Consider the following 56,957-nt stretch of genomic DNA (forward strand, 5'->3'; position numbering starts at 1 on the left):
TCGCCATCGGTTACATGGGTGCCAAGCAGTTGTTCGCCGCGTCCCGGATCGGGCTGTTCCGCGCTCTCGCCGACGGTGACCGGTCGGTCACCGAGCTGGCCTCGGCCACCGGCACCAGCGAGCAGATCGTCCGCATCCTGGCCGACGCGATGAACGCCCAGGGCCTGCTCGACCGCCAGGACGGCCGGTACTCGCTGGCCGCCGACGCCCGGGAGTACCTCGGTGGGGCGGGCGCGACCGACCTCGCGCCGTTCCTCGGCTTCCTCAACGAGATCAGCTACGGCCACTGGCTCCAGTTCGACACCACGGTCGACACCGCCAAGCCCGGCGACCTCCAGATGGACGACGCCCGCTGGGGCACGTTCATGGCCGGCGTGATGACCTACAACTCGCTGCACGCCGCGATGCTCGCGCGGGGCTTCGACTTCTCGTCCTACCGCTCCATGCTGGACCTGGGCGGGCTGTCGCCGGACTTCGCCATCGGCGCGCTGAAGGCCAACCCGGACCTGGCGGTCAAGTTCGTGTTCGCGCCGATGTCCACGCAGGGCATCAACGACGCGCTGGCGGCGGCGGGCTACACCGACCGGGCCACCGTGGAGCCGGCCGAGACGGCGACCGCCAACCCCGGCGGCGAGCACGACATCGTCATGGTCAACCACGTGATCCACCGGTTCGACGTCGAGCAGAACAAGGTCATCCTGGCCAACGCCCGCGCGGCGGCCAAGGAGGGCGCGACCCTGCTGCTGCTCGACTTCTTCCTCGACGACGACGAGCGCCAGCGGCCGATCGACGCCCTGCACGCGGGCGAGTACTTCGTCATCGACGGCACGATCGTGTACCCCGAATCCGAGGTGCGCTCGTGGCTGGAGGGCACCGGCTGGCGGGCCCGCGAGGTGCTGGCGCTGCCGGGCAGCCCGCGCGTGCTGGTCGCCGAGGCCGTCTGAGGCGGTCGGGAGTGGTCTACGGTCGTCGGTATTCGATGTGCGACCTGCGGAGCGACGTTCTCGCGGCCAAAACGTTGACAGTCCGTTACTTCCGCGACGAATTGTAGTCGGTCAACCGTTGATTTTTTTGCCGACGAACGTAGACTATCCCGAACCACGGTGAGCCAGGTCTCACCTCTTGATCTAAGAATGCACCAGGCGCGGAGCGACCCGCCCCAGCGGAACGTGGCCACGCCGGCAGTCCATCACCCGAGAGAAGGACTCCATGACGAGGAACCGGACAGCGGCCCTGGTCGCGGTCGCCGCCGCAGCGGCCACCGCGCTCGCCGGATGTACCAGCGCGGGTGGTGGCGGCGGCAACGCCCCCACCGCGGCCGTGGACGAGCTCAAGGCCGGGGTGTTCCTCGACGTGACCTCATGGGACCCGGCCAACGCCGACATCGGCTTCGACGGGCCGTACCTCTCCGCCGTCTACGACCCGCTGGTGGCCCTGGACAAGGACGGCAAGCCGGTGCCGGCGCTGGCCTCCTCCTGGGAGTGGTCGGCCGACCGCCTGACCCTGACCGCGAAGCTGCGCACGGGCGTCGCGTTCGAGGACGGCCAGAAGTTCGACGCCACGGCCGCCGTCGAGAACATCAAGCACCTGAAGGCCGGCGTCCGCTCCGGCCAGGCGTACCTCAACGTCGCCGAGGCCACCGCCAAGGACCCGGAGACGCTGGAGATCAAGCTCTCCAAGCGGGACGACGCGCTGCTCTACCAGATGGGCCTGGGCCGCAGCTGGATGGCCTCGCCCGCCGCGATCGCCGCCGGCTCCCTGGCCACCGCCCCGTCCGGCTCCGGCCCGTACAAGTTCGACCAGGCCAACTCCGCGCCGCAGTCGCAGTACGTCTTCACCAAGAAGGCCGACCACTGGGACGCCGGCACCTACCCGTTCCCCTCGGTGAAGCTGTTCCCGATCACCGACCAGACGGCGAGCTTCAACGCGATGCTGTCCGGCCAGCTCAACGTCCAGTTCGCCAACGCGGCCAACCTCCCGAAGGCCAAGGAGAACGGCTGGAACATCTCGTCCAAGGCGGCCTCCTGGGTCGGCGTGCAGTTCGCCGACCGGACCGGCGCGCAGGTCAAGGCGCTCGGTGACCAGAAGGTCCGCCAGGCGATCAGCTACGCCTTCGACTCGGCGGGCATCCTCAAGGCGGTCGGCAACGACTCCGGCACCGTCACCAACCAGGTCTTCTCGGTCGACGCCCAGGTCTACGACAAGTCGATGAACGACAAGTACAAGACCGACATGGCCAAGGCCAAGCAGCTCCTCAAGGACGCCGGCTACCCGGACGGCTTCAGCGTCAAGATGCCGATGTCGCCGATCTTCGCGGCGTGGCAGCCGGCGGCCAACCAGACCTTCGGCGAGCTGGGCATCAAGGTCGAGTGGCAGGACATGGCCATGCCCGACTACCAGAAGAACGCCCCGACCTACCCGATGTTCCTCGCGGTGATCGCCCTGGCGGGCAACGACATGGCCACGCTCACCGACCAGGTCACCACCGCCCAGTGGTACAACCCGAACCCGTCGGTCGACGCCTTCCCCGAGATCAAGTCGATGGTCGAGCAGGTCGAGAAGGCGGAGCCTGGCCAGGCCCAGGTGGACCTGCTCAAGCAGCTCAACGGCAAGCTGGTCGACCAGGCTTGGTGGGCCCCGTGGTACCAGGCGAACAACACCTACTTCAGCGTCAAGGGGATCACCGTCACGCCGGTCACCGGCATGATGTTCCCGACGCTGCGGTTCATCCAGCGCGGCTGACGCCCGTGCTCCGGCGGGTCCGTCCACACCGGACGGACCCGCCGGCGAGGAGCCGGTGAGGAGCCGACTGACTATGCTGTCCTTCATCGTCAAGCGCCTGTTGTCCGGGGTCCTGCTGCTCGTGGTCGTCACCAGCGGCACGTTCTTCCTGGCGCACCTGGCCGTCGGGGACCCGACCCCCGGCCTGCTCGGCAACAGCGCCACCGCCGCCCAGCAGGAGGCCCTGCGCGCCAAGATCGGCTACGACCGGCCGCTGCTCGTCCAGTTCTGGGACTGGCTGTCGCACGCCGCCACCGGCGACTTCGGCACCTCGTGGCGCAGCTTCCAGCCGGTCAACGACCAGTTGGCGCTGCGCGTCCCGGTGACGCTGTCGGTCGTGGTCTTCGCGACCCTGCTGTCCGCCGTCGTCGGCGTGACCGTGGGCATCGTCTGCGGGCTGCGCCCCGGCGGGCTGCTCGACCGGGGCCTCAAGCTCGCGTCCGTGGTGCTGTTCGCGCTGCCCGGGTTCTGGATCAGCCTCGTGCTGGTCACCTGGTTCGCCATCAACCTCAGGTGGTTCCCGGCGATCGGGTACGTGTCGCCGGACCAGTCGGTGAGCGGGTGGCTCAGCTCGATCACCCTGCCGTCGGTCTCGCTGGCCCTCGGCGCGATCGTCATGGTCGCGGAGCAGCTGCGCAACGGCTTCCTCCAGGTCACCAACCAGGACTTCGTGCGCACGCTGCGGGCGCGCGGGCTGTCCGGCCGCCGCGTCACCACGCACGTGCTGCGCAACGCCTCGCCGGCCGCGCTGACCGTGCTCGCGCTGATGTTCGTCGGGCTGCTCGGCGGGGCCATCGTCGTCGAGATCGTGTTCAACCTGCCCGGCATCGGCAGCCTGACCCAGTCGGCCTCGCAGATCGGGGACATCCCGGTGCTGCTCGGCCTGACCGCCGTCACCGTGGTGTTCGTCGTCATCGTCAACTTCCTGCTCGACCTGTTGCTCGGGTGGGTCAACCCGAAGGTGCGCGACCGATGACCGCTGCCCCCTTCCCCACCACGCTCGCACCCGTCAAACGGATCTCGCTGCTGCGGCGCTACCTGCGCCGCCCGCTCGGCGTGGTCGCGCTCGCCGTCATGCTGGTCATCGTCGCGGCGGCGGTGCTAGCCCCGTGGCTCGCGCCGTTCGACCCGAACTTCGTGCAGTTCACCCTCACCCACGCCGAACCCGGCAACGGGCACGTGCTGGGCGGCGACTCGGCCGGCCGCGACATCCTCAGCCGGCTGCTCTACGGCGCCCAGACCACGCTGTTCGGCGCGGTCATCACCTGTGGCGCGGGGCTGCTGCTCGGCGTGCCCACGGGTGTGCTGGCCGGGTACGCCGGCGGCACGACCGACCGGGTGCTCTCCTGGATCAGCGACGCCCTCCAGTCGGTCCCCGGCATGATCGTGCTGCTGGTGGTCGCCGCCGGCACCGGCCAGGACTTCGCGGTCCTGATGGTCGCGCTGGGCATCTTCCTGGCCCCCGGCTACTACCGGATCACCCGGGCGCGCGCGCTGGCCGTGCGCAAGGAGCCCTACATCGACGCCGCGCGCGTCGCCGGCGTGACCAACGTGAAGATCCTGCGCACGCACATGCTGCGCGCGGTCTACGCGCCGATCCTGGTGCAGACGGCGCTGACCGCCGGCATCGCCATCGGTATGCAGGCGGGCCTGCAGTTCCTCGGCATCGGGTCGGCGTCCACGCCGAGCTGGGGCCAGATGATGAACGACGGCTTCCAGAACATGCTCACCTACCCGCTGATCCTGCTGTGGCCGTCGATCGCCCTGGGCGTCACGATCGCCGCGCTGGCCTTCATCGGGTCGACCCTGGCCGACCTGGTCAGCGTCCGCGCGGAGCAGCCGACCCGGCGGGCCCGCGCACGGGTCAGGGAGGCGCTGGCCGCGCCGGCCGCCGCCGACCTGCCCGACCGCGTCGCCAGCGGCGGGCACCAGCACGCGACCGAGGGCAGCGCCCTGCGGGTGGAGAACCTGCGGGTCGGCTACGCGACCCAGAACGGCGTCAAGGAGGTCGTGCGGGGCGTGTCCCTGGACGCCGCCCCCGGCGAGGTGCTGGGCATCGTCGGCGAGTCCGGTTCCGGCAAGACGCAGACCATCTTCACCGTGCTCGACCTGCTGCCCTCCGGCGGCACGGCGGTCGCCGACGGGATCTGGGTCGGCGGCAAGGAGGTGAGCAAGCTGTCCTCCCGCGAGCGCGCCGCGCTGCTCGGCCGCTCCATCGGGTACGTGCCGCAGGAGCCGATGAGCAACCTCGACCCCTGCTACACCGTCGAGCACCAGCTCGTCGAGCCGCTGCGGCACGTGCACGGGCTGTCGAAGACCGACGCGCGGGCGCGGGCGCGCGAGGTGCTGGTCCGGGTCGGCATCACCGACCCCGACCGGGTGCTGCGCTCCTACCCGCACCAGATCTCCGGCGGCATGGCGCAGCGCGTGCTGATCGCCGGCGCGGTGTCCGGGCGACCGTCGCTGCTGGTCGCCGACGAGCCGACCACCGCGCTCGACGTGACCGTGCAGGCGGAGGTGCTGGAGCTGCTGCGCGAGTTGCAGCAGGAGTACGGCATGGCGCTGGTGATCGTGACGCACAACTTCGGCGTCGTCGCGGACATCTGCGACCGGGTCGTGGTGATGAAGGACGGCCGGATCGTGGAGACCGGCCCGGTGGAGCGGATCTTCAACCACGCCGAGGAGCCCTACACCGCCGAGCTGATCAGCGCGTCGCTGGACGACGTCGAGGACCGGCGGCAACTGGACGAGATCTGGGCGCAGCGCACCCCGGTGGCCGCCGCGCACGCGGGTGGAGAGGACGACGCACGATGACCGCGCCCGAAGACACCGCGCCGCTGCTCGCGGTGGAGGACCTGGTGGTCGACTACCGGCTGCACCGCAAGCTGACGCTGCGCGCGCTCAAGGGCGTGTCGATCTCCGTCGGGCCCGGCGAGTGCGTCGGGCTGGTCGGGGAGAGCGGGTCGGGCAAGTCGACGCTGGGCAAGGCCGTGCTGGGCCTGGCGGCCGTCGCGTCCGGCCGGATCACGTTCGACGGCAAGGACATCACCCGCGCGCGCGGCGCCGAGCGGCGGCGGCTGGCCAACGACATCCAGGTCGTGTTCCAGGACCCGTACGGCTCCCTGGACCCGACCATGACCGTCGGCGAGGTGCTCGCCGAACCGCTCCAGGTGGGCGGGACGGGCAAGGCGCAGGCGCGGGCGGTGGTCGCCGAGATGCTCGACCACGTGCGGCTGCCGGCCGACTCGGTGCACCGGTACCCGAGCGAGTTCTCCGGCGGCCAGCGCCAGCGCATCGCCATCGCGCGGGCACTGGTCCGGCGGCCCCGGCTGATCGTCTGCGACGAGCCGGTCAGCGCGCTCGACCTCACCACGCAGGCGACGATCCTGGACCTGTTCATCGACCTCCAGCGCGACACCGGCGTGTCGTACCTGTTCGTCTCGCACGACCTCGGCGTCGTGCGGCGGATCTGCCACCGCGTCTCGGTGATGTACCAGGGCGAGATCGTGGAGTCGGGGGACACCGGCCAGGTCACCGAGGCCCCGGAGCACCCCTACACCCAGCGGCTGCTGCTGGCCGCGCCCGTCGCCGACCCGGCCCGCCAGGCCGAGCGCCGCGCCGCCTGGCTCGGCCTTCGGGACACGGCGTGACCTGCGTGCATTAGAGTCGACACCATGCCGAAGGTCATCGACCATGATCAGCGGCGGCGCGAGATCGTCGAGGTCGCCAAGAAGCTCATCGCCGAGGGTGGCTTCGAGGCGGCCACGATGCGCAGCATCGTCGCCGCGGCCGGTTTCGCGAACGGTGCTCTCAAGCACTACTTCGCCAGCAAGGACGAGATCATCGCGGCGACGTTCGAGAGCGTGCTGCAGGCGACCGCGCTCCGGCTGTCCGAACTGGACTCGAACGCGAGCCCGGTGGAGGCGCTGCGGGGGTTCGTCACCGGGGCGATGCCCCTGGAGGCGCACCAGATCACGTCCGCGCGGGTGCTGCTGGTGCTGTGGGAGCACTCGGTGGCCAACCCCGACCTGGCCCGTCGGTACCGCGACCTGCTCACCTCGTGGCGGGCGGAGCTGACCGCCCGGATCGCGGCGGCGCGCGGCGGCGGGGAGTCCGAGGGCTCCCCGGCGGCCGGCGTGCTCGCGGACGAGATCATCTCGGTCACGATCGGTGCGAACGTGGCGAGCCTGATGCACCCGGTGGGGGAGCTGGCGGACCGCTACCGGGCGTACGTCGACGCGCTGATGGAGCGGATCGCGGGCTGAGGTCGCCGGACGGCCCGGGGCTCGTGGCCCGGGGTTCCCGGACCGGTGGGGCTCGTGGATCGAGGGTCGGGTCCCTGGACCGGCCGGGTCTTATTGTCTACACTCGTAGAATGACAAGTGTCGTCGCGCTGCCGGTCACCAGCACCCGGCCCACCTCCGAGGTCACCGGCCCGCCCGTCGTGTTCGTCCACGGCTTCGCCGCCAACGGCGCGTCCGACTGGCCCGCCGACCGCTGGGCCGCCCCGCTGGCCGAGGCGGGCCGCGCGGCGGTCGTCGTGCACCTGCCCGGCCACGTCGGCGGCCCCGCCGTCGCGTCGCCGGACGAGGTGACCACCGCGCACCTGCTCCAGCGGCTCGCGGCGGGCGTCGCCGAGGCCGTGGGCGGCGGCGAGGTCGACCTCGTCGGCTACTCGCTGGGCGCGCGCCTGGCCTGGGACCTCGCGGCCGGCAAGGTCCTCCCGGTGCGCCGCCTGGTCCTCGGCGGCCTCAGCCCGATGGAGCCCTTCGGCGCGGTCGACCTCGACACCGCCCGCGCGGCCGTCCAGGGCGGGCCGCGCCCGGCCGACCCGCTGACCGGCATGATCACCGGCATGGTGTCCGGTGAGGGCCAGGACCCCGCGTCGCTGCTGAACGTGGTCGAGGGCCTGGCCCGCGAGCCGTTCGACCCGGCGGCCACCGCGCCCGAGGTGCCCACGCTCTTCCTCGCGGGCCAGGGCGACCCGATGTCGCAGGGCGTCGAGCAGGTCGTCGCGCGGGTCGCCGGCGCGCAGCTGGAGCACGTGCCGGGCGACCACTTCGGCGCCCTGGCCGGCGACGAGTTCCGCGCCGCCGTGTTCCGCTTCCTGGAGGTCTGACGCACCGCGTCCGACCCACTGCGTCCGATCCACTGCGTCCGACCCACTGCGTCCGACCCCTGCGCCGAGTCACCGCGCCGAGTCGCTGCGCTGATTGACTGCGCCGATCTGCCGCAACGAGCGTCAAGGCCGGAGCGGGTGACCCCACCCGCTCCGGCCTTCGCCGTCCCGGGGCCGGAATCCGTTGTGCAGCCGCCTTTTCGCGGACTGGCGCGGAAGTGGCCGCACCGGCGCGGTCCGCGCGCTGGTCCGGTCGGGCTGCCGGGCGCTCCTGCGCCGGGCGGTCCGCCGACCGCCGCCCGGTCGGCACCGGTGAACCGCCCGGGTGATTTCCGCCGGGCAGCCGGGTGATCGAGGTGTCAGCGGGCCGCGCGCGCCGAGCACGATGGGGTCGTCCCGCCGCCGATCCCGGCGGCGCGGGCTCCTCGCGGCACCGGACCGTCCACACCGGACGGTGGACCGGCCGCGCGCGGGGCGATGGGGAGGGACCGGCCATGCCTGACGAACCCGGCGACTACGCGTCCGCCAACGGCATCCGCCTGTGGTACCGCGACGAGGGCGACCCCGAGGGGGAGCCGCTGCTGCTGATCATGGGCCTGAACTCGCAGCTCGTCCTGTGGCCGGAGGAGGTGGTGCAGGCCCTCGGCGAGCGCGGCTACCGGGTCGTCCGGTTCGACAACCGCGACTGCGGCCGGTCGGACAAGATCGCGGCCACCACCCCGCCCGGCGGCGTGGCCTACCACCTGGTGGACCTGGCCGCCGACACCGTCGGTCTGCTCGACCACCTGGGCCTGTCGCGCGTGCACCTCGTCGGCGCGTCGATGGGCGGGATGATCGCCCAGCTGATCGCCATCCACCACCCGGAGCGCGCCGCCACGCTGTGCTCCATCATGAGCACCACCGGCAACCCGGGCGTCGGCGGCCCCACGGCGGAGGCGGTGGCCGTCGTCACCAGGCCCACCCCCGCCGACCGCGAGGAGGCCATCGACCACATCACCGAGGTCTACCGCGTCATCGGCTCGCGCACCCACGCCGAGGCCGAGCACCCCCGCCGCCGGCAGTTCGCCGCCGACTCGTTCGACCGGGGCCTGCACCCCAGGGGCGCCGAGCGCCAGTTCACCGCCGTCCTCCGCGCCGTCGACCGCACCCCGCGCCTGCGCCGACTCGACCTGCCCACGGCGGTCGTGCACGGCGTCGAGGACAGCCTCATCAACGTCAGCGGCGGTCGCGCCACCCACGACGCCGTCCCCGGCTCCACCTACCTCGAACTGCCCGACATGGGCCACGACCTGCCCCAGGTCCTGCTGCCGAGGCTGATCGACACCATCGACGCGAACGCCCGCACCCGCAGCACCGTCGGCTGACGGCACCCGTCGGCGCAGGGCGGCACCGTGACGCACCTGCTCGCTCCGTGCACAGTGGACACTACCGGAACAAGTACACAGTGGAGTGACGCAGACCACGAATGACGGGCACCGCGCGGGGACGACGACGGGCGCACCCGCGCGGACGTGGGAAACTGCTCCGCGATGACTACGATCCTCGGGCTGACCGCCATCGTCCTCTGGTCGCTGACCGCCCACCGGCTGTCCCGGTGGAACGTCGGCGCACCCGTCGTGATGGTGGCGGCCGGCGTCGGGCTCGGCTTCCTCGTCGGCGACGACGTCGGGGCCGCGCTGAACACGATGACCGCCGAGTTCGTCGCCGAGGTCATCCTGGCGGTGCTGCTGTTCGTGGACGCCACCGAGGTGCGCGGCGGGCGGCTGTGGGGCAACCACCCCGGCACCGCCGCCCGGCTGCTGCTGGTCGCCCTGCCGCTGAGCCTGGTGCTGGCGATGCTGCTCGGCGCGCTGCTGCTGCCGGACGTGTCGTGGGCGGTGCTGCTGGTGCTCGCCTGCGTCGTCGTGCCGATCGACTTCGCGCCCGCCGAGGGGGTCGTCCGCGACCGGGGGCTGTCCTGGCGGGTGCGCAACGTGCTCAACATCGAGGGCGGCTACAACGACGGGATCGTCACCCCGGTCTTCCTGTTCGCGATGATCCTGGCGGGCGACCGGTTCCAGGAGCACACCCCGCTGGAGGCGCTGGCCACCGTCGTCCCGTTCGCGGTCAAGGCCGTCGTGGTGGGCACGCTCATCGGCACCACCGTGGGCTGGCTGGTCGACGTGTGCGCGACGGCCGGCTGGATGACCGACCAGTCGCGGCGCATCCTCGTGCTCGCGGTGCCGCTGCTGACCTTCTTCACCACCGTCGCCGTGCAGGGCAACGGGTTCGTCGCCTCGTTCGTGAGCGGGATCGCCTTCCGCTTCGCGCACCGGGTGTTCATCGCCCGCAAGGCCCGGCAGGGAGGAGGGGCGGCCGAGGCGCTGGCCCGGTCCCGCCGCGACTTCCACCTGCTGGAGGACGTCAGCGCGCAACTGGGCATGACGATGTGGCTCGTGGTCGGCATGTGCGCGGTCCTGGTGATCGGGTGGGGCTTCTCCTGGCAGGCGCTGCTGTTCGCGCTGGCCGCGCTCACCGTGCTGCGCGCGGTCCCGGTGTCGCTGGCGCTGCTCGGCACCCGCTTCACCCGCCGGGAGCGCTTCCTGGTCGCCGCGCTCGGCCCGCGCGGCACGACGTCGATCGTGTTCGGCCTGCTCGCCTACAACGGCCTGCCGGACGGCACCGCCGCCGACACCATCCTGGTGGTCACCGTCCTGTGCGTGCTGTGCAGCGTGGTCCTGCACGGCCTGGGCTCGTCCCACCTGGCCCGCCGGTCCTCGCCCGCCCCGCCCTGACCGGTGTGGCCGGGATGACGTTCCACCGTGGCCGAAACGCCGCCTGGGGCCGCGTCCCGGGCCTTATCGTCGGGCCCGGCACAACGGGAGGTCACGACGATGAGCACCGACGAGCGGGGCGCGCGCCCGCGTCCCCTGCACCTCGCGCGGGCGCGGGCGTCCGCCGTCCTGGGCGAGGGGCCGGCCGCGCGCGTCCGGGCGTTCGGCGACGGCACCCTCTACGTCGAGGCGACCTGGGGCGCGGTGTTCGTGGCGTGGCTGGTCGACTTCCTGCTGGTGACGGGCCTGGCGATCGCGGCGGGCGCGGCGTACTACACGTCCGCGCCGCCGACCGCCGACCCCGCGGTCGGCGCTGGCCTGCTCACCCTGGCGCTGCTGGTGGTGCTGCCGCTGCTGTACGGCTGGTTCTACGGCGACGGGCGGGGCCTGGGCGCCCTGCTGTCGGGCACCCGCCTGGTCCGGATCAAGGACGGCAGCCGGGTCGGCCTGGCCAAGGCCGGGTGGGCGATGCTGCTGCGGACCCTGGGTTTCGTGGTCATCGGGCTCATCGCGCTGAGCGGCGACTCGCTGGACGCCACCCAGGTCCGGGTCAGCATCGACGTGGAGGAGACCGCCCGCCTGCGCGCCGCCGGCCTCCTCCGCCTGACGGTGGCCTGACCCGCCCCGACGCGGACCCGCCCCGACGCAGGCCCGCGCCGGGCGCGAGCCGCGTCGGCAGCGGTCAGCCCAGGCCGCCCGGCCGGGCGAGCAGCTCGCGCAGCGCGGAGTCGATGAACCGGGTGTCGGCGTCGTTGCGGCCGTACCCGGCGAAGTGGCCCCACGTCCCCGGGATCACCCGCAGCTCGGCGTTGCGCAGGTGGCCCACCGCCCACCGCTCGTCCTCCGGCGGGAAGTACAGGTCCTTCTCGGCGGGCAGCACGATGCCGGTGGCGCGGATCGACGCCAGCGCCGCCTCCGTGTCGCCGTCGAAGCCGGGGGTCAGGCCGACGTCGCCGGTCTGCCACGTGCGCAGCATGGTGAGCAGGTCGTTCGGGTCCCGGCCGTCGAGGAAGAAGCCCTCCCAGAACCCGCACAGGAAGTCCTCCAGCGAGGTGAAGCCCAGCTTCTCGTACTCCCGGTCCCAGTAGAACGCCTGCGAGAAGCCCCACCCGGCGTAGACCCGGGCCAGCGCCCGCAGCCCGACGACCGGCGTGGTGTCGCCGTACCAGCCGCCCGCGAACGCGGAGTCGGCGGTCAGCGCGGCCTTCACGCCTTCCAGGAACACCTGGTTGTGCACGCTGGTCCGGGACGAGCCGCAGAACGGGGCCATCCGCTCGACCACGTCGGGGTGGCTGACCGCCCACTGGTAGGTCTGGCCCGCGCCCATCGACCAGCCGGTGACCAGCGCGAGGCGCTCGATCCCGAAGTGCCGCGTGACCAGGTCGTGCTGCGCCTCGACCTGGTCGTGGAACGTGACGTGCGGGAAGCGCGGGCCGGCGTAGCCGCCGGTGGTGTTGCTGGGCGAGGTGGACAGCCCGTTGCCGATCATGTTCGGCACGATCACGAAGTACTCGGCCGGGTCGAGGGCCATGCCGGGGCCGATGAGCCACTCGTTGTCCCAATGCCTGCCGGAGTACCACGTCGGGTACACGACGGCGTTGGACTTGTCGGCGTTCAGGGTTCCGTAGGTGGCGTACGCCAGCCGTGCGCCGCGCAGGGTCGCGCCGTGCTGGAGCGTGAAGTCACCGAGTTCGTGGTACTGGGTATCGGCCACGGGGTCGCCCTTCTGTCCGGGGTGGAATGTCCGGGTGGAACGCGCGGGGTGCGGCACCGGGTGGAACGTGAGACTTGCTCGCAACCCCACCTGGTCCAATCTGCCCCATCCGGTCGCCCGGTGCCAGGCCGAGGCGGTACCGGGCGTGCCGGAGGCGTCGACACGCCCGGCGGGGTCACGCGCGCATGACCGCCGCGACCGGGGTGCGGGCCGCGCGGACCGCCGCCACCAGCCCGGCATTTAGCCCGGCATCCAGTCCGGCCGAGACGCCCGCCTGCCACGGGAACGCGACGCGCCCAGCGCCGGGTGCTCGATCAGCGAGGCCGCCCGCATCCGGATGCCGGGGCTGGACGGCCTGGAGGTGACCAGGCGGCTCGCCCCGACGTCGAAGGTCGTCGTGGTGACCGCGTTCGACCTCGACGAGTACGTGCACACCGCGCCGGAGAACGGCGCGAGCGGGACGTGGTGCGCGAGATCGCGGACGGCCTGACCAACCAGGGCACCCGCGACCGCGTCGTGGGCGTCGCGCGGGCCTGGTGGTCCGGTTCGGCTGACCGACCCCGCAGGGCCGCCGTCCCCAGGAAACTTCCGCCGGGAGGCTGACGCGGATCCCGCCGCCCGCCCACCATGATGGGCGGACGGCAAGATCGTCGGACCTCGGGGGAGCGCGGATGTCGGGTCGTCACTCGGTACCCATCGAAGTGGAACGGGTCGCGGCGGCGGGCGGGCTGGGCGAGGTGCGGGGGTCGCACCGGGCGCTCTACCGGGTGCTCGCCCCCGGCGACGAGCAGCGGGCCAAGCGCGCGGACGCGCGCAACGCCGTGCTCGTGCTCCTCGCGGCGGCGCTACCACTGCTGACCGCGCTCCTGCTCTGGTGGGCGACCGGGAGAGCCGGGCTCGCCATCGGCGTCGGCGCGGCCATCGCGCTCACCGGCGCGGGCGCGGTGTGGGCGGTGGCCGCGAAGAAGGGCAAGGACCAGGTCAGCCGGGTCTACCTGTACAGCGAGGGCTTCCTGCTGCTGGACGGCGCGACCAACACCGGCCGGGCGTTCCGGTGGGACGACTTCCCCGCCGTGCACCGCTCGTCCACCGACACGTTCGTCAGCGGTCAGCACATCGGCACCGACCACACCTTCCGGCTCGTCGGCGTCGACGGCACGACCGTCGTCCTCCGGGGCTTCGAGGCGCAGAAGAACCCGCTGCCCACCGACATCGTCGAGCTGGGACCGCTGCTGGAGGAGGAGATCGCCAACCGGCGGCTCCCGCTCGCGGTGGAGGCGATCAACGCGGGCGGCGAGGTCCGGTTCGGCGACCTGTCGCTGTCCGCCTCGGGGATCGGCACCCCGCGCGGCCACCTGCCGTGGGGCGGGGTCGGCCCGCTCTCGACCAGCGCCGGCCACCTGCTGCTGGGCACCGGCCGACCGGCCAAGTACCCGGTCGCCGCCATCCCGAACTTCGCGCTGTTCCTGTTCCTCGCGCGCAACCTCGACACCACCCGCTGACCGGGCCCGGCGGCCGGAACCTGTGATCGGTAGCGGAGCACCGCGCCGCAGCATGGGAGCACGACATCGCCGGACCGAGAGGTGGCACACCGTGTTCAAGAAGCTCCGCGACCAGATCGACCACGCGACGCGGCAGGCGACCGCGCGGGCCGCCCAGGACTTCCAGTGGCACGCCGCGCAGTTCCAGCAGGAGGCCGCCCGCCAGGGCCATCACATCCACCCGCAGGCGCCCACGCCGGACATGGCCGCCGAGGCGTTCCGGGCGATGGGCCAGGACCCGGCGATGGTCGAGTTCACGGGCCTGCCCGCCGAGGAGCAGATCCGCCAGCAGGGCCTGGCCAACGAGTACGGGCAGAACCTGCGCCGGCTGCACGAGCACGGCGAGCCGGCCACCGCCGTCATCCGCACCCTGGACCCGACCGGCGTCACGGTCGCCGCCCAGCCGCAGTACACCTCGGTCCTCGACGTCACCCGCGCGGACGGGACCGGCTACCGGACCACGATCACCCACCTGGTGCCGAACACGACCTTCGCCCAGTACGTGCCCGGGACCCGGCACCACGTCCGGATCGACCGGGCCAACCCGCACGCCGTCGGCGTGTTCGAACTCCTGCCCTGACCGGAGGTGGCCCGTCGTGAACACGGTGGGCCCGGCGCAGGCCCGGCGTGTGCGCCTCGACCGCCGGCGGGGGAGCCCGGCGGTGCCGGCCGGCGTGGCCTCCAACGCCGCGCGGCACCACCTCGGCCGGCCGATCCGGCCGGCGTTCCCGGTGCCTCTAGGGCTCGCCGCGCACACCGCCGGCACCTGGGTCTCGTCCCGCGAGTGGCTGCCCCCGCCGGCCGTGAGCACGCAGGTCGACCCGGTCTTCCACCACGACGAGCAGTGGAGCTTCTGGGCGTGGCTGAGGTACCACGCCGACTGGTGGGTGCCCTCGGGCATGGTGCTGGTGACCGCGCTCGTTGTGCTGCTCGTCGTGCGGCACACCCGGCGGCAGGCCGAGGCGGTCGCCGAACGGGACCGCCTGCCGGCGCACGGCTGCCGCGTGCCGGCGGACGTCGTGGAGGTGAGGGTGCGGATCGCCACCGGCGAGGGCGGCAGCCACGCCACCGGCTCCACGGTGACGGTGTCCTTCGTGGACCTGGCCGGCGTCCGGCACTGGGCGACCAGGCGCACGCCGGACGTGGGCGTGCCGACCGGTCCGGCCTCGCACAGGTGCTCCACGACCCGCACCGGCTGACCCGGGACAGGTCGGTGTTCGTCGCGGTCCGCCGCACCCCGGCCCTGACCGACTGGCTCCCCGGCCGCTGACCGGGGCTGCCGATTCCGGCTGCCGATCCGGGCCGCCGACCTCGCCCGCCGACCCGGCCGCTGTTCCGGGCCGCCTACCCCGATCGCCGACCTCACACCCCGGCTTCAGGTCAGGATGCCCCGCTGGAAGGCCGCGGCCACGGCGGAGGCCCGGTCCGGCACCTCCAGCTTCGCGTAGATGTGCAGGAGGTGGGTCTTCACCGTGGCCTCGCTGATGTGCAGCTCGGCCGCCGCCTCCCGGTTGGTCCGGCCCCGCGCGACCAGCGCCAGCACCTCCCGCTCCCGCGCGCTCAGCCGGGCTTCCCCCAACGGCCGGTGCGGCCGGATGCGGCCCAGCAGCAGGGCCGCGACGGACGGCGCCAGCACCGCCTCACCCCGCGCGGCGGCCCGCACCGCCCGGAACAGCTCCTCGCGCGGCGCGTCCTTGAGCAGGTACCCGATCGCACCCGCCTCCACGGCGGGCAGCACGTCCGAGTCCGTGTCGTGGGTGGTGAGCACCAGCACCCGGACCCCGGGCACCCGCTCGCGCAGCAGCCGGATCAGCGTCCCGCCGCTGGGGTCGGGCATCCGGAGGTCGGTCAGCACCACGTCCGGCCGCACGGCCGCCACCACGGTCAGCGCCTCGCCGCCGCTCGCCGCCTCGCCGACGATCTCGAAGTCGGGCTGGGTGCCGAGCATCCCGCGCAACCCGTCGCGCACCACCGGGTGGTCGTCCACCACCACCAACCGCAACACCGTCACCACCACACCCCGCTCACCGCACAACCCACCACCGCGCCACGCACCACCGAACTCGCCGCGCCGCCGCCGCACACCGCTGAACCCGCCGCGTCGTCGCCACGCACCACAGAGTTCGACGCGCCGCCGTGCATCGAGCCCAGCGCCCCTCCACCGCCGCTCACCGCTCGACCTCGATCACCGGCACGCTGACGCTGACCGCCGTGCCCGCACCGGGCGCGGACTCGACGTCGACCGAGCCGGCCAGCGCCCGCACCCGCTCCCGCAGCGCCGTGAGCCCGAACCCGCCGGGCGCGGACGGGCCGAAACCCACGCCGTCGTCGCGCACGTCCAGCACGATGACGTCCTCCATGTAGGACAGTGTGACATCGACCCGCCGCGCCCCGGCGTGCCTGCCCGCGTTCGACAGCGCCTCCTGCGCCGCGCGCAGCACCGTCACCTCGACCTCCGAGTGCACCGGCAGCGGCGTCCCGGTCACGGTGAACGTCACCGGCACGTCGTACTGCTCCCGCCACGTCGTCACGGCCTGCCGCACGGCGTCACCGAGCCGCGCGTCCTGCAACGGACCGGGGCGCAGCGCGTCGATCGACCGGCGCACCTCGACCAGGCTGGTGCGCGCCAGGCCCCGCGCGGTGTCCAGCCGGCCGCGCGCCGGCCCGTCGGGCAGCTCCCCGACCGCTTCGAGCTGCGTCACGATCCCGGTCAGCCCCTGGGCCACGGTGTCGTGGATCTCGCGGGCCATCCGGGCGCGCTCCTCCGCGATCCCGGTCTCCCGGGCCTGCGCGACCAGCAGCGCGTGCAGGCGGGCGTTCTCCGAGGCCATGGCGACCAGTTCGCTGTTGGTCTCGCGGCGGCGGATCGCCTCGCGCTCCATCGCCCGGATCATGCCGCCGATGAGCGCGGCCAGCGGCGTGACCACGGCGAGGTTCAGCAGCGTCTTGGGCAGGTCGGTGCCCGGCAGGACCAGCCACGGCAGGTTCGCCGCGAGCACGCCGGGGTACGCCGTCCAGCCGGGCAGCGTGACGAACGCGAGCACGTAGCAGGCGGGCACGAACAGTTGGAACACGTCGTTGCGCAGCACCAGAACCGAGGTGAGGGCGAGCAGGCCGACGAAGTAGAGCGCCATCGTCCACCGGTCGTGCCCGCACCACGCCGGGTGCGCCACCACGAACCACCAGTGCCACACGGCGAGCACGAGCGCGACGCCCACCGTGCCCAGGCGGTGCCCCCACCCGGCCGGGTCGACCACCACCGCGACCGCGCAGACCACCAGCAGCAGCCCGTACGGCGCGAGCGCCCAGGCCAGGTTCCAGCGCCGCTCCCGCCGCAGCCCCAGCAGTTCATCCGTGGTCACCGCGCCATCTTCCCCGTTCGCCGGTAGGTCAGGCGGCGCAGCAGCACCTCGGCGGGTCCGCGCCGTCCACCGCGCCGCAGCAGGTCGGCGATGAGCACCGAGGCCACCCACGTGCCGAGGGCGACGAGCGCGACCTCGGCCGTCCCGAGCGTTGCGCCGAGCCCCAGCGTGTACGGCATCAGCAGCGCCACGAACACCACCGACTGGAACAGGTAGCAGCTCAACGACCGCTCGCCGACCGCCGCGAGCGCGAGCACCACCGGCCCGCGCCGGTCACCGACCCGGATCGCCACCAGCCCGATCAGCGCCGCGTACCCGAGGCCGCCCGCGATTCCGGTCACCGAGTGCAGCGCCGACACGGCCCACTGCACCGGCAACGACGTGGGTTCCCAGAACCGCCCGACCGCGAGCGCCACCGGCAGCCCGCCCACCACGGCGACGACCAGCCCGAAGACCGCCGTGCTCCGGAGCAGCCGGCGGTGCGTGACGGGATCGGCGAGCACACCGCGCCGGGCCGCCCACGTGCCGACCAGGGCCGCGCTGCCCACCCCGAGCACGCCGAGCGGCGTCACCACCCACTCGATCGCGCGCAACCCCATCGCCTGGAGGGGATCGGGGTTCTCGAACGACCAGAAGAACGTGCGTCCGCCGGTCGACGGCGACATGAACACCGCTCCCTGCACCAGCGCGACGACGACCAGCCACGCGGCGGCGGCGACGAGCAGCGTGCGGTCGGAGGCCCGGGACAGCGCGACCAGCACGAAGCCCAACACCCCGTACAGGCCGAGGATGTCACCGGGGAACAGCAGCACCGCGTGCACGGAACCGAACGCGATCAGCCAGCGGCTGCGCCGGCGCAGCAGCCGCTTGGCGTCCTGCTCAGGGACGCCGGCGGCCCGTTGCCGTTGCAGCACCTGCACGACGCCGTACCCGAACAGGGCGGCGAACATCGGGTAGGCGCGGGCGTCGACCAGCGCCACCTCCACCACGCTGACGACGCGGTCGAGCACCCCGTCCTCGACGATGTGCTGCCGCACGCCGTACGGGCGGCCGTGCAGGTAGGGGACGGCGTTGGCCAAGGCGATCAGCGCGAGCATCAGACCACGGGCGAGATCCGGTGCCAGCGCACGTTCCCGCCCGGCAACCGGGCCGGCGAGGGTGGGTGTGGACGACATGGGACGAGCCTCGCGGCCGAGGCGCGGTGGGCGAATCGGCGCATCGACCGAACCCCCACCTCCACCGCCGGAGCACGGGGGTCGACCGATCGACTGATGTGCACCCGGCCGGCGGGCCGCTGCGCTATCGTGCCGTGACGACTTTGGGGGTAGGGGAGATGTTCTATTTCGGTGGTCTCTTCGGCGTGCTCACGTTCGGGCTGTGGCTGTTCTGCCTGGTGGACGTGATCACGACACAGGACGGCGACGCCCGCAACCTGCCGAAGGTCGGCTGGCTGCTGATCGTGCTGTTCTTCCCACTGGTCGGCTCGATCGCCTGGTTGCTGGCGGGCCGCCCGGTGCGAGCGGGAGGGGGCAGGCTCGGCGCGTACGAACGCCCGGCCCCGGCCTACCCGGAGTACGACCGCCCAGGCCGCTTCGCCGCCGGGGATTCCGAGTCGGACGCCGAGTTCCTGCGCCGCTGCCGCGAACGCGCCGAAGAACAGCGCCGCAAGGCACGCGAGTCCCGGGGCGACACGCAGTAACGCGCGCCAGCCGCAACGGCTCGCTTGCCGCAGCAGTCAGGCGTTTGCGGCGGCTCGGTTGCCGCAGCAGTCAGCCAGGCATCCGCAGCAGTCAGGCATTCGCAGCAGTCAGGCATTCGCATTGGCCCGCTTGCCGCAACGGTCCGGCTGCCGCAGTGGTCCGGCTGCCGAAGTGGCGTTGCGGCCGCAGTGGTCCGGCTGCCGCAGTGGTCCGGCTGCCGAAGCGATCCGGTTGCCGTGCAGACCAATGCGCCGAATCCGGTCGCGCGACGGAATCCGCCGCCGCGCGCCGATGCGGTCGGTGCCCCGGCTTGCCCGCGTACCCGGCCGGCGTACCCGGCCTGTCCGCGTACCTGGCCTGTCCGCGTACTCGGCCGGCCCGCGCACCCGGTCTGCGTACCCGGTCTGCCACGCGCCCGGCTGGCGCGTGCGCCCAGCCCGTCCGCGCATTCGCTGGCGCTTGCACCCAGCCGGCCCGTGCACTCAATCGGCCCGCGACCAAACGGGTGGACTTCACCGCACACTTCTGCGGCGACAGAGCGACGGAGCGACCGGGCGGCTGGGTGACCGGGCGGCTGGGTGACTGGCGAGGCCGGCTCAGTCGGCGAGGTCGGTCGGGTGTTCGTCATTGGTGCGCTTGTCCGGATCATGCTTAGGGCGTGCGGCGTGCGGCGGATTGCGGATTGCGAGTTGCGGGTTGGATGCGGAGTGCGGTGGGTTGGGTGCGGCGGGTTGCGGGGATTCGGATTTTCTTCAACCGAGTGCCGGTAACACCGTTTCCGTACTTTCACCGCGCATGATCACCCGCACGTGTGACGTCAGCCGATCACGAGCCGACCGAGCGCCGATGATGAGCCGACCAAGTGCTGGTCAAGGGTCGATCGAGCGCCGATCAGGGCCGGTCGTCCCGGCCGCACAGTAGCGCGTCCACGCCCTGGATCAGGCGATCCAGGCCGAAAGCGTACGCGTGTTCCGGGTTGTGCGAGGACTGGTGGGCCTGGCCCGCCGCCTGGCCCACCCGGGACGCCAGGGGGAACCTCGACGGGTCCAGGACCTCCGACACCAGGGGTTCCACCTGGCGCCACCACTGCTCGTCGGTGATTCCCGTGCGGCGCACCGCCCGGTCTGCCTCCACCCGCCGGCGGGCGACGCCTTCGACGTGGGTCAGGACCAGGGTGAGCACCGCGTCCATCTCCACGTCCGTCAAGCCGATGCCCTCGATGACGCCCAGTTCCCGCTCGTACTTCTCGATCGTGTGCGGCCCCAGCGGCGGGCGGCCGGTGAAGATCTGGAGGACCCACGGGTGGCGCATGTGCAGGTCCCAGTTCACCTGGGCCACCCGGCGCAGGCCCTCCTCCCACGTCCCCCGGTGCGTTCCCAGCTGCTCGACGGCCTCGCCGTGCACCTTGTCGAGCATGACCTCGACCAGCTCCTCGCGGGACGCGACGTAGGTGTAGAGCGACATCGTGCCCACGCCCAGCGACTCCGCCACGCGGCGCATGGACAACGGGGTCAGGTCCTGGTCGCGGTCGGCGATCTCCACGGCGGCGGCGACCACCTGGGCGGTGGTCAGCGTGTGCTTGGGGCCGCGTCGGGGCAGTTCTCGCCGCCCCCACAGCGTGGCGATCGTGCGGGCCGGGTCTGCGCTGCCGCTGATCTCCGTCATGCGGCCCAGTGTACGGAGCCAATCCGTACGCCGTACGCAGATGGTGTGCTACCGTTCTCCGTATGCCATACGAAGTAAGCAGGCCGCCCGGCGCCGGCGAGCCGGTCATCGAAGCGGTCGGGGTGGGGAAGAACTACCGGGGCGTGCCCGCGCTCACCGGGTTCGACCTGACCGTCGGCGCGGGCTCGGTGTGCGGGCTGCTCGGGCCCAACGGCGCGGGCAAGACCACCGCCGTGCGCATCCTCTCCACGTTGCTGCGCCCCGATTCCGGCCAGGTACGGGTCGCGGGGTGCGACGTGGTCGCCGACCCGCGCGCGGTGCGCTACCGGATCGGCCTGGTCGGGCAGCACGCCTCCGTCGACGACGTCCTCACCGGCCGGCAGAACCTCGTCCTGTTCGGCCGGCTCTACCACCTGTCCACGGCGGACGCCCGGCGGCGCGCGGACGAGCTGCTGGAGCGCTTCGACCTGACGGCCGCCGCCCACCGCCCGGTCGCCGGGTACTCCGGCGGGATGCGCCGCCGGCTCGACCTGGCGACCAGCCTCGTCCTGTCGCCGCCCGTGCTGTTCCTGGACGAGCCCACCACCGGCCTGGACCCCCGGGCGCGCGCCGACGTGTGGGGGTCGATCCGGTCGCTGGTGGGCTCCGGCACGACCGTCCTGCTCACCACCCAGTACCTGGAGGAGGCCGACCAGTTGGCCGACCGGATCGCGCTGATCGACGCCGGCCGGGTCGTCGCCGAGGGCACGCCCGACGAGCTGAAGGCGAAGGTCGGGCCGGACCGCGTCGAGACGATCACCCGCAAACCCACCCTGGACGAGGTCTTCCTGCACCTGACGGGGAACCCGGCCACCCGCGAGCAGGGCGCCGGGCAGCGAGCCGCCGGGAGGGCGTCGTGACGATCGCCGTGACGGTCCGGGACACCGCGACGCTCGCCGGGCGCGTGCTGCGGCACTGGCGGCAGCGGCCGGTGTCGATTGCGCTCGGGCTGCTGTTCCCCGTCCTGATGCTGCTCATGTTCGGCTACCTGTTCGGTGGCGCGATGGCCGTGCCGGACGGGCGCTACCTCGACTTCCTCGTCCCCGGCATGGTGGCGATGACGATGCTGTTCGGCTTGGAGGCGCTGGTCGTCGCGGTCACCACCGACGCGGCCAAGGGCGTCACCGAACGCGTCCGCGCCATGCCGGTCACGGCCACCGCCGTCCTCGCCGGGCGGTGCGTCGCCGACCTGCTCAACGCCGTGGTCGGCATCGCCGTGATGGTGGTGACCGGGCTGCTGGTCGGGTGGACGGCCAACCGGGGCCTGCTGCCGGCGCTGGCGGCGGTGGGGCTGCTGCTGTGGCTGCGGTTCGCGTTCACCTGGGTCGGCACCTACCTCGGGCTGCTGCTGAGGACCCCGGAGTCGGCGGTGGCCGTGCAGGTGCTCGTCTGGCCGGTCGGCTTCCTGTCGGCGGCCTTCGTCTCGCCGGCCACCATGCCGGGCTGGCTCGGCGCGGTCAGCACGTGGAACCCGTTGTCCGCCACGGCGACGGCGATCCGCGAGCTGTTCGGCAACCCCGGCTGGCACGCCGACGGCTGGGCCGCCGACCACGCGGTGGCGCTCGCGCTGCTGTGGCCGGCGGTGCTCACGGCGGTCTTCCTGCCGCTCGCCGTGCGCCAGTACCGCGCCCTGGGGCGGTGAGGCCGGATTTCGTTGGCGCACAGCCGTCCCGCCGTCGAGACTGCGGGGATGACCACCGATCCGCACCACCTGCTCCGGCACACCGCCGCGCACGCCGCCGACTTCCTCGCCGGCCTGGACACCCGGCCCGTTGCCACCACCGCCGACCTGGACGACCTGCGCGCGGTGCTGGGCCGCGCCCTGCCGGACGAGGGCGTGGACGCCGTCCAGGTGGTCGACGACCTGGTTCGGGACACGGCGGGCGGCTTGTTGGGCAGCACCGGCGGGCGGTTCTTCGGGTGGGTGGTCGGCGGCGCGGTGCCCGCCGCGCTCGCGGCCGACTGGCTCACCTCCGCGTGGGACCAGAACGCGGTGCTGCACGCGGCCGGCCCGGCCGTGGCGGTGGTCGAGGAGGTGGCCGGCGCCTGGCTGAAGGACCTGTTGGGGCTGCCCCGCGAGGCGTCGTTCGGGTTCACCACGGGCGCGCAACTCGCGCACGTGACGGCGTTGGCGGCGGCCCGCCACAAGCTGCTGGCCGACCGGGGGTGGGACGTCGAGCGGCGCGGCCTGGCCGGTGCGCCGGCCGTGCGGGTGCTGACGTCGGGGCGGCAGCACAACTCGGTGGAGCGGGCCGTGCGGCTGCTCGGCCTGGGCACCGACCACCTGCGCGCGGTCGGTGCCGACGAGGACGGGCGGATCGACCCGGCCGCGCTGGCCCGGGAGCTGACCGACGACCCGACCGTGGTGTGCCTCCAGGCCGGTGAGATCAACACCGGGCGGTTCGACCCGTTCGGCGAGGCGTGCGACCTGGCGGCGGCGCGGGGTGCGTGGGTGCACGTCGACGGCGCGTTCGGGCTGTGGGCGGCGGCCAGCGCGCGGCACCGGCACCTCGTGGCGGGCGTCGAGCGCGCGGACTCGTGGACGACGGACGGGCACAAGTGGCTCAACGTGCCGTTCGACTCGGGGTTCGTGTTCGTCCGCCACCCGGAGGCGCACCGGGCGTCGGTGTCGACGCGCGCGAGCTACCTGGTGCACGCCGACGAGACCGCCGGGTCGCCGGCCCGCGACCAGCTCGACTGGACGCCCGAGTGGTCCCGCCGCGCCCGCGCGGTGCCCGTCTACGCGGCCATCAGGTCGTTGGGGCGCAACGGGATCGCGGCGCTGGTCGACGGCTGCGTCGAGCACACCCGCAGCCTGGTGGACGGGCTCGGCGCGCTGCCGGGCGTCGAGGTGCTCGCCCGGCCGGTGATCAACCAGGGCCTGGTGCGGTTCCTGTCGGAGGACGGCGACCACGACGCCCGCACCGACGAGGTGGTCGGGCGGGTGCAGCGCGGCGGTGAGGCGTGGTTCAGCGGCACGACGTGGAACGGGGTGCGCGCCATGCGGATCTCCGTCGTCAACTGGCGCACCGACGAGCGCGCCGTCGAGCGCGCGGTGAAGGCCGTGCGGGACGCCCTGGGCTGAGCCGGGCCGGAAAGGGACGCCGGAAAGGGGACGCCGGTGGGGGCGCGAGCCCCCACCGGCGTCCCCTCATCCCCTGTCAGCGGCGGGAAACGTCGTTGTAGACGTTGATCGCGGCGTCTCCGTGGTACGCGGAGTACAGGTTGTTGTTGAGGTAGTTGCCGTTGACGTCGACATCGCGGTGGCTGTTGTTGCCCACGATGAAGCCCCAACCCCTGGTCGGCTGGAGGTCGTCGATGAACGGGCCACCACCCGAGCCGCGACCCATGTCGCAGCCGATCACCATGCGGTCGTCGGACGGGCCCGCCGTCCGGGCGGCACCCTGGCAGTACCAGAGGTTCCGGCCGTCGAAGTCCGCCCTGCGGTACCCGTCCGACGGGAAGCCGAAGGTGTGGACGTTCGGGAAGTCCCGGCCGAAGCCGAACCGGTAGCCCTGCGCGCCGAACCGGTCGGCCAGGTTGCCGCGCTGGGCCTGCGGCCAGAACGCGATCGCGGCGACGTCGAAGTCGAGATCGGCGTTGTTGGCCCAGCCGGACGTGGTGTTGGCGTACTTGAACGCCCAGCGGCCGTGCGGCTCGCGGCCGTTGTCGGCGTCCGGCACGAACAGGAAGTTGCGGTAGTAGTTGCCGGCACCGCCGCCACCCCGGTGGATGCAGTGCCCGGCCGTCCACACCGTGTTCCGGTTGCCGGCGGTGATGATCGACGCGGTGCAGCTGCCACCGGTCGAGTAGAGCTTGCCCAGCGTCACGGCGGGCGACTGGCCCTGCCGGTTCCACCGCTGGGCCTGTTCGACGGCGGTCACCCCGACGTCGGGCCCGCCGGAGGCGGTCGCCCCCTGCGGCGTGCTGCCCGCCGCCGAGATGCCCGCCAACCGGTCGACCGGCGCGGCCTCCCGGGCGGTCGTGCTGTCGGCCCGGGTCGGCACGGGGATCTCGGTCGCGGCGCGCAGCCGGTCCTCGGTCCAGTACTCGGTGATCTGCCGGGCTTCCTCGCGGGAGGTCGACACCCCCGCGCCGGCCGTGGCCGGATCGCCCGGCGCGGCGCTCGCGGCGGTGGCCGCGCCCCCTGCGACCACGAGCGCCACGGCCCCCGCCGCAGCCACTCTGGTCACCTGCTTCCACAACGTGTTCGTCACTTCTTCCCCCTTGTTCTCGACACCGGAAGCGGGGGTGTCGCCGGCGGACCGGAAAGTCCCCCCGACTTCTGGTGACTCCGATGCTAAGCAGCCTTTTTCATGATCGCCAAAAAGGTGCCCGTGTCCGGAAAGGAACAGCAGGAGCACTCGAAACGATCAGGTAGCAGTCCGAGTGGCGTGGAAGAAGTGCAGACCAGGCGCTGGTTGCGAATTCACCTGGAATTCTTGCGAACCGGCAGAAATGGAGGTTCTACGTTCGACGAACGAGCATGGTGTTCTATCTCACAGGAATAACTCGACTGCATTCCGGAGCGGGCCGTGCGCGGTGCGTGAGGTGCTTTCCGTCGGGCACCGAAGGGTATTTCGCGCGACGCACGGCCCGGCCTCCGGGACGTTATCGGGTGGTGCAGGGCAAAGCGCCGGCGCGCAGGGCGTGACGTCCGCTGTTGCCGTCGTCGGCCCACAGCACCGGCTTGCGGCCGGACGCGCACGCGGACTTGGGCGCGATGGCGAAGCCCTCGTTGTTGTAGTCGGGCATCCCGGCCGGGCGGTCGTAGGTGTGGGTGACCGCGAGAACGCCCTGGGCGTTCACGTCCAGGGTCTTGGCGCGACCCTGGCAGGTGTCGTCGCAGACCGCCCACAGGTGGCCGCTCTCCGGCTCGAACTCCAGTTCCATCACGGCGGGGAAGCCGCTCTGGACGGTGGCGACCCGGGTGTAGCCGCCGCCCGCCTGGTCGAGCGCGTACGCGTAGATCGTGCCGTTGGCTTCGAGTCCGACGAAGTACAGGCCCGTGCCGTGACCGGGGTACGAGCCCGGCGAGTACGCGGAACCGGTGCGCTGGTCGCGGAAACCGCGTGCGGTCAGGAAGGAGTCCGGGACCCAGGTGATGCCCTCCAGGCCGCTGTTCGCGGCCACGGGCGGCAGGTCGGCGGTCAGGTTCCACTCGGCGGCGGCGGTCAGCGTGGTCCCGGAGCCGGAAGTGGTGTAGCGCAGGACCTTCGGGGCGCTGCTGCTGCCGTTGTTGTCGCGTTCGGTCGCCACGAACAGGCCGTCCGGCGTGGCAACGACCCCTTCCGCGTCGGGATCGCCGCTGCCGTTGGAGAACCGGAGGGTCTTGCCGGAGCCCCAACCGTTCGCGGTGTCCGAACGCCACGTCGTTCCGTTGGGCACCAGGCGGTACAGGGTGCCGGGACCGTTCTTCACCGCCCACAGCACGCCGGGTCCTTCGAACGCCAGACCGCTCATGTTGGTGCCGAAGGCGTTCGAGGCGTCGGCGTTCGCGACGGTCGAGCCGCCGGGCCACGCGGTGCCCGGGTTCGTGCCGCCGGGGCAGGCGTTGGCGGAACCCTTGGTGGGTGCGGTGGTCGTGGTGAACGCGCCGACGCCGTCGGCGCACCGGCCGTAGGTCGTCGTGGCGTGTCCGTTCCAGCTGTACGAGTCCACCGGGGTGCCGGCACCGGGTCGGAACAACCGGGCCGAGTCGGAGCTGCCCAGCCCGAACGCCGGGTCGACGTCCAGCGCCAGGTGCCCGCCCGCCGCCACCGCCGTGCCGGCCGGGACGGTGAACGCGTGCGAATCGTCGTCGTCCTTCACCACCCAGCCCGACACGTCCACCGCCGCCGTGCCGGTGTTCACCAGCTCCACCCAGTCGCCGGGGCTGCCGCCGCTCGACTCGACCTCGTTGATCCGGACGTCGGACGCGGCGGCCCCGGCCGGGACCGGGGAGCCCAACCCGACCGCCACGACGGACAGCACCGCAATCGTGAGTCGCCTACCTGGTGTGCGCAACGTCGCTCCTACTCGCAGGGCCAGCAGACACCGGAGCTCGCGCTCCTCGTGCAGCTTGCTGCACACCTCCGGCCGGGAACTGAACGCGCGGCCAACAGAACCTGCACAAGCGCCGCGCCCCGCCGGCAGGTGCACCCGTCCGGACCTTGCGCGGGGAGCCGGGGCCCGGCACGTACGATCCCGCCTGTGATCCACCTCGCCGCTCGGCCGGCTCGGGCAGCGGCGCTGGTCGCCGTGGCCCTCTGCGCCGCCTGCACCACCGCGCCCGCCGCCGACACCGACACTGCCGACACCTCCGCCGCCACCAGTGCGACGGGCGGCCCGTCGTCCACCTTCCCGCCGGACGTCGCGGCGATGCGCGCCCACCGGGTCGACGACCCCAAGAACCTCCCGGACGACCTGTGCGCGCTGCTCACCGCAGCCGAGGTCGCGGCGGCGACGGGCGTGGACGCGCAGGAGGGCGTCGCCAAGGCGCCGGACACCTGCGCCTGGCCGTTCGAGGCGGGCGACCGCCCGAACTCCGGGCTGCTGCTCCAGGCACCACGCCTGGTCGCCTGGGTGGGCGACGACGCCCGGGTCGCCGACCGCCCGGCCAAGCGGTCGGCCGGCCCCGGCACCTGTCAGCTGAAGGTGCTCGTGCACACCGCCACAGGTGCCGTCGACGACCGGCCGGCCCTCGTGGTCACCCTGGTGTCGCGCTCCGGCGACGACCGGTGCCCGGCCGCCGAAGCGCTCGCCCGGCTCGTGCTGGACCGGCTGCCGCCCGCCTGAGTGGAGTTCCCGCCAGTCCGGCGGGTAGTGCCAGGACTACCCCGATCCGGCTGTGCAGGGGATCGCTGCGCGCGGCCCGCGTTCGTAGGTTTTGGGTCATGAGCAATCACAACCAGGTGGACCAGGCCCGCACCAACGGCATCGTCGTCCAGGTGGTGCTGTGGCTGGCCCTCGCGTCGAGCGCCGCCGTCAACTCCCTCGGCTACTTCTTCGGCCTGCACGACACGTGGCGCCTCGCGGCCGGCGGCGTCAGCGTGCTGTGCATCGCGCTGCTGGTCGCCTTCTACCTCAAGCGGCGTTCCCGGTGACGCGCCGGTCGGAGCGCGACCGGTCGGGGGGCGGCGGATGAGGCGGGGACCGTCCGGCGCGGCGCTCCCGGGAGGCACGGCGGTCCTGGACGCAACGGCGCGGCCCGACCGTCGAGTGCGGGGAGGCGTTGCCGCGCAGGGGAAGCGCGTGTTCGCCGGTGTGGAGTTCGGGGTCGGTGCCGCGCCGGACGACCACTTGCGCACGGCGGCGCAGCGGGTCGTCGCCGGGGGAGCGGTCGGTGTGCAGGTCCGCTCGGTCCGGCACGGCCTGGTGCGCACCGCGTCGGCAGGCGTCTCCGACCTCGCCACGCAGCGGGAGGTGTGCACCGAAGGGAGGTTCCGGATCGGCCGGGCCACCCAGAGCATCGTGGCGACCGTCGTGCTCCAGCTCGTCGCCGAGGGCAGGCTGCACCTCGACGCGCCGCTGCGCCGGCACCTGCCCGGCCTGGTGCCGGCGGACGGGGAGATCACCGTGCGGATGCTGCTCCAGCACACCAGCGGGCTGCACGACCACCTGCGCTCGGTGCGGCTCGGCGGTGCCGACTTCGCCGGGCACCGGTACCGGCACTACGACGAGCGGGAGCTGGTCGCGCTGTCCACGGCCGAACCGCTGGACTTCGCGCCCGGCACCGGGTGGTGCCACTCCGCGACGAACTACACCGTGCTGGGCCTGGTGGTCGAGCGGGTCACCAGCCGCCCGTGGCGGGCCGAGGTCGCCCACCGGGTCTTCCGGCCGCTGGGGATGCGGTGCAGCTCCGCACCGGGCGACTCGGTGCGCATCCCCGGCCGGCACGCGCAGGGCTACCTGCCGGTCCACGGCTCCCCGGTCGACGTCACCGAGCTGCGGCCGAGCTGGGCGGGCGCGGCCGGCGAGCTGATCTCCACCACCGCCGACCTGGACCGGTTCCTGGTGGCGCTCGCGCAGGGCCGGCTGCTGCCCCGCGACCTGCTCGCGGAGATGACCACCGCACTCCCGCACTCCGCCGGCCACGGGCTGGGCCTGGTGCGCCGCACCACCCCGTGCGGCGTCGTGCTGTGGGGCCATCGCGGCGGGCTGCCCGGCTTCGCCACGGCGGCGTTCACCTCGCTGGACGGCACCCGGAGGGTGGTGGCCTCCGCGACCACCGGCCACGGCCCGTCCGCCGCCGACCTCTACGGGTTGGTGGACGCCGCCGTGGGCGGCTGATCGCCCAACTGCCGGCCGACCCGTTCGGCGTCGGCCGCGCGGCCCTGGTCCCGGTACAGCGCAAGCGCTTCACGCCACGCCGCGCGCGCCAGGTCGGGCCGGCCCAGCGCGGCGTGCGGGTGGCCGAGGTCGTCGAGGGTGTCGGCGGCGCTGTAGGTGTTGCCGTGCTCGCGGTACAGGGCGAGCGCGCGTTCGTAGTGCCGCACGGCTCCGGCGTGGTCGCCGGTGTGGTGGGCGATGTAGCCGAGGCTGTCCGAGGCGGCGGCCTCGCCCGCCGTGTCGTCGTGGCGGTGGTAGAGCGCGAGCGCGTCCCGGCAGTGCGCGCGGGCGGTGTCGTACTCGCCCAGCCGGGCGGCGTACCAGCCCACGTCGTTGAGGGCGTCGGCCTCGCCGACCGGCTCGCCCAGCGCGCGGAACAGGCGCAGGGCCTGCGCGGAGTGCTCCAGGGCGCTGCGGTCGTCGCCGGCCAGGTCCCACACCCCGGCCAGCACCCGGTGGTTCTCCGCCTGCTGCATGGCGTCGCCGTGCCGCTCGGCCAGCGCCAGCGCGTGGCGCAGGTGCGCGATCGCCTCCTCGTGGCGTTGCAGGTTCGAGCAGGCGAGCCCGACCAGCCGGTGGGCCAGCACGTGGTCGGCCGGGTCGGGCAGGTGCGCGGCGGCGGCCAGGCCGATCCGCCACGTGGCGAGCTGGTCGTCGCGGTAGCCCCGGCGCTGCTGGAACGTGCTCAGCGCCCACGCCAGCTCCCACGCCGCCCGGTGCCACCCGAGCGCCTCGGCGGTGCGCTGGGCGGCCAGCAGGTCCCGGTGCTCGGCGTCGAACCACGCCACCGCCGCCGGGACGTCCGGCACGGGGTGCGGGAGCACGCCCGCCGGCGGTGGCTCCGGGCTGATCGCCGGGCGGTCCGGGTGCAGCAGCACGGCCGAGGCGTGGGCGGTGCGGGTGTAGAAGCCCAGCACCCGCCGCAGCCCGGCCTCCCGGGACGGCTCGTCCAGCTCGCGGTGCGCGGTGTCGACGGCGTAGGCGCGGATCAGGTCGTGCATCCGGTAGCGGCCCTCGGTGTCCCGGGTGAGCAGCGACGCCTGCTCCAGCCCGCGCAGCACCGCGCCGGCCTCCTTCGGCGGCAGGCCGGTGAGCGCGGCGGTCGCGGGCAGGCCGATGTCCGGCCCCGGCGCGGTGCCCAGCAGCGCGAACGCGGCGGCCTGGTCGGCGGGCAGCGCCCGGTGGGACCAGGACAGCACGGCGGGCAGGCTGGCGGCCGGGTCGCCCTCGTCCAGCGCGCCCAAGCCCAGGTCGCGCAGCTCGTCCGCGAGCGCGGCCACCGGCCGGTCCGGCAGGGCGTGCGCGCGGGACGCCGCGATGCCCAGCGCCAGCGGGAAACCGCCGCACAGCCGGACCAGCTCCGCCACCGCCGCCGGCTCGGCGGCGACCCGCCCGGCACCCAGCCGGGCGGTCAGCAGGTCCCGGGCCTCGGCGTCGGACAGCGCGTCCAGCGGCACGTGGTGCGCGCCGTGGCCGGCGATCAGGTTGGGCAGCCGGCGGCGGCTGGTGACCAGGACCGTGCACGAGTCGCCGCCCGGCAGCAGCGGCGTGACCTGGGCGGCGTCGGCGGCGTTGTCCGCGACGACCAGCATCCGCCGGTCCGCGACCAGGCTGCGGAACAGGGCGGCCTGGGCGTGCGGTTCGACCGGCAGCCGCGCGGGTTCCACCCCGAGCGCGGCGAGGAAGCCGCGCACCGCGACGGCCGGCTCCATCGGCGTGCTGTCCGGGCTGAACCCGCGCAGGTCCACGAAGAGCTGCCCGTCGGGGAACCGGTCGACGTGCCGGTGCGCCCAGTGCAGCGCCAACCAGGTCTTGCCGATCCCGCCCGCGCCGGCGATCGCGGAGATCACCACCGGCCGCCCGGCCGCGCGGTCCAGCGCGGAGGTGAGCGCCGCGAGTTCCTGCTCCCGCCCGGTGAACTGGCGCGGTGCGGCGGGCAGTTGCCGGGGCACCGCGGCACCGGCCGGCGCGCGGTCCGCAGCGGCGCGGTCGGCGTCGGCAGTGGGGGCCGTGGCCGCGATCCGGTCGCGCAGGCCGCGCAGGTGCGCGCCGGGATCGGTGCCCAGCTCGTCGGCGAGCCGGTCGCGGAGCCGGTCGTAGTGCTCCAGCGCGTCCGCCACGCGTCCGGCGCGGTGCAGCGCTTGCAGGTACTGGCCCGCCACGCGTTCGTCCAGCGGGTGCCGTGCGGACCGCTCGGCGAGGTCCGCCACCAGGTCCGCGCCGCCGCCCGCGCGCAGCACGGCGTCGACGAGATCGTGCTCGACGGCCCGCCGCTCCCGTTCCAGCGCGGCCCGCGCGGACTCCGCCCACTCGCCGGTCAGGCCCTCCAGCGGCTCGCCGCGCCACAGGCCCAGCGCCTCGCTCAGCGCCGCCACGTCCGACCGCCCGCGCAGCGCGCGGAACCGGTGCAGGTCCACGGACCGTTCGTCGGCCTCCAGGGCGTAGCCGCCCGAGCGGCGCACGACGTCCACCGCGTCCGAGCCCGCCAGCGCGCGCCGCAGCCGCGACACGTAGCTGTGCAGGGCGGCCGATCCGCGTCGCGGGGTCGCCGCGCCCCAGACCCGCTCGACCAGCCGGCCCACCGGCACGACCCGCCCGACGTCGACCGCCAAGGCTGCCAGCACGCACCGCTGCCGCGCGGGCCCGAGGTCGATCGGGTGCCCGCCGATGTGCGCGGTCACCTCGCCCAGCAGGCCGAACCGCACCTCCATGCCGTGGTCGCCTCCCTCGGCGGGGCCGCGCCGGAACCCCGGCCGGGAACCGCCATCACGGTAGTCGCCCGACCGGGGGATCGGGCTGGAACCGGGGGAGCAGCGGACCGGGCGACGGGAGAACGTGACGAATCCGCACGTGCGGCGGATCGCCTTGGCTACTGTGGACCGGTCGGCGCGAGCCCTTCGCACCGGTTTGGGACGTGCCCCGGAGACGAGCGCCGATGTTGACCGAGTTCCTGCGCGACCAGTTCTTCACCACCGCCTGGTTCGGGTTGATGGCCTTCGTGTGGTTCGGGTGGTCGCAGGAGGACCCGCCGCGCCGGTGGCGGGTGTGGCTGGGCGTCGGGTCGGCGGTGGGTGTCGCGTTCGCCGGCGCGTTCGGCATCCTGACCGCGTTGCACTGGGGGCAGCCGACTTCGTTGCAGGGCAAGTACGTCTGGTTCGGCGTGCTGGTCGCGGCCGAGGTCGTGGCGGCGGGCGTCGGCTGCCTGGTGCTGGCCCGGCGCGGGCGGTCGCGGTGGATGGCGTGGTGGGTCGCGGTCGTCGTGGCCGCGCACTTCCTGCCGCTCGCGCTGTTCCTGCGCGACTTCGGGGTCGCCGCCGTCGGGGTCGCCCAGCTCGCCGCGCTCGGGTGGGCCGTGCCGAGGCTGCGCGCGGTCACCACCACCAGCAGCCGGCTCGCCGGGCCGATCATGGGCGTGAGCCTCCTGCTGAGCGCGGCGGTCGGCGCGGCGCTCGCACTGCCGAACCTGTAGACGCCGGACCGGGATCGCGCGTCCGACCGGGGTTTCGGCCGGGTACACGAACGGCCCCGGGGAGGCCGGGGCCGTTCGTGGCAGGGACACAGTGGTCAAGGGGACGGCCGGTCGTCGACCGCGCCGGTGTTCTCCGCCGCCCGCAGGGGTGGGTTGCCCATCGTCGCCGCATTCCTCCCCGTGCACGGGTCGAACGCGCAGCCGAACCGGGTGGCCAGTCCGGTTCGACCTCCGAGAGGAGTGCGCGCCGGAATACTGCCAGGCCGATCCGGCTTTGAAAAGGGTCGGTGCGGTCGTCCCTGTTAAGGCTTAAATCCTTTACCGGCTAACGGTGAAATCACCACTCCCAGCGAATGCCGAACGCGCCGGGGCCCAGGTCGAGGCCGAGCGCGTGCACGGTGTGGGAGTCGTCCCAGGTCAACGGCTTGACGAGCTGTTTGTCGCCGATCTCGGAGAACTGCTCGCACCGCGCCGGCAACGCCGCCGGGTCGAACCGCACCTCGATCAGCAGTTCCCGGGTGGGCATCCGCGCGCGCCGCTCGTAATTCGTCGCGGGGAAGCACCCGACCTGTTCGATCTCGTACTCCACGATGATCGTCTCGTGCCGAGACAACGGGCGCGGGAATTGCAGTTCGGCGGCGGCCAGGCCGGAGTCCTCGTCCCGGTTGAGCGCGACGACCGACAGGTTGCGGGTCGGCACCAGGACCGGCGGCGGCTGGTCGTCGGCCCAGAACAGCAGCACGATGCCGCTGACGCCGTCCTCCTCGGCCCGCAGGATGTGCCGGGTCCACTGGTGGCGCTCCGCCCGGTCCGGGCCGATCTCCACCCGCGAGACGATGCTCAGCCGGGTCAGCCTGGTCTCGTCGCGCGGTGCCACCCCGTCCAGCGCGCGGAGTCGGGACCGGGCGTCCGGCCACATCTTCGACATCGGCTCGGCGGTCGGGGTGCGGTGCGCCAACCGGCCGCGCGGCCGGGGCGCGTCCAGCAGCCCGGCCAGCTCGCCGCCGCGCAGGCCCAGGTACCGCTCCGCGTTGCGCAGCGCCGCCAGCGACACCGCCCGCTCGGGCTGGCTGCGCCCGGACTGCCAGTAGCTCAACGTCGCCAGGCTGACCGGGGTGCCCTGGCGGCGCAGGTGGTCGGCCAGCCGCTCCAGGGTCGCACCGCGCTGCCTGATCGCCCGGCGCAGCGACTCGGCGAACGGGCTCAGGCGGGTACCGGCCGACTCGGGCACCCATCGGACAGTAGTCCGCCCGGCCCACGGTGACCAGCGCCGTCCGGGGCCGCCGGGACCGTCGCGGTGATCGCCGGCGGGGCCGGGTGAGCGCGCCCCCGCTCGGCGGGACGGCCGTGGCGGAGCCGTGCGAACGGGCCTATCCCGGGCCCGCGCCCAACCGGGAAGCTCGGAACGTCACGGTTCGTCCGACTCGCCCGCCGGGATCACCCGGGGGCTTGGAGAGAGGCGTTCACAGATGCGGGGACAGGCTCTCCGGAGGGTCGCGGCACTCGCCGCGTCCGGTGTGCTGGTGATCAGCCCACTGGCGGTGGGAACGGCGTCGGGCGACCCCGCCACCTCGCCCGGCGGCGCGGCGACCGTTGTCGGCGGCAGCACGCCCGGCGGCGTTCCGGCCGGCGTCCAGGGCGACACCCACGGCGACGGCGACGTCGACCACCGCCCCGGCGCGACCCGGCCGACCGACCGGCAGGTGGCCCTGGCGGGCGACCGGGGCACGACCGTCCGGTGGAACCGCTACGGCGCCCCCGCCACGCTGGTCCCCCGTGCCGACGGGCAACGCCGCGACGCGGCGAAGGACCCGGTGGCGGTCGCGCGCGCCTACCTCGGCGACAACCGCGAGCTGTTCGGCCTGGGCACCGGAGCGGTCGACGCGATGGACGTCGTGGTCAGCAGGCCGATGGGCCAGGGCTCGTACGTGATGCTGCGCCAGCGCTTCGGCACCACCCCGGCGCTGCTGGACGGGCTGGCCGTGTTCGGCATCCGGGACGGCGTCGTGGTCCACCTCAGCTCCACGTTGAGCCCCACCCGCGCGGAACCCGAACCCGCGACCCTCTCCCCGGAGCAGGCGCTCGCCGCCGCCTCGGCCGACGCCGGCATCCCCGTCACGTCGGCCGGCACGGGTGCGGCACCCGCCGCGCGGGTCCGGGCGGGCGCGGTGCCGATGCCGGAGGGGCCGCCGCGCGCGGCCTACCAGGTCGTGCTGGTGGGCGGCGACCAGGCGCACCCCGCCGGCTACACCAGCTACGTCGACGCCCGGACCGGCGCGCTGCTCGTCCGGGAGGACCTGGTCGACCACCACTCGGACAACCCGGAGTGGGAGGTCTTCCCGGCCAATCCGCCCGCCGACTACTCCTCGAGCGACAACCGCGTCACGTGGTGCCTGGTGAAGGTGCGCGGCTGCGAGCGGGCCGTCGCCACGGCGGACCGGGGCGTTGCGTGGGACGTCGACGCGACCGGGCCGTCCAAGACCTCCGCCGGCAACTCCGCCCGTGCCACCGAGAAGTGGGACGACCTGGCGAGCGGCACCGTCGGCACGCGCACCGCGACCGCGAGCCCCGCCCGCGAGTACACCTTCCCGTGGACCAACCAGTGGCACGAGGCGCGCTGCAACCCCGCCGTGTTCGACACCCCGCAGCAGAACGACGTCGACGCCGCGCTGACCAACCTGTTCGCCATGCACAACCGGATGCACGACTGGTCCTACCACCTCGGCTTCACCGAGGAGACCTGGAACATGCAGGCGGACAACGGGAACCACGGCGGCCTGGGCGGCGACGCCGAGCGCGGCAACGCCCAGGCCGGCGGCCGGGCGGGCGGTGCGCCCCCGGCCTTCGCGTCGCGCAACAACGCCAACCAGATCACCCCGCCCGACGGCGTCCCGCCGACCACCAACATGTACCTGTGGCAGCCGGTGCCCGGGTCGTTCTACGGCCCGTGCGTGGACGGCGACTACGACATGTCGGTGATCGGCCACGAGTACGGCCACGCGATCAGCGGCCGGTTGATCGGCGGCCCGGACAGCGGGTGGTCCGGCGCGCAGGCGGGCGCGATGAACGAGTCGCACTCGGACCTGTTCGCGGTCGAGTACCTGTACGAGTACGGGTTCGTGCCGCGCGGCGACACGCGCAACGTGGTCGGCGGCTACGTGACCGGCGACGCCGGGTCGGGCATCCGCAACTACGACCTGAGCCGCAGCCCGCTCAACTACAGCAACATCGCCTACGACCTGGTCGGCCAGCAGGTGCACGCGGACGGCGAGATCTGGAGCGCCACCAGCTTCGACGTGCGCAAGGCCATGATCGAGCGCTACGGCAGCGGGACGCCCGCGCGGCAGCGGGCGTGCGCGGACGGCGCGCAGCCGGTCGAGCAGTGCCCCGGCAACCGGCGCTGGATCCAGCAGGTGTTCGACGCGTTGCTGCTCAACGCATCCGGCGCGGTCAGCTACGTCGACATGCGCGACGCCACCCTCGCCGCCAACGAGATCCGCTTCGGCGGTGCGGACGTCCCGTTGCTGTGGAACGCTTTCGCACGGCGTGGCCTGGGTGAGGGCGCGGCGAGCAACGGTCCGAACGACCAGGACCCGACACCGAGCTTCGCCTCGCCGCACGCCCGCAACGCGACCGTGCGACTGGCTCCGGGCACGCAGGCGAGGCTGTACGTGGGCAGGTACGAGGCCCGCTCGACCCCCGTGGCCGACACGGACCCGACCACGCCACTGCCCGACACCGTGCAGATCGTGCCCGGCACGTACGACTTCGTGGTCGCAGCAGAAGGCCACGGCACCAGTCGCCTGCGACGCGAACTAGACCCCGGCGAACACGACACGATCCGCCCGTCGGGCCCGCGCAACCTGGCCGCGAAGAGCCTGGGCGCGACGGCCGAGGGCGACGGCGTGAACGTGGACAAGCTCATCGACGAGACCGAGGCCCACGGCTGGGCAGCGTTGGGCGCACCGGTCGAAGGCCGCGCGGTCCGCGTGGACCTGGCTGGCACGGAACCCCAACGGGTGGGCAGGGTGCAGGTGAGCGCGCTGCTGCGCCCGGCGATCGAGTCGGACGCCGACCCGGGCACCCAGAGCCGCTTCACAGCGGTCCGCCAGTTCGAGGTGCTGGCCTGCAACAACAAGTCGGGCGTCGACTGCACATCACCGGCTGCCTACCGTCGAGTGTTCACCAGCCCGGCCGACGCGTTCCCGTCCGACGTGCCCCGACCGACCGCCCCGGACCTCGCGCTGCGCTCGTTCCACATCCCGCCGACCAAGGCCACCCACTTGATGATCCGGGTGATGACCAACCAGTGCACGGGCGCGCCGGCGTACGCGGGGGTGCAGCACGACGATCCGCGTTCGAACAGCGACTGCACGACGGGTAACCCGTCGGCGGCTCAGGCCGTCCGGATTGCGGAGTTCCAGGCTTTCCGGAACTGAGTGGGTTCTTTGAGACGCCGTCCGTGCGTGGGGGTGCGTACGGACGGCGGGGAACTCCCCGCGTGCGCGGGGAAGACGGTCGCTGGAAGACCGACGAGATCGCCGCCGCCGGAACACCCCCGCGTCTGCGGGGAAACCTGTGGATCGCCCGATGGGGAACAGGCGACGAAGGACCACCCCCGCGTGCGCGGGAAGTACCGAAGCGCATACAAGCGCCGCCTTGCGGGACGGTACACCCCCGCCGTGCGCGGGGAAGAGGTGGAAGCCGAGAACAGGGACGCCCAGTACGACGGAACACCCCCGCGTGTGCGGGGAAGACGCCGCGAGGTCTCCCACCTCTACCGAGGCGGCGGGAACACCCCCGCGTGTGCGGGGAAGACCCCGGGCGTGTCCGCCTCCCCCGCCTCCCCGCCGGAACACCCCCGCGTGTGCGGGGAAGACACTTGTTGACCTGGGCGGTTCTCCCGTCTTGTGCACGTTTTCATTCGGTGCACGCCGGTTCCGAAAGCTGAGACGACAGCGCAACACTACTCACTCCGACGAGCGTCATCCTTAGTACAAAGCACAACCCCGCAGCGGCCATGGCGGGATCGAGTTGGGTGTGTACCGACTGATGCGCCTCGCCGACCTGGCCACCTGCGGCGACACCGCCGACTCGCTCGTAGGGACAACACCCACCTCACGACCACGCCAGCGCGTGCACCTTGACCGTCCGTAGTCATCCGTCCTACGTTCGGTTGCGATCGGTCGTCGGCTCGGGGAGGCGTGATGTCCACCGAAGTTCCGTCACGTCGTGGCTTTGCGCGGATCGTGGCGGCGAGTGTGGCTGGTACGACGATCGAGTTCTACGACTTCTTCCTGTACGGCACGGCTGCCGCTCTGGTGTTCGACAAGGTGTTCTTCCCGGGCAGTGAGCCGTTGACCGCCGTCCTGCTGGCCTTGCTCACCTACGCCGTCGGCTTCCTCGCCCGGCCCCTCGGCGGCGTGGTGTTCGGGCACCTCGGTGACCGGTTCGGGCGGCGGCGGAGTTTGGCGTTGAGTTTGATCGTCATGGGCTCGGCTACGGTCGCCATCGGGTTGGTGCCGTCCTACACCTCGATCGGGGTCGCCGCGCCGATCGTGCTGACCGTCCTGCGACTGGTCCAAGGGCTGGCACTGGGCGGGGAGTGGGGCGGTGCGGTGCTGCTGGTCGCGGAGCACGGATCGGCTGCACGGCGGGGGTTCTGGAGCAGTTGGCCGCAGACCGGCGGGCCGCTCGGCAACATGATCGCCACGGGCGTGCTGGCCGTGCTGGGCCTCGGGATCACCAACGAGCAGTTCCTCGACTGGGGATGGCGCATTCCCTTCCTGCTGTCGGCGGTCCTGGTGGTGATCGGGATCTGGCTGCGGCACGCTGTGGAGGAGTCACCGCTGTTCGTGGCCGCCCGCGCATCCGCCGACGCGTCCGGTTCGGCCCGTGCGCCGATCAGGACCGTGCTGCGCCACCACCGCCGACCGGTCGTGATCGCTGCATTGGCGAACGTGGGGGAGAAGGCGACGTACTACACGTTCAGCATCTTCCTGATCTCCTACTTGACCCAGGTCGTGCACCTGCCGAAGAACTCCGTGCTGACCGCCGTCACGATCGCGTCGGTGTTCCAGGTCGTGGCGATCCCCCTGGGTGGTCTGCTCGCGGACCGGTTCGGCCGCCGCCCGTGCTCGATCGTCCTCGCCGTGCTGATCGCCGTGTGGGCGCTGGTGGGCCTGCCGAACGTGGACGGCGGGGAGTTCACCTCGGTCGCGTTCGTCATCGTCGTCGGGTTGACCCTGCACGGCCTGATCACCGGCGCGCAGTCGGCGTTCTTCGCCGAGCTGTTCCCCAGCGGGGTTCGGTACACCGGGGCGTCGCTCGGCTACCAGTCGGCGACCGTCGTCGGCGGCTCGCTCGTGCCGATCGTGGGCGTGGCGCTGCTGAACCGCTTCCCGTCCACGGTCCCGGCCGCGCTGTTGCTGTGCGCGACGCTGGCCTGCACCGTGGGCGCGTTCCTCTGGGCCGGTGAGACCCGCCGGCGGGACCTGCGGGCCATCCCCACGTCGGGTGGCACCTTGTCGAAAGGCAGGGTGGATTCCTGACCGACGGTCGAGGCGGCGCGGGCCGCCCCGGCCCTAACTTCGTTGTCATGGAACAGAGATCGGCCGGAGTCCCGGTGGAGGACGTGCCCGACGTCAGTGCCGAGTGGTACCTCGACATCGCACGGTGGGGCGCGAGCAGCCCGGAGCCGGTGCAGGCGTTCGCCGCGTTCTTCACCGACGCGGTTCTGGTGCTGTTCGCGATCGGGTGCGCGGTGGTGTGGTGGCGGGCGCGGCGGGGATCGCCGGAGGCGATGGCCCGGATCCTGCTGGTGCCCGTGCTGACCACCGCCGCGTACGTGGCCAGCGAGGCGGTGAAGCTGGTGTGGCGCGAGGACCGGCCCTGCCGGGTGCTGGGCGAGGTGGCGACGGTGGTGCCCTGCCCGGGGGTGGGGGACTGGTCGTTCCCCAGCAACCACTCGGTGATCGCGGGCGCGGCGGCGGTCGGGATCATGTGGTGTGAGAAGAGGTTCGGGGTCCTGGCCGCTGTTCTCGCCCTGGCGGCGGCGTTCTCGCGGGTGTTCGTCGGGGCGCACTACCCGCACGACGTCCTGGTCGGACTGCTGGGCGGAGGTGTTGTGGCGCTGGCGTTGCCGGTCGCGGCAGCGGCGTCGGCACCGCTCGTGGCGCGGCTGCGGCGGCACGCGGCGGGAGGCGCGCTGCTCGGTGGGAGATGATGCCCGTCGTGCGTGGTGTGCTCTTGTGGTCGATGGCGGCGGTGCCGGTGGTGTGGGCGGCGATCACGTCGCTGCCGGGGCGGTTCACGCCGTGGGAAGCGGTGGCATACCTGGTGGTGCTCGCCGGCGCGGTGCCCTCGGCCCGGCGGTGGCCGGTGGGGGCGCTGGCGGTCACCGGGGTCGTGTGGCTGGTGTCGTTCTTGACGACCGTGATGGACGACAGCACCGTGGCGGTGGGGGCGCTGTCGGCCGGACTGGGCGCGGTGGCGTTCCTGGCCGGGCGGGAGGCGTCGGACGGGGATCGCGGTGTCGTGGCGCTGGTCCTGCTGGGCGCGGCGGCGGTGACCGGCTCGCCGGCCGTGGGGGGCGGGGCGGACACGGCCCTGGCGGCGCTGTGCGGGGTCGCGGCGCTGGCCGCCGTGCCGTGGACGGTCGGGCGCTACCGCCGGCAGTACCTGGCGCTGGTGCGGGCCGGCTGGGAGCGCGCCGAGCAGCTCGAACGCGACGCCGACCGCGCCGCCGACCGGGCCCGCGCCCGGGAACGGGCGCGGCTGGCCGCCGAGATGCACGACCTGGTCGGGCACGAGCTGGCGCGCGCGGCGCTGCGGGTCGGCGCGCTGGAACTCGCGCCCGACCTGGACGCCGGGCACCGCGAGTCGGCGCGGGCGGCCCGCGAGGCGGTCACGGCCGCCGCCGAGCGGCTGGCGGACGTCGTCGGCCTGCTGCGCGCGGGGGAGCCGGAGCGGACCGAGCCGGTGGCCGACGTCGTGGCCCGCGCCCGGCTCGCCGGGCTCGACGTCGAGTCGACCGGCGACGACCTCGGGGCGGTCGACCCGGTGATCGCGCGCACGGTGCACCGCGTGGTGACCGAGGCGATCACGAACGCGATCAAGCACGCGCCCGGCGCCCGGGTCACCGTCGCCCTCGCGCACACCGACCGGGTCCGGGTGGACGTGGTCAGCGGCACCGCCCGCCACACCTCGGCGCTCGCGGGCGCACCGACCGGCACCGAGTGTGCTGGTAGCGGTCGAGCCGGCACTGTGTCTGCCGATAGCGGTCGAGCCGGCACCGAGTGTGCCGATAGCGGTCGAGCCGGCACTGTGTCTGCTGGTAGCCGTCGAGCCGGGACCGAGTCTGCCGGTGGCGGTCAAGCCGGGGACATGCCCGCCGGTGACGGTCGAGACGGCACCGAGCCCGTCGGGTGCCGTCGGGCGGGGGCCGCGCAGGCGCTGGAGCCGGCGGACGCGGCCGGTGGCCCGGACTCGTCGGGGATCGCGCCCGGCGGTGGGCACGGGCTGCTCGGGCTGGCCGAGCGGGTCGCCCTGGTCGGTGGCACGTTCTCCGCGCGGGCCCTCGACGGCGGGTTCGAGGTGCGGGCGAGCCTGCCCGCCCACCCCGTCCTGCGCCGCAGCCCGGCCACCGACACCCACCGCCGCCGCGCGGAGCTGCGGGTGCGCCGCAGCGCCCGGCGGACCGCGCTGCTGACCACCGCCGTCGCAGTCGGGATCGTGGCGGCCGTGCTCGGGTACCTGGTGTTCGACGCGGCGACGTCCGTGCTCGACCCCGCCGACTTCCAGCGCCTGCGCGCGGGGCAGTCCGAGTCCGAGGTGTCGGCCGTGCTGCCCGCCCGGACCCGGGTCGACGACCCGGGCCGCACGCCGCCACCGCCCGCCGGCACGAGCTGCCGGCACTACAGCACGCACCGCAACCCGTTCGACGCCCGGCGGCTGGACCTGTACCGGCTGTGCTTCCGGGACGGCCGGCTGGTCGCCAAGGACCTGCTCGCGCGCGACCCGTGACGGGGGGCGATGATGCGACCCGTGATCAGGGTGGTGGTGGCGGACGACGAGGCGGTCGTGCGCGTCGGCGTGCGGGCGGTGCTGGCGACGGCGGACGACGTGGAGGTGGTCGGCGAGGCGGCCACGGGCCGCGCGGCGGTCGACCTGGTGCTGGCGCACCGCCCGGACGTGGCGGTGCTGGACATCCGGATGCCCGACCTCGACGGCCTCGACGCGGCGGCCGAGATCCGGCGGCTGGGCGCGGGCACGGCGTCGCTGGTCCTCACCACGTTCGCCGACGACGTCTACATCTCCCGCGCGCTCGGGGAGGGCGTCGGCGGTTTCGTGCTCAAGACCGGCGACCCGCACGAGATCATCGCGGGGGTGCGCGCGGTCGCGTCCGGTGCCGCGTACCTGTCGCCGCTGGTGGCCAAGCGCGTGGTGGACCACCTGTCCGGCCGGGGGCCCCGGCTGCGGGCGGGTGACCGCGTCGGGGAGCTGACCGAGCGGGAGCGCGAGGTGCTGGGACTGGTCGGCGCGGGCCTGTCGAACGCCGAGATCGCCCGGCGCCTGCACGTGGTGGAGGGCACGGTGAAGGTGTACGTGGGCGCCATCCTGCGCCAGTTGGACGTGCGCAACCGCGTCCAGGCCGCGATCGTCGCCTACGAAGCGGGCCTGATCCCGCCGGCGTGACCACCGCCGCAAGACCGGCCGGTGTGGACGGACCGGCAACGCCGACCAGGGGCGGGCTGGGCCTCGGCACCGCGCCGTGGACGGGTGGCCGTGAGGTGTCGGTGTTGCTGCGCCGGGGTTCCACCGTCGCGGACGACGACGTGGAGTGCCTCGCCATCGGTGCCGTGGCCGTGCTGCACCCGCCATCGCCGCGCGGCTCGGACACCGGGGCAGCGCGGCGCTGGTCGAGCGCGGTCACGCGACCGCCGTGGTGCCCGGCTTCCTGGACTTCCAGGACCCGACCAGGCGGCAAGCGGGAGTTTCCGCTGTCCGGGCCCGATCACCGCCCTCTACGGTCCCGGTATGGGCGAGGAGGAGCGCGACGAGGTACCGGTGCGCGGGCCGGCCGACCGGGACGACGAGGGCCGCTTGCCCGGCGACGGTGACGTGCCGTTCGGCTGGAGGGGTTCCCGACCGTTCCGGTCGTCGCTGCGCAGGGAGTTCCGGTGGGCGTGCGCGGTGACGGCCGGGGGTGCGGCGGTCGGCGTGGCCCACCCGCTGGCCGGGCTGTTCCTCGTGCTCGGGATGCTGCCCGTCGTCATCCCCCTGGGCCTGGGCGTGCGCAACCGGGGCCGGGGCGTGGTGCGGGTGGACGTGGAGCCGGGTGCGCCGAGGCGGATCACGCTGGTCCGGGCGGACGGCCGGACCGACACCCGGTCGCTGGACGACGTCGTCGCCCTGCGCTCGCTGCTGCTCGGCTACAGCGGGGGCGAGACCAACGGCTGGTTCGTGGTGGAGATCCGCTTCCGCCGCCGGAGGTACCGGACCACGGCCACCGACCCGCTGCCCGGTCACGCGCCCGCGGACCTGATGGCCGCGCTGCGCAGGGCCCGCCCGACCGCCGAGGTGCTGCCGTTCCGGGACAAGCGCCACCTGCTCACCCCGGACTGACCCGGCTCCGGGTCAGCCGGACAGGTCTTCCGCCGCCTGCCGCAGCGCGTCCGCGAAGGCCGCGACCAGCTCGTCCTCCCGGTCCTGGGCGCACCGCGCGGCGATCCGCCGGGCGAGCGCCTCGAAGTGCGGCCCGACGGCGACCGCGACCGGCTCCCGGGCGAGTTCCGAAGCCGGCACGACGACGTTCACCGTGATCCGCTCGCGCGCGGCCGAGTAGCGCAGGTCGTGCACGCCGCCGTGCCCCTCGCCGGACGTGATCGAGCCGCCCAGCGTGAGGCTCACGTCGAGCACCGCCAAGCCGTCCACCACGACCCGTGCGAGCGCCGGGCGCAACGCCCGGCGCAGGACCAGCGACTCGACCGGGCTGCGGTCGGGGCCGCCCAGCCGGCCGCTCAGGCTCAGCTCCACACCGGCTCCCCGCGGTCGACCGGGGTCAGCCGGCCCACTGGCCGGTGACGAACAGCAGGTACACCGCCGCCTGCACGAGCGTTGTCGCGTACATCCAGCCGTAGAGGACCGGCCGCAGCGCGGGCCTGCGCTGGGCGGCCACCGCCATCGCCAGGTAGATCACCAGGCACGGCAGCAGGTAGCGGTGCACCGAGACCACGTTGCTGTTCAACGTGAACATGACGAACGACGCCAGGCCGAAGCCCGCCAGCGGGACGCCGTCCCCGCGCAGGGCCACGAACGCGTACACCGAGGATGCCAGCAGCACGACCAGACCGAACACGGGCAGCAGGTGGCTGATGAGCTGCCAGGTGTCCGGCCGTCCGGTCGCCAGCGCGTCCCACGACGCCACCAGCTCGCGCCACACCGTGCCGAGGATGTTCGGGTCGGCCTTGTGGTAGCCCCACGTGGCGACCGTGTCGTAGGCGTGGAACATGGCCAGCGGGTCGCCGTGCACGAACTTCAGCACCACGGCGAACGCCACGACGCCCAGCCCCGCCGCCGGGAACCACAGCAGGTGCCACGACAGCAGCCCGCGCGGCTTCCACCCCTTGCTGCGCCAGAACTCCAGGAAGCACAGGCCGACGAACAGCGCGGCGGTGATCCGGGTCGCGGTCAGCGGGATCAGCAGCAGGCCCATCCACACCCACTGGCGGCGCAGCGCGAACAGGAACGCCCAGAAGCCCAGCGCGCAGAACACCGCCTCGCTGTAGAAGGCGTGCATGAAGAACGCCGTGGGCGCGGTGAGGAACGCCGCCACGGCCAGCCACGCGGTCCGCTCGCCGGCCACGAAGTACCGCGCGACCTTGAGCAGCGCGGTGGCCGCGAGCCAGGACGCCACCCCGTTCACGATGATCCCGGCGGCCAGGAAGCCCAGCTTGCCGAACGTGATCGTCTGGAGCAGCCACAGGCAGAACGGGAAGAACGGGTAGAACGCCGGGATCCACGGCTTGGTCTCGTCGCCGTAGCCGCCCAGGGTGATGTCGCGGAAGTTCTCCGAGTCCCAGCGGAACGTGTGCGACAGCAGCGTGGTGTCCGGGCCGAGCACCTTGACCGGGTAGCCCTCGCCGATCGGGAACACGCCCTGGAACAGCACGGCCACGGCGGTCAGCACCGCGTGCCAGGCGAACACCAGGGCGAACGTGCGCGCCCAGTCCGAGGCGGCGAGCGAGCGCCACCGGGAGGTCGGGCGGGCGGGGCTCGCGTCCGGCGCGGGCGCGGCCGGGGTCATCACATCCGTCATCAGACGGTTTCCTTCTGCCTGAAGACGAGCTTGTTGTACAGGACGTAGTTCCACACCAGGGTGAAGGCGAGGGCGACCAGCTTCGGGCCGACCACCGCGACCACTTCGGGTGTGCCGGCGAACGCGCCGCCGGTCAGGCTGATCACGATCGGTTGCACCACCCACAACCCGACGGCGGTGACCAGTGCGAACAGCAGGATCTGCGTGCGCACGTCACCGCCCTTGGCGCGGAAGGTGAACGAGCGGTTCAGGGTGAAGCTGCACACCATGCCCGCCGACGTGGAGACGAGGTTCGCCACGAACATCGGCACGCCCGCCAGCGCCAGCAGGGTGTAGGCGACGAGGTCGACGGCCGTGTTGGCGATGCCGACCACGGCGAACCGGAGCTTGGTCGCGTGTTCCGGCTTCACGGCAGCAGGCTCCCGGCCGGCGGCGCGGGCCGCCGGGCGGCGACCTGCTTCGCCCCGGTGTGCACCGACGCCACCGCGTACAGCGGCCGGGCCTGGACCTGGGCGTAGGTCCGGCCGATGTAGCTGCCCAGCACGCCCAGCATGGTGATCTGGATGCCGCCCAGGAAGAACATGCCGATGGTGATGAACGCCCAGCCGGGCACGGCGGTCTCCGGCGCGAACAGCCGCACCCCGCCCACGTAGAGGATGCCCAGGAAGCTCAGGAAGGAGATGAAGTAGCCCAGCCGGCTGATCAGCCGCAGCGGGGCCACCGAGAAGCCGAGGATGCCGTCCGCCGCGAAGCGCAACATCTTGCTCAGCGGGTAGCCGGTGACGCCCGCGTGCCGCTCGTCGCGGTCGAACAGCACGCCGGTCTGCCGGAAGCCGATGTAGCTCACCAGGCCGCGCAGGAACCGGTCCCGCTCGCGGTACTTGCGCAGCTCGTCCACGACCTTGCGGTCGATCAGCCGGAAGTCGCCGGTGTTGCGCGGGATGTCGATCGAGGCCACCTTGCGCAGGAACCAGTAGAACGCGCCGGCGGTGAACTTCTTGAAGGCGCTGTCCTGGCGGGAGCGGCGCTGGGCGTAGACGACCTCGTAGCCCTGCTCCCACTTCTCGATCAGCTCCAGGCTGACCCGGGGCGGGTCCTGCAGGTCGCTGTCCATGATCACCACGGCGTCCGCGTCGGCCAGGTCCAGACCGGCGGTGACCGCGAGCTGGTGGCCGAAGTTGCGGGCCAACTCGACCACGGTGACCCGGTCGTCGGCGTCGGCCAGCGCCCGCAGGTGGACCAGCGAGTCGTCCTTGCTGCCGTCGTCCACGTAGATGAAGTTCACGTGGTAGCGGTCGGTCAGCTCGTCGGTGATGCCGGTCACCGTGCGGTGCAGCAGGTCGATGTTCCCGGCCTCGTTGTAGATCGGGAAGACGTAGGTGATGGTCCGTTTCGCCCCTTCGGGGCGTGCTTCGGAACTCACAGTCCAACCGTCCTTCGAGGTGTGCGCAGCGGGAAAGGCCCGACGTGCTCCGGGCGTGGAATTCGTTCCGGAGTGTACGCAGTGGCCGGCGGGGGTCCGGACGTCGGGGCACCACGCCCGCCCGTCGTCGGAGCGGGCGCGCGAGCACCGCCGGGCCGGGCTGTGACCTGGTGTGACCAGGTGTTCTACCGCCCGTTACGCGCGTTGCGGGTCCGTCGTCCCGGCAGCCCGTCCGAGCAGCCGCAGGGGGCGCGGTCCGGGCGCACGTCGGGCCGGCGACCGGGCGTCGGCGGTGCTCCGGGCGGCGGCGCGGGTGTTATGGGGATCTGGGAGGTGGGGAGCGGGGCGGGGCGTCGGTACGTTCCGCGAAGACGACGAGCGCGGCCCTGCCACGCCCCGCGCCCGTCCCGTTGGCGAAACGAGGTCCCCTGTGAGTCGAAAACGCAGTGTGCGCCTGGTGATCGCGCTGCTCGCCCTGACCCTGGGTCCGGGCACCGCCGCCGCGACCGCCGCACCCGCCTCCGCACCCGCCCCGTACTGCTACGACGAGCCGTCGTCGCCCACGGCGGGCGTGAGCGACCTGAAGGCGTCGTTCACCTCCTCGAACTGGATGCAGACCCTCCAGGCCGTCTACAAGCGGCGCTGGCCCAGCGGGGAGGCGCTGGCGATCGCGCAGGCCAAGGACAAGTACTGGAACCAGTTCGTGAACAAGTCCAGCTTCGACGCGTTCGCCGAGTCGATGATGGTGGCGATCCACGAGGAGACCCACATGTGGGACCTCGACCCGGCGCGGACGCGGTGGAACGTGCACACCGCCGCGTGGATCAACGCCTCCCGGCAGGCGACCACCGTGCCGCTGCACGACGGGTTCGCCCGCAAGGAGATCCTGCCGCTGATCCGGGACAAGTACTCCGACTCCATGGACGGCATCTACCTGCGCGACCGGACGCAGGGCGACTACCACCTGCAGGGCGTGCTGGCGGAGCTGAACGCCGGCCTGACCGGGCTGCCGGCGGTGACCGTGCTCCAGGAGTTCATCAAGGGCGTCGGGGCGAGCAACGCCCGGGACATCGCGGCCACCAACCTGCGCTACCTGCTGCTGTACCTGCGGGTCGCCAAGGACCGGTACCCGAGCTACTGGGCGAAGATCAAGAACGAGCCGAAGCTGCGCGACCTGGTGCTCACCCAGTTCCTGCGCACGGCCTACTGGTTGGAGAAGTCCGCGCCGTACACCGGCAAGCTGGGCAGCGCCAACGCCGACCGCATCACCGCGGCCAACTACGCACCCGAGAACATCTCCGTGCTGGAGGAGTTCACCGGGCAGCGGGTGCGGGTGGACACGCAGAGGCACTGCACGCAGTAGGCGGACCGTCCACAGTGGAGTCGAGTTCGGGGTGCCGGCGCCGTGCGGGCCGGCACCCCGGACGCGTCCGCGCTCAGGTCCACTCCCACCGCACGCCGTACATGCCGGACTTCACGTCCCGCGCGGCCACCATCGCGCTGCGCCGGTCGACCAGGCCGATCTCCCGGTCCGCCCGGGGCTGCGCCCACGTCGCCGCCTCGAACCGGTGGCAGCGGATCGGCAGCATGGTCTGGTGGAAGCTCACCTGGAGCACGTAGAGCGCCACCGGGGTGGTGAACGCCCGGAAGTACTCGCGGTCGAACACCGGCTGCCCCATGATCGACCGGTACTCCAGGGAGAACACCTCGCCGGACCGGTAGGAGCGCTCCAGCAGCAGTTCCGCGCCCACCACGCGGCGGGCGTGGTCGCGGCGCACCCGCCCGAGCCGGCAGCGGTCCACGGCCTCGGTGCGCACCAGGTCGAGGTCGTCGGCCGAATCGGCGAAGTTCACCGAGAAGCAGCGGCTCACCCCGTCCCGCACCGCTTCCGCGACCGACCGGGTGCGGACCTCCCGCAGGCTCCGGTCCGGGTTCACCCGCACGTGCTCCTCGACGTAGAGCAGGCGGATGCCGTCGAACTTCTCCGGGCTGATCTGGTCGACCAGCGCGGCCACCGCGTCCGGCTGCGGCAGCACGTCCGAGCGCGGGTGGCCGGCGGTGTGCCGGCCGCGCGGCCGGCGCGGCCCCAGCAGCGTGATCAGCGCGCCCTCGGGCAATCCGAGCACCACTTCCAGTTCGGTCACCGCGCGCAGCGACCCGGGGCGTTCCGGTCGGTTCGTGCCGGACTGCCAACTGCTCAGCGCGGCGACCGAGACGTGCGTGCCGCGCCGGGCCAGCCGCGCCCGCACGGCCTGCAACGTCAACCCGCTGGCCCGGATGGCGCAGCGCAGGGCGCCGCTGAACGTCGTACCGGCGTTCCCGCCCATGCCGCACCTCCGGCCGCGCCCGTGGTCCCGGGCCGCACCCGGAATTACAGGGTTTTTCCAGGATCCGGCCCGGCAGCGCCTGAAAAGGGTAGCCCACCAGCGGTTCCCGGCTCACCGCCCGACCGGCCGTACGGCGAGTCCACCCCTCGGCGGCGGCCGGCCTTGTGAACGGGCGGGCCGCCAGTACGGTGGGAAAAGCCCTGCTTTCCGATCGGCGAAGAGCATTTCCCCTGTGCCGATCGGGAATTCGCCCTGCGGGTCGACTTCTCCCCGGTCAGAACGGAGTTGACAATTGCTTCGCAGAATTCTCGCCGCAGCCACCGGCGTCGCCCTGTCGGCGTTGGCGCTGGCGGCCCCCGCCGCCGCCGCCGAGCCGGCTCAGATCCAGGCCGCCCCCCGGTCGATCACGGTCAGCGGCGGTGGTGAGTACGCCTCCTACGTGCCGCAGGCGATCCAGATCTGGAACAGCCGGGTGCCCAACATCCGGATGAGCCAGGTCTCCAGCGGTGGCGACATCCGGATCTCGGTGACCAGCGGCGGCGGCTCGCGCGCCTCCATCGGCCACGGGTCCGGCTGGATCATCCTGGACCGCCAGCAGATCAACCAGGGCTACTCCCCGCTGCGCGTGGTCGCCCACGAGATGGGCCACTCGCTCGGGTTGCGCGACAACTACAACCGCGACTGCAACATCCTGATGTCGGGCGGCAGCGCGGGCACCCAGTGCCGCAACCCCAACCCCAGCGCCGGCGAGGCCAACTGGGTGAACCAGAGCTTCGCCGGTGGCCTGCGCGCCGAGCGGAGCGGCCCCGTCGAGTGGGCCGTCGAGTCGTGGCCGGCCCCGGCCGAGGTGCTCCCCGCCGCGTAGCGGACCGACCCGCCCGGCACCGCAGGGTACGTCGGGCGGTCCGAAGGGGGTGCGCACCCCCGGCCGGTGTGCGGGTGGACGGTATCGCGGCCGTCCACCCGCACACCCCCTGCCCGCGCGGGGCGTCGGCCCTGTCCCGCCGCCCGCGCGCTGGTGCCGTCCGCCAACGGATGCGGTCGTTCGTGGCCCACCCGTGGTCGCGGACGTTCAGCGCTCCGGGTGCAGGAGCAACTCGGCGATGGCCCGCACCCGGTCGAGGGTGATGCCGGTGCGCTGCTCGACGGCCAGCGGGTGGTCGGTCGGTTCCAGCTCGACGGTGGGCCGGGTGCCGATCGGCTGGCTGTGCACCTCGGTCTTGAGGTTCAGCGTGGTCGGCTCGTAGACCGGCAGCTCGGTGCTCAGCCAGCCGAAGTACGGCGGCTCGTCCACGCGCGCCGGGTCCACCCACAGCTTGGAGGCGCGCGCGAAGTGCGCTTTGCTCAGCGAGACCCACACGCCCCACTCGAAGTCCTCGTCGGCGTCCACGACGGGCAGCACCACCCGGGCCCGGACGAAGAAGTGCTCGCCGCCGATCACGCACTGCTCGGCGGCCAGCGCGCTGCCCGCGTCGGCCGCGAGGCCCTCGTGCCAGAAGGCCGGCGCGGGCGTGCCGTAGGAGAAGGGCAGCTCGTCGTGGTGTCGCCCGCAGCACGAGCAGTGGAACCCCGTCATGATCGAGAAGCATAAGTCGCCGGTCACGACCCGACCGGCGCGGTGTGCCGGCGCGGCAGCGGGACCACCGCCGAGGTGACCAGGGGTACCAGCATCAGCGCGGCGGCCGTCCACGGCAGCGCGGGCGCGGCGTGGTCCAGCACGACCCCGCCCAGCGCCGCGCCGCCCGCCACCGCGCCGTTCCACGCGGCGATCGTGAGCGACTGCGCGTGGTCGGCGGTGCGCCCCGCGACCACCGCCGTGACGGCCTGGAACGCGGTCGGAGCGCCGCCGAAGGCCAGGCCCCACAGCGCGGCTGCGGCCACCACGACGGCCGGCGAGCCGTCCGAGCACGCCAGCACCGCGATCCCGACCGCCGTCAGCGCCGGGCACCAGGCGAGCACCGCGCGCGGGAACCGGTCCAGCGCCGCGCCGACCACGAGGATGCCGCACACCGCCGCGCCGCCGAAGACCAGCAGGGTCGCGCCGAGCAGCCCCGCCCGCCCGAAACCGGCCAGCACGGGGCCGAGGTAGGTGTAGAGCACGTTGTGCCCCAACGAGAACGCGGCCACCACCACGAACACCGGCCACATCCCCGGCACGCCCCGCCGGTCACCGGTCGACGCGGTCACCGGGATCGGCGGCACCACGGCCGCGACCCAGGCCAGCAGCGGCACGGCGACCACGCCCATCACCACGAACGACCACCGCCAGCCGACCAGCTCGCCGAGCACCGTGCCGGCGGGCACGCCGACCGCGAAGCCCAGCGGTGTCCCGGCCATCGCCACGGCCAGCGCCCGCCCGGCCCGCGCCGGCGGCGCGACGGCCATGGCGTACACCGCGACCAGCGACCACATCACGCCGGTGATCGCGCCGGACGCGACCCGCGCCGCGAACACCACGGCGTACCAAGGGGACAGCGCGATGACGAAGTTGGTCACCGCGAAACCCAGCACCAGCGCGAGCAGCACGGACTTGCGCGGCAGCCGGGAGGTCAGGGCGGTCAGCGGGATCGCGGTGAGCGCGGTGGTCAGCGCGTAGCACGTCACGAGCTGGCCGGCGGCGGACGGGGAGACGTCGAAGTCGGCGGAGATCCCGAGCAGCAGCCCGGCCGGCAGCACCTCGGTGAGGCAGCCCAGCAGGACGACCACCGCGAGGGCGAGCAGCGGGCGCAGGGGGAGTTCTTGGCGCACGGCGGTTTCCCTTCCGGGACCGGGACGCCCCGACGCAGTGGGCCACGTCGGGGCGTCCCTCGCGGATCAGCCCTTGGCGAGCTGGGCGTCGATCCACGCCCGCAACGCGGCTTCGCCGCGGTAGCCGACGTTGCGGGAGTTCGGCAGCTCGGCCGCGTTGCGCATCGGCACGAGCGTCGGCAGGTACTGGATGCGGTAGCGGGACGACAGGTCCCGGCTCACGTCGGTGTCGACCTCGCCCAGCACGAACCGGCCGCCGTACTCGCCGGCCAGCCGCTCGATGACCGGCTTCATCTGCCGGCACGGGCCGCACCAGGTCGCGCCGAAGTCCAGCACCACCAGCTTGGTCCTGGACATCTCCAGCACCTCGGCGTGGTTCGCCGAGGTCACCTTGATCACGTTCGCCGCGCTGATCGCGACGTCCTGGGCCGGGGCGGCGTTGGCCGGCGCGGCGAAGGCGGCGGCGGCCACCACGGCGAGCGCGGTGACGCCGGCACGCAGCCAGGATCGGAACTTGGGCATGGTGAATCTCCTCTTGTGCAGGGATCGTGCAGGGAGCGCGGCAGCGTTCAGGGGGCGGTGGCCGTCGGGAGCCCGGCGGCCACCCAGTCCTCGATGCCCTCGCGGTACTTGCGCACGTTCGGGTACCCCAGCTCGATGAGCCGGGCACCGACGAACTCGCTGTTGCGGCAAGGGGTGTTGGCGCAGTACACGACGATGTCGGCGGTGCGGTCGGGCAGGACGACCGGCGCGTGCCGGTCGGTCGACCCGGCCGCCTCCTCGTACGGGAAGCCGGGGATGTTGACCGCTCCCGGCAGGTGTTCCTTCTCGTAGTACGCCACCGGCATGGTGTCGACCACCACCAGCGTGCCCGCTTCGAGGCCGGCGCGGAGCTCGTCGCGGGTGATCAGCGGCAACATGGCACGTCCTTTCCGGTGCGGCGCGGGGCGTGCCACCGAGTGTGTCGGCGGACGGGATGCCGCAACCACTGCCGGACGCCTATGCCGTGCGGTTATCCAGCCACCGCCGGTACCCGGGCACCTCGGCGGCGAGCTTGCGGTAGGCCCGGACGGCGGCGGCGTGCACCTCGGCGAACCGCTCGGCGAACGGGTGGCCGGTGCGCCACAGCAGGATGTGCTGCACGGTCATCGGCTCGCCCGCCAGCGGGCGCACGGCCAGGCCGGGTATCTCCGGCGTGGTCGGCTGGGTGAGGCACACGCCGTGCCCGCCGACCACCAGCCGGTCCCGCATGGTGTCGACGTCGTGCGCGATCTTGGGCACGAAACCGTGCGCCAGGCACATCTCCCGGAACACGATCCGGCAGCCGTCGCCGCAGCTCGACACGATCCACGGCTCCTCGGCCAGGTCTGCGAGGTCGACCTGGGCGGCGGCGGCCAGCCGGTGCCACGAGGGCAGCGCGACGAACGCGGGCTCGGTGACCACCCGCTCGGCGCGCACCAGGCCCGGCACGGTGAGCGTGCGCGGCCCGCAGATCAGCACCAGGGCCAGGTCGACGCACCCGTTGGCGACCTGCGCCACGAGCCTGTTGTGCGACAGGTCCGCGCGCGTGGTGAGCCCGCCGGGCACCAGTTCTCGAACGCACCGGAACACGTCCGAGGCGAGCGCGCTGTCGTTCCAGCCGACCCGCACGTCGCCGACCGTGCGGGGCTGCCGGCGGAAGTCGCGGTCCAGCTCGTCGAAGGCGGGGATGATGGCCTCCGCGCGGGCCAGCACCAGTTCGCCGATCCGGGTCGGCCGCACGCCCTTCGGGTCGCGGTCGAACAGCCGGTCGCCGACCAGCTGCTCGATCCGGCGCAACTGGTGGCTCAGCGCGGGCTGGGCCAGCCGCAGCTCCGCGGCGGCCCGGTTGAGGCTCCCGGCGCGTGCGATGGCGCGCAGCACGCGCAGGTGTCGGACCTGTAACTCCATTCACCCATCAGACTCGCCCCCTCGCTTTCTGTCATCGCCTTAGGCCGGGTGTCGGCGGGGAGCTGGTCTGCTCCGCCGCAACGCCTACGCTGTCCGGCTCATTCATCGGTGTGAAGTGGCCTGTCCGTATAAGACGCCGGCATGACGGTTCGGCAGTACCTGCCGTTGATATTCCTGCTCATAGTGGATGAAGAATCGGCAATTTTCCCTGTGCCGTACCCGTTCCACCCCTGCGTCATCCCCTGCGTCATCCCTGCGAAATACATTTCCGGAGCCGACGGTGTTGCTGCCAACTCCGCTGACCGAGCACTGTGCCGCGCCCCTGCGCAGCGGGCGGCACGTGTGCATCGGGGTGAGTCCGTTCAACAGCTATTTCACGGTGGAGCGCATCGCCGCGCTGGCCCGGTGGGCGATGCGCGAATTCGAGCGCTTCCACTTCTTCGTGCCCGACCGGGCCGCCGTGCACACGCTCGAAGCGCTCGGCTACGACCCGGCCCGCGCCCGGCTCAAGGCCCGCCGCCAGGGCCAGTACGTGGTCAACAAGATCTGCCGGGCGCTGCGCGACCTGGACGTGCCGTGCCCGGCCGACCACGTGCTCGACGGCGCGGCGCTCGCCGAGAACCCGTGCTACCAGGGCCTGCTGGCCCAGGCGCACGGCCTGTTCGCCACCGACGAGGGCTTCGCGGGCCAGTGCCTGGAAGCGACCCGCTGGGTGCTGGACCGCAGGCTGCCCGACGGCGCCGCGCCCACGGACACCCAGTTGCGCCAAGCGGTCCGCTACTTCCTCGCCGAGCTGCCGATGTTCGTCGACACGCCGGCGGTCGCGGGCGTGGACAGCTCGGTGTTCGCCTACCACCAGCGGGTCGGGTTCCTGGAGCTGCTCTACGCCCGGGAACTGGCCTGGCGGCCCCGCCCCGAGCAGGGCTTCGTGGTCCTGCGGCCCAGCGACGAAGCGGAGTGACCATGGCCCACGACGACTACTCCCTGCGCCGCCTGCCGGACTCGGCCCGCTGCTCCTGGGTGTCCGTGGCGGTGCAGCGGTTCGGCCAGGTCTCCTCGTTCCACCAGTTCCTGCTGGGCGCGGTGCTCGGCTTCGGCATGACCTTCTGGGACGCGGTGCTGGCGATCACCCTCGGCGCGGTGATGCTGGAGGTGGTCACCGTCCTGATGGGTGTGGCCGGGATGCGCGAGGGCCTGTCCACGTCCGTGCTGGCCCGCTGGGCCGGGTTCGGCGCGCGCGGCTCCGCCCTGGTGGGCCTGCTGGTCACGCTCAGCCTCGCGGGCTGGTTCGGCGTGCAGAACGACGTGTTCGCGCACGGCCTGCACGCGCTGATGGGCGGCCCGCCGGTGTGGGCCTGGGCGGTGTTCGGCGGTGTCGCGGTGACCGGGATCGTGGTCGCCGGGTTCCACACCATGGCCTGGACCGCCTACCTGACCGTGCCCGCCTTCCTGCTGCTGGCCGGGTACGCGATCACCCAGGAGCTGAGCCGGCACGCGCTGGCCGACCTGGTCGCCATGCCGCCGCCCGGCCCGGCGCTGACCGTCGCGCAGGGCACCACCCTGGTCGCCGGCGCGTTCATCATGGGCGCGGTCATGACACCCGACATGACCCGCTTCAACCGGCGGGTCGGCGACGTGGTGAAGCAGACCCTGATCAGCGTCACCCTCGGCGAGTACCTGATCGGGCTGACCGGCGTGCTGCTCGCGCACGCCGCGCGCAGCTCCGACGTGGTCGCCGCGATCACCTCCACGTCCGGCGTGCTCGGCACGCTCATCCTGGTCACCGCCATCATGAAGATCAACGACTGGAACCTGTACTCGGCCTCGCTCGGGCTGGTCAACACCGTGCACGTGCTGGCCGGGCGGCGGCTGTCCCGCTCCACGGCCACGGTCGCCCTCGGCGTGCTGGGCACCGTGCTGTCCGCGCTGGGCATCCTGGACCACTTCACCACGTTCCTGACCTGGATCGGCGTGATCACGCCGCCGGTGGCCGGGATCGTGATCGCGGAGTACTTCGTGGTGCGCACCTGGCGCCGCGAGCTGGCGGAGTCCCGCGCGACCGGGGAACTGCCGGCCGACCCGCCGGACTGGGTGCCCGCGTCGCTGCTGTGCTGGGCGGTCGGCGCGGCGGTCGGCGCCTTCGTGCCGGTCGGCATCCCGACGATCAACTCCGTCGTCGTCTCCTTCGCCCTATACGCTCTGCTCGGCAGGACTGTCGGGGTCATGAGGCCGCCGCCCGGATCCCGCGTCGACACGCACCGCTAGACGGGATGCGACGACATGGAACTCGACGTCCACCACCTGCGCCTCGTGCAGGCCATCGGGGTGACCGGCAGCCTGTCGGAGGCCGCCGTGCTGCTGGGCATCAGCCAGCCGGCGGTCAGCGGCAAGCTCAAGCGGCTGGAGAACACGCTGGGGCAGCGGCTGTTCGACCGGGGGCCGAACACCGCCGCCGCGCCCACGCCGACCGGTGAGCTGCTGCTGGACCGGATCAGCGCGGTGCTGCCGCTGATGGAGGGGCTGGTGCGGGACATCGAGGCGCGCACCGCCGCGCCGGCCCTGCCGAGGGTCGGCGGGGTGTGCTCGCCGATCCTCGGCCACCTGCCCTCGATCGTCGGCAACCGGCTGCCCGGCGGCGCGGGCGCGTCGCTGTTCGACAGCGAGTGCCGCGAACTGGTGGTGGACCTGGTCGCGCAGCGCCGGCTGGAAGTGGGTGTGGTCAAGGACTACCCGGGCTTCGAGACGGTCGCGCCCGCGTGCGTCGGCATGGCCGTGGTCGCCCACGACCCCACGCTGGTGCTGCTGCCCGAGGACCACCCGCTGGCGCGGCACAAGGTCATCGAGCTGGCGCAGCTCGCGGAGGAGGAGTGGGCGCTGCCCGCGCCGGATTCCAGCCGGTTCCACGAGTACTTCCACCGCACGTGCCGGGAGTTCGGGTTCGCGCCGCGCGTGCGGTACACGTCGGAGTCCTACGGGATGACCCTCGCGGCCGTGCGCAACGGCGCGGTCGGCCTGTCCCAGGCGGCGTGCGAGGGGCACCAGAACGTGGCGGTGCGGCTGCTCGCGGACGACGTGCTGGCCCGCCGCTTCCTGCTGGTGTGGCACCGGGAACGGGTGTCGACGGGCTGTTCCCGGCTGCTGGTCGCGGACGCGGCGGCGGCCTACCGCGAGGAGTGCCGCACGTCCCCGGTCTTCTCCCGCTACCTGGCCTGACCCGGGCACCGTCCCCGGAGTCGGAGGTTCGCGGTGCACACGGGCAGAACCCCCCGGTCATGCGGAAAGGGTGTCCGCCGGTCGGCCCTCCGGCCGGCGGACACCTCCCACCCTGCGAGTGGTCAGCGGTGTTCCGCCGGAGGGGCGGTGGTGCCGTGCACCCACGCCTCGAAGAACGCGGCCAGGTCCATGTCCGCGACCGCGCCCGTGTACAGCTCCCAGTCGTGCCAGCCCTGGTTCCAGTTGTCGTTGATCTCCGGGAACTCCCGCAGCACGGCGAAGAACTTCTCGTCACCGATCTTCTTGCGCAGCGCGTGCACCATCAGCACGCCCTTGTCGGTGACGGAGAACTCCCGGCCCCGGCCCGGGTCGGCGAGCTTGCGGCCCCAGAAAGCGGAGTCCGCACGGCCCAGCGCGTCCTGGTAGCGCTGCTCGACCGGCGTGCCGCCCCGGGACTGCTCCCACAGCCACACCAGGTAGCGGGC

The 56,957-nt window shown here is 73.1% G+C and carries 52 protein-coding genes and 1 pseudogene (2 of these 53 running past the window's edge); 33 read left to right on the forward strand and 20 right to left on the reverse strand.

Annotation, left to right across the window (positions count from 1 at the left end):
- The 10 genes from AB0I60_RS06115 to AB0I60_RS06160 all read left to right on the forward strand — a co-directional run.
- Positions 1–944, forward strand: the 3' portion of a protein-coding gene (locus AB0I60_RS06115; protein WP_360726124.1) for a methyltransferase dimerization domain-containing protein. The gene continues 34 nt to the left of window position 1, outside the view; the window shows 944 of its 978 coding nt (coding positions 35–978); its start codon lies off the left edge, out of view; it ends in the stop codon at positions 942–944.
- A 265-nt stretch (positions 945–1,209) separates the two neighbouring features.
- Positions 1,210–2,742, forward strand: coding sequence for an ABC transporter substrate-binding protein (locus AB0I60_RS06120; protein WP_360726125.1), 1,533 nt, complete (start codon positions 1,210–1,212; stop codon positions 2,740–2,742).
- A gap of 73 nt (positions 2,743–2,815) precedes the next feature.
- A complete protein-coding gene (locus AB0I60_RS06125) occupies positions 2,816–3,757 on the forward strand; it encodes an ABC transporter permease (RefSeq protein ID WP_360726126.1) in 942 nt (313 codons plus the stop codon).
- Positions 3,754–5,595 carry an ATP-binding cassette domain-containing protein gene (locus tag AB0I60_RS06130; protein ID WP_360726127.1) on the forward strand — a complete coding sequence of 614 codons (1,842 nt, stop codon included), beginning with the start codon at positions 3,754–3,756 and terminating at the stop codon, positions 5,593–5,595. The genes AB0I60_RS06125 and AB0I60_RS06130 overlap by 4 nt, the downstream gene beginning before the upstream one ends.
- On the forward strand, positions 5,592–6,431 hold the full coding sequence (locus AB0I60_RS06135) for an ATP-binding cassette domain-containing protein (RefSeq protein ID WP_360726128.1): 840 nt from the start codon (positions 5,592–5,594) through the stop codon (positions 6,429–6,431). Before AB0I60_RS06130 ends, AB0I60_RS06135 begins: the two co-directional genes overlap by 4 nt.
- A gap of 24 nt (positions 6,432–6,455) precedes the next feature.
- The gene (locus AB0I60_RS06140; RefSeq protein WP_360726129.1) at positions 6,456–7,046 is read left to right on the forward strand and encodes a TetR/AcrR family transcriptional regulator; all 591 of its coding nucleotides are present in this window, start codon (positions 6,456–6,458) and stop codon (positions 7,044–7,046) included.
- A gap of 110 nt (positions 7,047–7,156) precedes the next feature.
- The gene (locus AB0I60_RS06145; protein ID WP_360726130.1) at positions 7,157–7,900 is read left to right on the forward strand and encodes an alpha/beta fold hydrolase; all 744 of its coding nucleotides are present in this window, start codon (positions 7,157–7,159) and stop codon (positions 7,898–7,900) included.
- Between the two features lie 494 nt (positions 7,901–8,394).
- Entirely contained in the window at positions 8,395–9,264 is an 870-nt protein-coding gene (locus AB0I60_RS06150; protein WP_360726131.1) for an alpha/beta fold hydrolase, read from the forward strand.
- Between the two features lie 165 nt (positions 9,265–9,429).
- The gene (locus AB0I60_RS06155; protein WP_360726132.1) at positions 9,430–10,674 is read left to right on the forward strand and encodes a cation:proton antiporter; all 1,245 of its coding nucleotides are present in this window, start codon (positions 9,430–9,432) and stop codon (positions 10,672–10,674) included.
- Positions 10,675–10,773: 99 nt separating this feature from the next.
- A complete protein-coding gene (locus AB0I60_RS06160) occupies positions 10,774–11,331 on the forward strand; it encodes a hypothetical protein (RefSeq protein WP_360726134.1) in 558 nt (185 codons plus the stop codon).
- Between the two features lie 64 nt (positions 11,332–11,395).
- Here the strand turns inward: AB0I60_RS06160 and AB0I60_RS06165 are convergent, their stop codons facing one another.
- Positions 11,396–12,427: an alpha/beta fold hydrolase gene (locus AB0I60_RS06165; protein ID WP_360726135.1), complete on the reverse strand. Its 1,032-nt coding sequence runs from the start codon at positions 12,425–12,427 to the stop codon at positions 11,396–11,398.
- Between the two features lie 331 nt (positions 12,428–12,758).
- Here AB0I60_RS06165 and AB0I60_RS06170 point away from each other — a divergent pair.
- From AB0I60_RS06170 to AB0I60_RS06185, 4 genes and pseudogenes are all read left to right on the forward strand, one after another.
- Positions 12,759–12,887, forward strand: a pseudogene (locus AB0I60_RS06170) (DNA-binding response regulator); the annotation flags it as partial.
- Between the two features lie 211 nt (positions 12,888–13,098).
- Complete coding sequence (locus AB0I60_RS06175; protein WP_360726136.1) at positions 13,099–13,929, forward strand: DUF6585 family protein; 831 nt, start codon at positions 13,099–13,101, stop codon at positions 13,927–13,929.
- Positions 13,930–14,020: 91 nt separating this feature from the next.
- A complete protein-coding gene (locus AB0I60_RS06180; RefSeq protein WP_360726137.1) occupies positions 14,021–14,548 on the forward strand; it encodes a hypothetical protein in 528 nt (175 codons plus the stop codon).
- A 16-nt stretch (positions 14,549–14,564) separates the two neighbouring features.
- Positions 14,565–15,167 carry a hypothetical protein gene (locus tag AB0I60_RS06185; protein WP_360726138.1) on the forward strand — a complete coding sequence of 201 codons (603 nt, stop codon included), beginning with the start codon at positions 14,565–14,567 and terminating at the stop codon, positions 15,165–15,167.
- A 176-nt stretch (positions 15,168–15,343) separates the two neighbouring features.
- On the opposite strand, the gene AB0I60_RS06190 is transcribed toward AB0I60_RS06185, so the two are convergent.
- The 3 genes from AB0I60_RS06190 to AB0I60_RS06200 form a co-directional block, all read right to left on the reverse strand.
- Positions 15,344–15,973, reverse strand: coding sequence for a response regulator transcription factor (locus tag AB0I60_RS06190; RefSeq protein WP_360726827.1), 630 nt, complete (start codon positions 15,971–15,973; stop codon positions 15,344–15,346).
- Between the two features lie 163 nt (positions 15,974–16,136).
- A complete protein-coding gene (locus AB0I60_RS06195) occupies positions 16,137–17,330 on the reverse strand; it encodes a sensor histidine kinase (protein WP_360726139.1) in 1,194 nt (397 codons plus the stop codon).
- Complete coding sequence (locus tag AB0I60_RS06200) at positions 17,327–18,505, reverse strand: DUF418 domain-containing protein (protein ID WP_360726140.1); 1,179 nt, start codon at positions 18,503–18,505, stop codon at positions 17,327–17,329. The genes AB0I60_RS06195 and AB0I60_RS06200 overlap by 4 nt, the downstream gene beginning before the upstream one ends.
- A 158-nt stretch (positions 18,506–18,663) precedes the next feature.
- Here AB0I60_RS06200 and AB0I60_RS06205 point away from each other — a divergent pair, with 158 nt between their 5' ends.
- Positions 18,664–19,029, forward strand: a complete 366-nt coding sequence (locus AB0I60_RS06205) for a PLD nuclease N-terminal domain-containing protein (protein ID WP_360726142.1) — start codon at positions 18,664–18,666, stop codon at positions 19,027–19,029.
- An 892-nt stretch (positions 19,030–19,921) separates the two neighbouring features.
- Here the strand turns inward: AB0I60_RS06205 and AB0I60_RS06210 are convergent.
- A complete protein-coding gene (locus AB0I60_RS06210) occupies positions 19,922–20,695 on the reverse strand; it encodes a TetR/AcrR family transcriptional regulator (protein ID WP_360726143.1) in 774 nt (257 codons plus the stop codon).
- A 62-nt stretch (positions 20,696–20,757) separates the two neighbouring features.
- Between AB0I60_RS06210 and AB0I60_RS06215 the strand changes: the two genes are divergently transcribed.
- From AB0I60_RS06215 to AB0I60_RS06225, 3 genes are read left to right on the forward strand one after another with little or no spacing between them, the layout of a single operon-like run.
- Complete coding sequence (locus tag AB0I60_RS06215; RefSeq protein ID WP_360726145.1) at positions 20,758–21,594, forward strand: ATP-binding cassette domain-containing protein; 837 nt, start codon at positions 20,758–20,760, stop codon at positions 21,592–21,594.
- Positions 21,591–22,376, forward strand: coding sequence for an ABC transporter permease (locus AB0I60_RS06220; protein WP_360726147.1), 786 nt, complete (start codon positions 21,591–21,593; stop codon positions 22,374–22,376). The genes AB0I60_RS06215 and AB0I60_RS06220 overlap by 4 nt, the downstream gene beginning before the upstream one ends.
- Before the next feature lie 48 nt (positions 22,377–22,424).
- The gene (locus AB0I60_RS06225; protein ID WP_360726148.1) at positions 22,425–23,819 is read left to right on the forward strand and encodes an aminotransferase class V-fold PLP-dependent enzyme; all 1,395 of its coding nucleotides are present in this window, start codon (positions 22,425–22,427) and stop codon (positions 23,817–23,819) included.
- Positions 23,820–23,895: 76 nt separating this feature from the next.
- Here the strand turns inward: AB0I60_RS06225 and AB0I60_RS06230 are convergent, their stop codons facing one another.
- Both AB0I60_RS06230 and AB0I60_RS06235 read right to left on the reverse strand, forming a co-directional pair.
- Positions 23,896–24,951 carry a hypothetical protein gene (locus AB0I60_RS06230; protein WP_360726150.1) on the reverse strand — a complete coding sequence of 352 codons (1,056 nt, stop codon included), beginning with the start codon at positions 24,949–24,951 and terminating at the stop codon, positions 23,896–23,898.
- Positions 24,952–25,345: 394 nt separating this feature from the next.
- Complete coding sequence (locus tag AB0I60_RS06235; protein ID WP_360726152.1) at positions 25,346–26,707, reverse strand: lamin tail domain-containing protein; 1,362 nt, start codon at positions 26,705–26,707, stop codon at positions 25,346–25,348.
- 219 nt (positions 26,708–26,926) lie between these two features.
- Between AB0I60_RS06235 and AB0I60_RS06240 the strand changes: the two genes are divergently transcribed.
- From AB0I60_RS06240 to AB0I60_RS06250, 3 genes are all read left to right on the forward strand, one after another.
- Positions 26,927–27,511 carry a hypothetical protein gene (locus AB0I60_RS06240; RefSeq protein WP_360726154.1) on the forward strand — a complete coding sequence of 195 codons (585 nt, stop codon included), beginning with the start codon at positions 26,927–26,929 and terminating at the stop codon, positions 27,509–27,511.
- 98 nt (positions 27,512–27,609) lie between these two features.
- Complete coding sequence (locus tag AB0I60_RS06245) at positions 27,610–27,819, forward strand: hypothetical protein (RefSeq protein WP_360726156.1); 210 nt, start codon at positions 27,610–27,612, stop codon at positions 27,817–27,819.
- A 148-nt stretch (positions 27,820–27,967) separates the two neighbouring features.
- On the forward strand, positions 27,968–29,005 hold the full coding sequence (locus AB0I60_RS06250; protein ID WP_360726158.1) for a serine hydrolase domain-containing protein: 1,038 nt from the start codon (positions 27,968–27,970) through the stop codon (positions 29,003–29,005).
- On the opposite strand, the gene AB0I60_RS06255 is transcribed toward AB0I60_RS06250, so the two are convergent.
- Positions 28,972–31,755 carry a BTAD domain-containing putative transcriptional regulator gene (locus AB0I60_RS06255; protein WP_360726160.1) on the reverse strand — a complete coding sequence of 928 codons (2,784 nt, stop codon included), beginning with the start codon at positions 31,753–31,755 and terminating at the stop codon, positions 28,972–28,974. The two genes, AB0I60_RS06250 and AB0I60_RS06255, sit on opposite strands and share 34 nt — an antisense overlap.
- A gap of 224 nt (positions 31,756–31,979) precedes the next feature.
- Here AB0I60_RS06255 and AB0I60_RS06260 point away from each other — a divergent pair, with 224 nt between their 5' ends.
- On the forward strand, positions 31,980–32,513 hold the full coding sequence (locus AB0I60_RS06260) for a hypothetical protein (protein WP_360726162.1): 534 nt from the start codon (positions 31,980–31,982) through the stop codon (positions 32,511–32,513).
- 337 nt (positions 32,514–32,850) lie between these two features.
- On the opposite strand, the gene AB0I60_RS06265 is transcribed toward AB0I60_RS06260, so the two are convergent.
- Positions 32,851–33,744, reverse strand: a complete 894-nt coding sequence (locus AB0I60_RS06265) for an XRE family transcriptional regulator (protein ID WP_360726164.1) — start codon at positions 33,742–33,744, stop codon at positions 32,851–32,853.
- Positions 33,745–34,036: 292 nt separating this feature from the next.
- On the opposite strand from AB0I60_RS06265, the gene AB0I60_RS06270 reads away from it, so the two are divergent.
- From AB0I60_RS06270 to AB0I60_RS06295, 6 genes are all read left to right on the forward strand, one after another.
- Positions 34,037–36,952 carry a M36 family metallopeptidase gene (locus AB0I60_RS06270; RefSeq protein ID WP_360726166.1) on the forward strand — a complete coding sequence of 972 codons (2,916 nt, stop codon included), beginning with the start codon at positions 34,037–34,039 and terminating at the stop codon, positions 36,950–36,952.
- Between the two features lie 822 nt (positions 36,953–37,774).
- Positions 37,775–39,064, forward strand: a complete 1,290-nt coding sequence (locus tag AB0I60_RS06275) for an MFS transporter (RefSeq protein ID WP_360726167.1) — start codon at positions 37,775–37,777, stop codon at positions 39,062–39,064.
- 47 nt (positions 39,065–39,111) lie between these two features.
- Positions 39,112–39,738 carry a phosphatase PAP2 family protein gene (locus AB0I60_RS06280; RefSeq protein WP_360726169.1) on the forward strand — a complete coding sequence of 209 codons (627 nt, stop codon included), beginning with the start codon at positions 39,112–39,114 and terminating at the stop codon, positions 39,736–39,738.
- An 8-nt stretch (positions 39,739–39,746) separates the two neighbouring features.
- Positions 39,747–41,537 (forward strand): histidine kinase, encoded by a 1,791-nt coding sequence (locus AB0I60_RS06285; RefSeq protein ID WP_360726171.1) that lies wholly within the window; start codon positions 39,747–39,749, stop codon positions 41,535–41,537.
- A 21-nt stretch (positions 41,538–41,558) separates the two neighbouring features.
- Positions 41,559–42,209: a response regulator transcription factor gene (locus tag AB0I60_RS06290; RefSeq protein ID WP_360726173.1), complete on the forward strand. Its 651-nt coding sequence runs from the start codon at positions 41,559–41,561 to the stop codon at positions 42,207–42,209.
- A 342-nt stretch (positions 42,210–42,551) separates the two neighbouring features.
- Complete coding sequence (locus AB0I60_RS06295; protein WP_360726174.1) at positions 42,552–43,139, forward strand: hypothetical protein; 588 nt, start codon at positions 42,552–42,554, stop codon at positions 43,137–43,139.
- Positions 43,140–43,151: 12 nt separating this feature from the next.
- Here AB0I60_RS06295 and AB0I60_RS06300 read toward each other — a convergent pair whose 3' ends face one another.
- Genes AB0I60_RS06300 through AB0I60_RS06315 form a run of 4 tightly spaced genes read right to left on the reverse strand, consistent with a single transcriptional unit; the run spans position 43,152 to position 46,255 of the window.
- Entirely contained in the window at positions 43,152–43,550 is a 399-nt protein-coding gene (locus tag AB0I60_RS06300) for a hypothetical protein (protein ID WP_360726175.1), read from the reverse strand.
- 25 nt (positions 43,551–43,575) lie between these two features.
- Positions 43,576–44,832 (reverse strand): mannosyltransferase family protein, encoded by a 1,257-nt coding sequence (locus AB0I60_RS06305; RefSeq protein ID WP_360726176.1) that lies wholly within the window; start codon positions 44,830–44,832, stop codon positions 43,576–43,578.
- Positions 44,832–45,242, reverse strand: coding sequence for a GtrA family protein (locus AB0I60_RS06310; protein WP_360726178.1), 411 nt, complete (start codon positions 45,240–45,242; stop codon positions 44,832–44,834). Before AB0I60_RS06310 ends, AB0I60_RS06305 begins: the two co-directional genes overlap by 1 nt.
- Positions 45,239–46,255, reverse strand: a complete 1,017-nt coding sequence (locus AB0I60_RS06315) for a glycosyltransferase family 2 protein (protein ID WP_360726179.1) — start codon at positions 46,253–46,255, stop codon at positions 45,239–45,241. Before AB0I60_RS06315 ends, AB0I60_RS06310 begins: the two co-directional genes overlap by 4 nt.
- A gap of 430 nt (positions 46,256–46,685) precedes the next feature.
- Between AB0I60_RS06315 and AB0I60_RS06320 the strand changes: the two genes are divergently transcribed.
- Positions 46,686–47,618 carry a hypothetical protein gene (locus AB0I60_RS06320; RefSeq protein ID WP_360726181.1) on the forward strand — a complete coding sequence of 311 codons (933 nt, stop codon included), beginning with the start codon at positions 46,686–46,688 and terminating at the stop codon, positions 47,616–47,618.
- A gap of 73 nt (positions 47,619–47,691) precedes the next feature.
- Here AB0I60_RS06320 and AB0I60_RS06325 read toward each other — a convergent pair whose 3' ends face one another.
- On the reverse strand, positions 47,692–48,582 hold the full coding sequence (locus AB0I60_RS06325; RefSeq protein WP_360726183.1) for a hypothetical protein: 891 nt from the start codon (positions 48,580–48,582) through the stop codon (positions 47,692–47,694).
- 292 nt (positions 48,583–48,874) lie between these two features.
- Between AB0I60_RS06325 and AB0I60_RS06330 the strand changes: the two genes are divergently transcribed.
- A complete protein-coding gene (locus AB0I60_RS06330; protein ID WP_360726184.1) occupies positions 48,875–49,447 on the forward strand; it encodes a snapalysin family zinc-dependent metalloprotease in 573 nt (190 codons plus the stop codon).
- 207 nt (positions 49,448–49,654) lie between these two features.
- Here AB0I60_RS06330 and AB0I60_RS06335 read toward each other — a convergent pair whose 3' ends face one another.
- The 5 genes from AB0I60_RS06335 to AB0I60_RS06355 form a co-directional block, all read right to left on the reverse strand.
- A complete protein-coding gene (locus AB0I60_RS06335) occupies positions 49,655–50,158 on the reverse strand; it encodes a DUF2199 domain-containing protein (RefSeq protein WP_360726185.1) in 504 nt (167 codons plus the stop codon).
- A gap of 23 nt (positions 50,159–50,181) precedes the next feature.
- On the reverse strand, positions 50,182–51,330 hold the full coding sequence (locus AB0I60_RS06340) for an MFS transporter (RefSeq protein ID WP_360726187.1): 1,149 nt from the start codon (positions 51,328–51,330) through the stop codon (positions 50,182–50,184).
- A 66-nt stretch (positions 51,331–51,396) separates the two neighbouring features.
- A complete protein-coding gene (locus AB0I60_RS06345; protein WP_360726188.1) occupies positions 51,397–51,852 on the reverse strand; it encodes a thioredoxin domain-containing protein in 456 nt (151 codons plus the stop codon).
- A 47-nt stretch (positions 51,853–51,899) separates the two neighbouring features.
- Positions 51,900–52,250: a rhodanese-like domain-containing protein gene (locus AB0I60_RS06350; protein ID WP_360726189.1), complete on the reverse strand. Its 351-nt coding sequence runs from the start codon at positions 52,248–52,250 to the stop codon at positions 51,900–51,902.
- A gap of 79 nt (positions 52,251–52,329) precedes the next feature.
- Positions 52,330–53,259, reverse strand: coding sequence for a LysR family transcriptional regulator (locus AB0I60_RS06355; RefSeq protein ID WP_360726191.1), 930 nt, complete (start codon positions 53,257–53,259; stop codon positions 52,330–52,332).
- Positions 53,260–53,539: 280 nt separating this feature from the next.
- Between AB0I60_RS06355 and AB0I60_RS06360 the strand changes: the two genes are divergently transcribed.
- Genes AB0I60_RS06360 through AB0I60_RS06370 form a run of 3 tightly spaced genes read left to right on the forward strand, consistent with a single transcriptional unit; the run spans position 53,540 to position 56,472 of the window.
- Positions 53,540–54,220, forward strand: coding sequence for a tRNA-dependent cyclodipeptide synthase (locus AB0I60_RS06360; RefSeq protein WP_360726192.1), 681 nt, complete (start codon positions 53,540–53,542; stop codon positions 54,218–54,220).
- Between the two features lie 2 nt (positions 54,221–54,222).
- Positions 54,223–55,524, forward strand: a complete 1,302-nt coding sequence (locus AB0I60_RS06365; RefSeq protein WP_360726193.1) for a cytosine permease — start codon at positions 54,223–54,225, stop codon at positions 55,522–55,524.
- A 15-nt stretch (positions 55,525–55,539) separates the two neighbouring features.
- Complete coding sequence (locus AB0I60_RS06370) at positions 55,540–56,472, forward strand: LysR family transcriptional regulator (protein ID WP_360726195.1); 933 nt, start codon at positions 55,540–55,542, stop codon at positions 56,470–56,472.
- 122 nt (positions 56,473–56,594) lie between these two features.
- Here the strand turns inward: AB0I60_RS06370 and AB0I60_RS06375 are convergent, their stop codons facing one another.
- Positions 56,595–56,957: the 3' end of a M1 family metallopeptidase gene (locus AB0I60_RS06375; protein ID WP_360726196.1), read on the reverse strand. Its footprint extends 1,032 nt past the window's final position; 363 of the gene's 1,395 nt are visible here — the last part of the coding sequence; its start codon lies beyond the right edge, outside the window — the gene reads right to left on this strand; its stop codon occupies positions 56,595–56,597.

Source organism: Actinosynnema sp. NPDC050436 (assembly GCF_040655415.1).
In the GTDB taxonomy this organism is placed as follows: domain Bacteria; phylum Actinomycetota; class Actinomycetes; order Mycobacteriales; family Pseudonocardiaceae; genus Actinosynnema.

Coding starts and splice junctions, on each gene's coding strand:
- AB0I60_RS06365 (WP_360726193.1), top strand. CDS start 54,223: ATGGCCCACGACGACTACTCCCTGCGCCGCCTGCCGGACTCGGCCCGC.
- AB0I60_RS06355 (WP_360726191.1), bottom strand. CDS start 53,259: ATGGAGTTACAGGTCCGACACCTGCGCGTGCTGCGCGCCATCGCACGC.
- AB0I60_RS06205 (WP_360726142.1), top strand. CDS start 18,664: ATGTTCTATTTCGGTGGTCTCTTCGGCGTGCTCACGTTCGGGCTGTGG.
- AB0I60_RS06370 (WP_360726195.1), top strand. CDS start 55,540: ATGGAACTCGACGTCCACCACCTGCGCCTCGTGCAGGCCATCGGGGTG.
- AB0I60_RS06175 (WP_360726136.1), top strand. CDS start 13,099: ATGTCGGGTCGTCACTCGGTACCCATCGAAGTGGAACGGGTCGCGGCG.
- AB0I60_RS06135 (WP_360726128.1), top strand. CDS start 5,592: ATGACCGCGCCCGAAGACACCGCGCCGCTGCTCGCGGTGGAGGACCTG.
- AB0I60_RS06350 (WP_360726189.1), bottom strand. CDS start 52,250: ATGTTGCCGCTGATCACCCGCGACGAGCTCCGCGCCGGCCTCGAAGCG.
- AB0I60_RS06145 (WP_360726130.1), top strand. CDS start 7,157: ATGACAAGTGTCGTCGCGCTGCCGGTCACCAGCACCCGGCCCACCTCC.
- AB0I60_RS06155 (WP_360726132.1), top strand. CDS start 9,430: ATGACTACGATCCTCGGGCTGACCGCCATCGTCCTCTGGTCGCTGACC.
- AB0I60_RS06150 (WP_360726131.1), top strand. CDS start 8,395: ATGCCTGACGAACCCGGCGACTACGCGTCCGCCAACGGCATCCGCCTG.
- AB0I60_RS06295 (WP_360726174.1), top strand. CDS start 42,552: ATGGGCGAGGAGGAGCGCGACGAGGTACCGGTGCGCGGGCCGGCCGAC.
- AB0I60_RS06225 (WP_360726148.1), top strand. CDS start 22,425: ATGACCACCGATCCGCACCACCTGCTCCGGCACACCGCCGCGCACGCC.
- AB0I60_RS06160 (WP_360726134.1), top strand. CDS start 10,774: ATGAGCACCGACGAGCGGGGCGCGCGCCCGCGTCCCCTGCACCTCGCG.
- AB0I60_RS06345 (WP_360726188.1), bottom strand. CDS start 51,852: ATGCCCAAGTTCCGATCCTGGCTGCGTGCCGGCGTCACCGCGCTCGCC.
- AB0I60_RS06245 (WP_360726156.1), top strand. CDS start 27,610: ATGAGCAATCACAACCAGGTGGACCAGGCCCGCACCAACGGCATCGTC.
- AB0I60_RS06140 (WP_360726129.1), top strand. CDS start 6,456: ATGCCGAAGGTCATCGACCATGATCAGCGGCGGCGCGAGATCGTCGAG.
- AB0I60_RS06280 (WP_360726169.1), top strand. CDS start 39,112: ATGGAACAGAGATCGGCCGGAGTCCCGGTGGAGGACGTGCCCGACGTC.
- AB0I60_RS06120 (WP_360726125.1), top strand. CDS start 1,210: ATGACGAGGAACCGGACAGCGGCCCTGGTCGCGGTCGCCGCCGCAGCG.
- AB0I60_RS06210 (WP_360726143.1), bottom strand. CDS start 20,695: ATGACGGAGATCAGCGGCAGCGCAGACCCGGCCCGCACGATCGCCACG.
- AB0I60_RS06200 (WP_360726140.1), bottom strand. CDS start 18,505: ATGTCGTCCACACCCACCCTCGCCGGCCCGGTTGCCGGGCGGGAACGT.
- AB0I60_RS06130 (WP_360726127.1), top strand. CDS start 3,754: ATGACCGCTGCCCCCTTCCCCACCACGCTCGCACCCGTCAAACGGATC.
- AB0I60_RS06335 (WP_360726185.1), bottom strand. CDS start 50,158: ATGACGGGGTTCCACTGCTCGTGCTGCGGGCGACACCACGACGAGCTG.
- AB0I60_RS06305 (WP_360726176.1), bottom strand. CDS start 44,832: ATGACGGATGTGATGACCCCGGCCGCGCCCGCGCCGGACGCGAGCCCC.
- AB0I60_RS06125 (WP_360726126.1), top strand. CDS start 2,816: ATGCTGTCCTTCATCGTCAAGCGCCTGTTGTCCGGGGTCCTGCTGCTC.
- AB0I60_RS06255 (WP_360726160.1), bottom strand. CDS start 31,755: ATGGAGGTGCGGTTCGGCCTGCTGGGCGAGGTGACCGCGCACATCGGC.
- AB0I60_RS06260 (WP_360726162.1), top strand. CDS start 31,980: ATGTTGACCGAGTTCCTGCGCGACCAGTTCTTCACCACCGCCTGGTTC.
- AB0I60_RS06325 (WP_360726183.1), bottom strand. CDS start 48,582: ATGGGCGGGAACGCCGGTACGACGTTCAGCGGCGCCCTGCGCTGCGCC.
- AB0I60_RS06215 (WP_360726145.1), top strand. CDS start 20,758: ATGCCATACGAAGTAAGCAGGCCGCCCGGCGCCGGCGAGCCGGTCATC.